The organism is Pseudorhodobacter antarcticus, from assembly GCF_900110135.1.
GTDB lineage: Bacteria > Pseudomonadota > Alphaproteobacteria > Rhodobacterales > Rhodobacteraceae > Pseudorhodobacter > Pseudorhodobacter antarcticus.
Genome location: NZ_FOCO01000008.1, coordinates 1 through 55890, shown reverse-complemented (window position 1 = coordinate 55890; position 55890 = coordinate 1). Strand labels below are relative to the sequence as shown.

At 60.2% G+C, this 55890-nt stretch carries 62 protein-coding genes and 1 pseudogene (1 of these 63 only partly in view); 44 read left to right on the top strand and 19 right to left on the bottom strand.

The window, feature by feature from the left end:
• The 7 genes from BMY36_RS05755 to BMY36_RS19180 form a co-directional block, all read left to right on the top strand.
• Positions 1-41: the 3' portion of a xanthine dehydrogenase family protein molybdopterin-binding subunit gene (locus BMY36_RS05755; protein ID WP_050520078.1), read on the top strand. 2179 nt of this gene lie to the left of the window's left edge; 41 of the gene's 2220 nt are visible here — the last part of the coding sequence; its start codon lies beyond the left edge, outside the window; its stop codon occupies positions 39-41.
• Positions 42-84: 43 nt separating this feature from the next.
• Entirely contained in the window at positions 85-507 is a 423-nt protein-coding gene (gene arfB / locus BMY36_RS05750; RefSeq protein WP_050520077.1) for an alternative ribosome rescue aminoacyl-tRNA hydrolase ArfB, read from the top strand.
• Positions 504-1769 carry an aspartate aminotransferase family protein gene (locus BMY36_RS05745; protein ID WP_050520076.1) on the top strand — a complete coding sequence of 422 codons (1266 nt, stop codon included), beginning with the start codon at positions 504-506 and terminating at the stop codon, positions 1767-1769. The genes arfB and BMY36_RS05745 overlap by 4 nt, the downstream gene beginning before the upstream one ends.
• A complete protein-coding gene (locus tag BMY36_RS05740) occupies positions 1766-2701 on the top strand; it encodes a phosphotransferase enzyme family protein (RefSeq protein WP_050520075.1) in 936 nt (311 codons plus the stop codon). Before BMY36_RS05745 ends, BMY36_RS05740 begins: the two co-directional genes overlap by 4 nt.
• Positions 2677-3144 carry an NUDIX hydrolase gene (locus BMY36_RS05735; RefSeq protein ID WP_050520074.1) on the top strand — a complete coding sequence of 156 codons (468 nt, stop codon included), beginning with the start codon at positions 2677-2679 and terminating at the stop codon, positions 3142-3144. The genes BMY36_RS05740 and BMY36_RS05735 overlap by 25 nt, the downstream gene beginning before the upstream one ends.
• Before the next feature lie 72 nt (positions 3145-3216).
• Positions 3217-4689 (top strand): inorganic phosphate transporter, encoded by a 1473-nt coding sequence (locus BMY36_RS05730; protein WP_050520073.1) that lies wholly within the window; start codon positions 3217-3219, stop codon positions 4687-4689.
• Positions 4690-4834: 145 nt separating this feature from the next.
• The gene (locus tag BMY36_RS19180) at positions 4835-6037 is read left to right on the top strand and encodes a Hint domain-containing protein (protein ID WP_175469256.1); all 1203 of its coding nucleotides are present in this window, start codon (positions 4835-4837) and stop codon (positions 6035-6037) included.
• On the opposite strand, the gene pncB is transcribed toward BMY36_RS19180, so the two are convergent.
• On the bottom strand, positions 6034-7326 hold the full coding sequence (gene pncB, locus BMY36_RS05715) for a nicotinate phosphoribosyltransferase (RefSeq protein WP_050520071.1): 1293 nt from the start codon (positions 7324-7326) through the stop codon (positions 6034-6036). The genes BMY36_RS19180 and pncB overlap by 4 nt on opposite strands.
• Positions 7327-7441: 115 nt before the next feature.
• On the opposite strand from pncB, the gene argC reads away from it, so the two are divergent.
• Complete coding sequence (gene argC, locus BMY36_RS05710; RefSeq protein WP_050520070.1) at positions 7442-8344, top strand: N-acetyl-gamma-glutamyl-phosphate reductase; 903 nt, start codon at positions 7442-7444, stop codon at positions 8342-8344.
• Positions 8345-8347: 3 nt separating this feature from the next.
• On the opposite strand, the gene pncA is transcribed toward argC, so the two are convergent.
• On the bottom strand, positions 8348-8950 hold the full coding sequence (pncA, locus tag BMY36_RS05705) for a bifunctional nicotinamidase/pyrazinamidase (RefSeq protein WP_050520069.1): 603 nt from the start codon (positions 8948-8950) through the stop codon (positions 8348-8350).
• A gap of 65 nt (positions 8951-9015) precedes the next feature.
• Here pncA and trhO point away from each other — a divergent pair, with 65 nt between their 5' ends.
• A complete protein-coding gene (trhO, locus tag BMY36_RS05700) occupies positions 9016-9921 on the top strand; it encodes an oxygen-dependent tRNA uridine(34) hydroxylase TrhO (RefSeq protein ID WP_050520068.1) in 906 nt (301 codons plus the stop codon).
• Positions 9922-10024: 103 nt separating this feature from the next.
• A complete protein-coding gene (locus BMY36_RS05695) occupies positions 10025-10465 on the top strand; it encodes a c-type cytochrome (protein WP_050520067.1) in 441 nt (146 codons plus the stop codon).
• A 58-nt stretch (positions 10466-10523) separates the two neighbouring features.
• Here BMY36_RS05695 and BMY36_RS05690 read toward each other — a convergent pair whose 3' ends face one another.
• The gene (locus BMY36_RS05690; protein WP_175469255.1) at positions 10524-10895 is read right to left on the bottom strand and encodes an I78 family peptidase inhibitor; all 372 of its coding nucleotides are present in this window, start codon (positions 10893-10895) and stop codon (positions 10524-10526) included.
• A 134-nt stretch (positions 10896-11029) separates the two neighbouring features.
• Here BMY36_RS05690 and BMY36_RS05685 point away from each other — a divergent pair, with 134 nt between their 5' ends.
• Positions 11030-11818 (top strand): NYN domain-containing protein, encoded by a 789-nt coding sequence (locus tag BMY36_RS05685; protein ID WP_050520065.1) that lies wholly within the window; start codon positions 11030-11032, stop codon positions 11816-11818.
• Positions 11819-11830: 12 nt separating this feature from the next.
• On the opposite strand, the gene BMY36_RS05680 is transcribed toward BMY36_RS05685, so the two are convergent.
• On the bottom strand, positions 11831-13036 hold the full coding sequence (locus tag BMY36_RS05680) for a glycosyltransferase (protein WP_050520064.1): 1206 nt from the start codon (positions 13034-13036) through the stop codon (positions 11831-11833).
• 131 nt (positions 13037-13167) lie between these two features.
• On the opposite strand from BMY36_RS05680, the gene accD reads away from it, so the two are divergent.
• The 10 genes from accD to BMY36_RS05630 all read left to right on the top strand — a co-directional run bounded on the left by accD (position 13168) and on the right by BMY36_RS05630 (position 24890).
• A complete protein-coding gene (gene accD / locus BMY36_RS05675; RefSeq protein WP_050520063.1) occupies positions 13168-14088 on the top strand; it encodes an acetyl-CoA carboxylase, carboxyltransferase subunit beta in 921 nt (306 codons plus the stop codon).
• Between the two features lie 32 nt (positions 14089-14120).
• Entirely contained in the window at positions 14121-15353 is a 1233-nt protein-coding gene (locus BMY36_RS05670) for a bifunctional folylpolyglutamate synthase/dihydrofolate synthase (protein ID WP_414811686.1), read from the top strand.
• 238 nt (positions 15354-15591) lie between these two features.
• A complete protein-coding gene (locus tag BMY36_RS05665) occupies positions 15592-18447 on the top strand; it encodes a monovalent cation/H+ antiporter subunit A (RefSeq protein WP_050520061.1) in 2856 nt (951 codons plus the stop codon).
• 1 nt (position 18448) lies between these two features.
• The gene (locus BMY36_RS05660) at positions 18449-18817 is read left to right on the top strand and encodes a Na+/H+ antiporter subunit C (RefSeq protein ID WP_050520060.1); all 369 of its coding nucleotides are present in this window, start codon (positions 18449-18451) and stop codon (positions 18815-18817) included.
• Positions 18814-20328 (top strand): monovalent cation/H+ antiporter subunit D, encoded by a 1515-nt coding sequence (locus BMY36_RS05655; protein WP_050520059.1) that lies wholly within the window; start codon positions 18814-18816, stop codon positions 20326-20328. The genes BMY36_RS05660 and BMY36_RS05655 overlap by 4 nt, the downstream gene beginning before the upstream one ends.
• Positions 20329-20332: 4 nt before the next feature.
• Positions 20333-20824: a Na+/H+ antiporter subunit E gene (locus BMY36_RS05650; RefSeq protein WP_050520058.1), complete on the top strand. Its 492-nt coding sequence runs from the start codon at positions 20333-20335 to the stop codon at positions 20822-20824.
• Positions 20821-21090, top strand: a complete 270-nt coding sequence (locus tag BMY36_RS05645) for a K+/H+ antiporter subunit F (protein ID WP_050520057.1) — start codon at positions 20821-20823, stop codon at positions 21088-21090. The genes BMY36_RS05650 and BMY36_RS05645 overlap by 4 nt, the downstream gene beginning before the upstream one ends.
• A 9-nt stretch (positions 21091-21099) precedes the next feature.
• Positions 21100-21504 carry a Na+/H+ antiporter subunit G gene (locus BMY36_RS05640; RefSeq protein WP_050520056.1) on the top strand — a complete coding sequence of 135 codons (405 nt, stop codon included), beginning with the start codon at positions 21100-21102 and terminating at the stop codon, positions 21502-21504.
• Between the two features lie 97 nt (positions 21505-21601).
• Positions 21602-22561: a deoxyribose-phosphate aldolase gene (gene deoC / locus BMY36_RS05635; RefSeq protein WP_231579728.1), complete on the top strand. Its 960-nt coding sequence runs from the start codon at positions 21602-21604 to the stop codon at positions 22559-22561.
• A 4-nt stretch (positions 22562-22565) separates the two neighbouring features.
• The gene (locus BMY36_RS05630; RefSeq protein ID WP_050520055.1) at positions 22566-24890 is read left to right on the top strand and encodes an aldehyde dehydrogenase family protein; all 2325 of its coding nucleotides are present in this window, start codon (positions 22566-22568) and stop codon (positions 24888-24890) included.
• Positions 24891-24988: 98 nt separating this feature from the next.
• Here BMY36_RS05630 and ccoS read toward each other — a convergent pair whose 3' ends face one another.
• The 8 genes from ccoS to ccoN all read right to left on the bottom strand — a co-directional run bounded on the left by ccoS (position 24989) and on the right by ccoN (position 32991).
• Complete coding sequence (gene ccoS, locus BMY36_RS05625) at positions 24989-25147, bottom strand: cbb3-type cytochrome oxidase assembly protein CcoS (protein WP_050520054.1); 159 nt, start codon at positions 25145-25147, stop codon at positions 24989-24991.
• 4 nt (positions 25148-25151) lie between these two features.
• Positions 25152-27353, bottom strand: a complete 2202-nt coding sequence (locus BMY36_RS05620; protein WP_050520053.1) for a heavy metal translocating P-type ATPase — start codon at positions 27351-27353, stop codon at positions 25152-25154.
• 3 nt (positions 27354-27356) lie between these two features.
• Positions 27357-27905, bottom strand: coding sequence for a FixH family protein (locus BMY36_RS05615; protein WP_231579727.1), 549 nt, complete (start codon positions 27903-27905; stop codon positions 27357-27359).
• Between the two features lie 15 nt (positions 27906-27920).
• Complete coding sequence (gene ccoG, locus BMY36_RS05610; protein ID WP_050520052.1) at positions 27921-29351, bottom strand: cytochrome c oxidase accessory protein CcoG; 1431 nt, start codon at positions 29349-29351, stop codon at positions 27921-27923.
• A gap of 187 nt (positions 29352-29538) precedes the next feature.
• Positions 29539-30447, bottom strand: a complete 909-nt coding sequence (gene ccoP / locus BMY36_RS05605) for a cytochrome-c oxidase, cbb3-type subunit III (protein WP_050520051.1) — start codon at positions 30445-30447, stop codon at positions 29539-29541.
• Positions 30444-30644, bottom strand: a complete 201-nt coding sequence (locus tag BMY36_RS05600) for a CcoQ/FixQ family Cbb3-type cytochrome c oxidase assembly chaperone (RefSeq protein WP_050520050.1) — start codon at positions 30642-30644, stop codon at positions 30444-30446. The genes ccoP and BMY36_RS05600 overlap by 4 nt, the downstream gene beginning before the upstream one ends.
• A gap of 9 nt (positions 30645-30653) precedes the next feature.
• Complete coding sequence (gene ccoO / locus BMY36_RS05595) at positions 30654-31379, bottom strand: cytochrome-c oxidase, cbb3-type subunit II (RefSeq protein WP_050520049.1); 726 nt, start codon at positions 31377-31379, stop codon at positions 30654-30656.
• A 10-nt stretch (positions 31380-31389) separates the two neighbouring features.
• A complete protein-coding gene (ccoN, locus tag BMY36_RS05590) occupies positions 31390-32991 on the bottom strand; it encodes a cytochrome-c oxidase, cbb3-type subunit I (RefSeq protein WP_050520048.1) in 1602 nt (533 codons plus the stop codon).
• A 198-nt stretch (positions 32992-33189) separates the two neighbouring features.
• Here ccoN and BMY36_RS05585 point away from each other — a divergent pair, with 198 nt between their 5' ends.
• The gene (locus BMY36_RS05585; RefSeq protein WP_050520047.1) at positions 33190-34038 is read left to right on the top strand and encodes a universal stress protein; all 849 of its coding nucleotides are present in this window, start codon (positions 33190-33192) and stop codon (positions 34036-34038) included.
• 78 nt (positions 34039-34116) lie between these two features.
• A complete protein-coding gene (locus BMY36_RS05580; RefSeq protein ID WP_050520046.1) occupies positions 34117-34656 on the top strand; it encodes a histidine phosphatase family protein in 540 nt (179 codons plus the stop codon).
• Here the strand turns inward: BMY36_RS05580 and BMY36_RS05575 are convergent, their stop codons facing one another.
• Both BMY36_RS05575 and BMY36_RS05570 read right to left on the bottom strand, forming a co-directional pair.
• Complete coding sequence (locus tag BMY36_RS05575; RefSeq protein WP_050520045.1) at positions 34657-34971, bottom strand: DMT family transporter; 315 nt, start codon at positions 34969-34971, stop codon at positions 34657-34659.
• On the bottom strand, positions 34972-35931 hold the full coding sequence (locus tag BMY36_RS05570; protein WP_050520044.1) for an acetyl-CoA carboxylase carboxyltransferase subunit alpha: 960 nt from the start codon (positions 35929-35931) through the stop codon (positions 34972-34974).
• A gap of 134 nt (positions 35932-36065) precedes the next feature.
• On the opposite strand from BMY36_RS05570, the gene BMY36_RS05565 reads away from it, so the two are divergent.
• On the top strand, positions 36066-36530 hold the full coding sequence (locus BMY36_RS05565; RefSeq protein WP_050520043.1) for an AraC family transcriptional regulator: 465 nt from the start codon (positions 36066-36068) through the stop codon (positions 36528-36530).
• 22 nt (positions 36531-36552) lie between these two features.
• Here BMY36_RS05565 and BMY36_RS05560 read toward each other — a convergent pair whose 3' ends face one another.
• Positions 36553-36864 (bottom strand): cupin domain-containing protein, encoded by a 312-nt coding sequence (locus tag BMY36_RS05560; protein ID WP_050520042.1) that lies wholly within the window; start codon positions 36862-36864, stop codon positions 36553-36555.
• Between the two features lie 140 nt (positions 36865-37004).
• Here BMY36_RS05560 and BMY36_RS05555 point away from each other — a divergent pair, with 140 nt between their 5' ends.
• Positions 37005-37592, top strand: a complete 588-nt coding sequence (locus BMY36_RS05555) for a DUF4304 domain-containing protein (RefSeq protein WP_050520041.1) — start codon at positions 37005-37007, stop codon at positions 37590-37592.
• On the opposite strand, the gene BMY36_RS19855 is transcribed toward BMY36_RS05555, so the two are convergent.
• Positions 37589-37744, bottom strand: a complete 156-nt coding sequence (locus BMY36_RS19855; RefSeq protein WP_156215206.1) for a hypothetical protein — start codon at positions 37742-37744, stop codon at positions 37589-37591. The two genes, BMY36_RS05555 and BMY36_RS19855, sit on opposite strands and share 4 nt — an antisense overlap.
• Positions 37745-38002: 258 nt before the next feature.
• Between BMY36_RS19855 and pheT the strand changes: the two genes are divergently transcribed.
• From pheT to BMY36_RS05500, 11 genes are all read left to right on the top strand, one after another.
• Positions 38003-40417, top strand: a complete 2415-nt coding sequence (gene pheT / locus BMY36_RS05550) for a phenylalanine--tRNA ligase subunit beta (RefSeq protein WP_050520040.1) — start codon at positions 38003-38005, stop codon at positions 40415-40417.
• A 63-nt stretch (positions 40418-40480) separates the two neighbouring features.
• Entirely contained in the window at positions 40481-40903 is a 423-nt protein-coding gene (locus BMY36_RS05545) for a GFA family protein (protein ID WP_050520039.1), read from the top strand.
• A 140-nt stretch (positions 40904-41043) separates the two neighbouring features.
• A complete protein-coding gene (locus BMY36_RS05540; RefSeq protein ID WP_050520038.1) occupies positions 41044-41442 on the top strand; it encodes a BLUF domain-containing protein in 399 nt (132 codons plus the stop codon).
• Positions 41443-41655: 213 nt separating this feature from the next.
• Positions 41656-42270: a ribonuclease D gene (locus BMY36_RS05535; protein WP_050520037.1), complete on the top strand. Its 615-nt coding sequence runs from the start codon at positions 41656-41658 to the stop codon at positions 42268-42270.
• Positions 42271-42360: 90 nt separating this feature from the next.
• On the top strand, positions 42361-42975 hold the full coding sequence (locus tag BMY36_RS05530; protein WP_050520036.1) for a hypothetical protein: 615 nt from the start codon (positions 42361-42363) through the stop codon (positions 42973-42975).
• A gap of 13 nt (positions 42976-42988) precedes the next feature.
• Complete coding sequence (locus BMY36_RS05525) at positions 42989-43486, top strand: LptA/OstA family protein (protein WP_050520035.1); 498 nt, start codon at positions 42989-42991, stop codon at positions 43484-43486.
• 2 nt (positions 43487-43488) lie between these two features.
• On the top strand, positions 43489-44247 hold the full coding sequence (gene lptB / locus BMY36_RS05520) for an LPS export ABC transporter ATP-binding protein (RefSeq protein ID WP_050520153.1): 759 nt from the start codon (positions 43489-43491) through the stop codon (positions 44245-44247).
• A gap of 293 nt (positions 44248-44540) precedes the next feature.
• Positions 44541-45116, top strand: coding sequence for a ribosome hibernation-promoting factor, HPF/YfiA family (hpf, locus tag BMY36_RS05515; protein ID WP_050520152.1), 576 nt, complete (start codon positions 44541-44543; stop codon positions 45114-45116).
• Positions 45117-45151: 35 nt separating this feature from the next.
• Complete coding sequence (locus tag BMY36_RS20200) at positions 45152-45616, top strand: PTS sugar transporter subunit IIA (RefSeq protein WP_050520151.1); 465 nt, start codon at positions 45152-45154, stop codon at positions 45614-45616.
• 5 nt (positions 45617-45621) lie between these two features.
• Positions 45622-46644, top strand: coding sequence for a tRNA epoxyqueuosine(34) reductase QueG (gene queG, locus BMY36_RS20195; protein WP_269430842.1), 1023 nt, complete (start codon positions 45622-45624; stop codon positions 46642-46644).
• A 65-nt stretch (positions 46645-46709) separates the two neighbouring features.
• Positions 46710-46898, top strand: a complete 189-nt coding sequence (locus BMY36_RS05500; protein ID WP_050520034.1) for a hypothetical protein — start codon at positions 46710-46712, stop codon at positions 46896-46898.
• A gap of 37 nt (positions 46899-46935) precedes the next feature.
• Here BMY36_RS05500 and BMY36_RS05495 read toward each other — a convergent pair whose 3' ends face one another.
• Positions 46936-47802 carry a branched-chain amino acid aminotransferase gene (locus BMY36_RS05495; RefSeq protein ID WP_050520033.1) on the bottom strand — a complete coding sequence of 289 codons (867 nt, stop codon included), beginning with the start codon at positions 47800-47802 and terminating at the stop codon, positions 46936-46938.
• A gap of 156 nt (positions 47803-47958) precedes the next feature.
• Here BMY36_RS05495 and BMY36_RS05490 point away from each other — a divergent pair, with 156 nt between their 5' ends.
• The 7 genes from BMY36_RS05490 to BMY36_RS05460 all read left to right on the top strand — a co-directional run bounded on the left by BMY36_RS05490 (position 47959) and on the right by BMY36_RS05460 (position 54187).
• Complete coding sequence (locus BMY36_RS05490) at positions 47959-48456, top strand: MarR family winged helix-turn-helix transcriptional regulator (protein WP_050520032.1); 498 nt, start codon at positions 47959-47961, stop codon at positions 48454-48456.
• Positions 48456-49166, top strand: a complete 711-nt coding sequence (locus BMY36_RS05485) for a response regulator (protein ID WP_050520149.1) — start codon at positions 48456-48458, stop codon at positions 49164-49166. Before BMY36_RS05490 ends, BMY36_RS05485 begins: the two co-directional genes overlap by 1 nt.
• 11 nt (positions 49167-49177) lie before the next feature.
• Positions 49178-50110 carry a histone deacetylase family protein gene (locus BMY36_RS05480; protein WP_050520031.1) on the top strand — a complete coding sequence of 311 codons (933 nt, stop codon included), beginning with the start codon at positions 49178-49180 and terminating at the stop codon, positions 50108-50110.
• Entirely contained in the window at positions 50100-50339 is a 240-nt protein-coding gene (locus tag BMY36_RS05475; protein WP_050520030.1) for an exodeoxyribonuclease VII small subunit, read from the top strand. Before BMY36_RS05480 ends, BMY36_RS05475 begins: the two co-directional genes overlap by 11 nt.
• A gap of 59 nt (positions 50340-50398) precedes the next feature.
• On the top strand, positions 50399-51199 hold the full coding sequence (locus BMY36_RS05470) for a polyprenyl synthetase family protein (protein ID WP_139193951.1): 801 nt from the start codon (positions 50399-50401) through the stop codon (positions 51197-51199).
• 6 nt (positions 51200-51205) lie between these two features.
• Positions 51206-53119, top strand: coding sequence for a 1-deoxy-D-xylulose-5-phosphate synthase (gene dxs / locus BMY36_RS05465; protein WP_050520028.1), 1914 nt, complete (start codon positions 51206-51208; stop codon positions 53117-53119).
• A gap of 147 nt (positions 53120-53266) precedes the next feature.
• Positions 53267-54187, top strand: coding sequence for a restriction endonuclease (locus BMY36_RS05460; RefSeq protein WP_139193946.1), 921 nt, complete (start codon positions 53267-53269; stop codon positions 54185-54187).
• On the opposite strand, the gene BMY36_RS19845 is transcribed toward BMY36_RS05460, so the two are convergent.
• The gene (locus BMY36_RS19845; RefSeq protein ID WP_156215203.1) at positions 54184-54321 is read right to left on the bottom strand and encodes a hypothetical protein; all 138 of its coding nucleotides are present in this window, start codon (positions 54319-54321) and stop codon (positions 54184-54186) included. The two genes, BMY36_RS05460 and BMY36_RS19845, sit on opposite strands and share 4 nt — an antisense overlap.
• Positions 54322-54742: 421 nt before the next feature.
• On the bottom strand, positions 54743-55594 hold the full coding sequence (locus tag BMY36_RS05455; RefSeq protein WP_217646617.1) for a DUF8606 domain-containing protein: 852 nt from the start codon (positions 55592-55594) through the stop codon (positions 54743-54745).
• A gap of 52 nt (positions 55595-55646) precedes the next feature.
• Here BMY36_RS05455 and BMY36_RS05450 point away from each other — a divergent pair.
• Positions 55647-55890: pseudogene (locus tag BMY36_RS05450) on the top strand (IS6 family transposase); the annotation flags it as partial.

Genomic DNA, 55890 nt, shown 5'->3' with positions numbered 1-55890 from the left:
TTCGCGCGCTGCCACTGAATAAGGCGATTGATTTCGCCTGATAACCCCCCTTTCCCCCGGTCCGATTTCGGTTAGATTGGACGCATGTTGCGCATCAATGATCAAATCACCCTTGCGGATTGGGAAATCTCGGAAAGTTTCTCACGCTCCTCCGGTCCCGGGGGGCAGAATGTGAACAAGGTGGAAACCGCTGTGGAGTTGCGGTTTGAGGCGGAACGGTCGCCCCATCTGGCGGCATCTGTAAAGGCGCGGTTGAAGCGGCTGGCGGGGCGGCGCTGGACCAATGAAGGCGCGATTGTGATCCGCGCCGAGGAAACCCGCAGCCAAATCCGCAACCGCGAATTGGCCCAAGCGCGGTTGGTGGAGATGATCCGCGCGGCGTTGGTGGCCCCGAAACGGCGGATTGCGACCAAGCCGACCTTTGGCAGCGAAAAGCGGCGGTTGGCGGCGAAATCGGTGCGCGGTGTGGTGAAATCCCTGCGGGGCAAGGTGGAGCCTGAGGAATGAGTGAAACGCTGACCGAACGCCGCGCGCGATTGATGGGGCCGAATGTGCCCACGTTTTACCGCAAGCCCGTGCATATCACGCGGGCCAGCGGGGTGTGGCTGTGGGATGCGGACGGCAAGCGGTATTTGGATTGTTACAACAACGTCCCACACGTGGGGCATTGCCACCCCGCGGTGGTCGCGGCGATTGCGGACCAAGCGGCGGTTTTGAACACGCACACGCGGTATCACCATGACCTTGTGCTGGATTATATTGAGGCGTTGACGGCGCGGCTGGGCCATGGCGTATCGCAGTGCATTATGACCTGCACGGGGTCCGAGGCGAATGACATTGCGCTGCGTATGGCGCAGGCGGTGACGGGCAAAATTGGGATTATTGCGACCGATAATACCTATCACGGCAACACCACGGCGACATCGGCGCTGTCATCGCGCAGGCCACCGATTGGGGGCTATCCCGCGCATGTGCGCCGCGTGCCAGCACCCGACAGTTTGCGCGCGCCCGACCCGGATGGCAGCGTTTTTGCAGCGCAGATCAAGGCCGCGATTGAGGATTTGAACGCCTGCGGGATTGGGTTTTCAGGGATGATGCTGTGCCCGGTGTTTGCCAATGAAGGCATTCCCACGGTGGCGCCGGGGTTCTTTGCCAAGGCCGAAGCCGTTATTCGCGCGGCGGGGGGCTTGATTTTATGTGATGAGGTGCAGCCCGGATTTGGCCGCATGGGCAGCCATTTTTGGGGGCATGAGTGGTTGGGGATGACCCCCGATGTGGTGACCTGCGGCAAACCCATGGCCAATGGGCACCCGGTGGCGGCGGTGTTGGCGCGGCCCGATGTGATGGCGGCGTTTCGCAATGCGTTTGGGTATTTCAACACGTTTGGCGGCAATGCGGTGTCGGCGGCGGCGTGCATAGCCACGTTGCAGGTGATTGACGACGAGGGGTTACAGGACAATGCGGCGCGCACCAGCGCCTATATGATGGAACGCTTGGGCGCTTTGCGTCACCCATTGTTGGCGGAAATACGCGGCGTGGGCATGTTTTTCGGGGCGGAATTTGTGCTGGACGCCGAACACACCCCCGCCACCGCGTTTGTAGAGGATTTGGTAGAGGTTATGGTGGCGCGTGGGTTTATCCTGAACCGCATTGGGCGCGCGGGGAACACGCTGAAAATTCGCCCGCCGTTGCCGTTTGGGGTGGAACACGCGGATATGTTGGTCGATGCGCTGGCGGAGGCGTTGGCGGCAACGCCCATTCCGGCATGAGGTTGGCAGAGGAGGCGGCGCTGCATTGGGGCGGCAGGCCCGTTGCCTTGATTGTGGAACGGGAAAACGCTGTTTACCGCATGGCGGTGCCCGGTGGCGGAGGGGGGGGCGTGGCGGCGTTGCGGTTGCACCGGATGGGGTATCAAACCGCCGCTGCGATACGGTCGGAACTGTGGTTTTGCGGGGCGCTGGCGGATGCGGGCCTGCCCGTGCCAAGGCCGCTGTTGGCGGGCGATCAGGCGCTTGTCACGCTGTCGAACGGGCGCTTTGCATCGGCGGTAGAATGGCTGGGCGGCGCGCCGTTGGGGGCTGCGGGCGTGCCGCTGGCGGGCAGCGTGGCGCGCCAAGCGGAGCAGCATTTTGCACTGGGGCAGATGTTGGCGCGGGTGCATACCGCGACCGAAAGTTTGACCCTGCCCGACCATTTCGCGCGGCCTGCGTGGGATGTGGACGGGTTGACCGGGGATGCGCCCTTTTGGGGCCGCTTTTGGGAGCATCCAGCCTTGACGGATGCCGAGGCTGGGGTGATGCGGGACGCGCGGGGGTTTTTGCGCACCGCCTTGCAAGATCATGCGCGCACCGCCCCCTTGATGCCCGTGCATGCGGATGTGTTGCGCGAAAATATCTTGGTCGATGGCAGCGACCTGTCGCTGATTGATTTTGACGATTGTGGGATGGGGTTTGCGCTGTACGATCTTGGCACCGTGCTGTCGCAGAATTTGTATGAACCCGGCGTGGCCGATCTGCGCGCGGGGCTGATTGCGGGCTATGGCAGCTTGCGCGGCGTGGAGGCGCGGATGGTCGATGTGTTCACGCTGGCGCGCACGCTGGCATCGGTGGGGTGGACCATGCCGCGGCTGGCGGCGGATGACCCGATTATGCGCAGCCACATCGCGCGGGCGGTGATGTGCGCGCGGGCGGTGATGGAGTGATGGGGTTTATCAGCCAATTGTTTTACCGACCGCCAATTTTGCAGGTGGCGGCGTTGTGTTGGCGCGGTACGGGCGACGGCGTTGAAATTTTGCTGGTGCGCAGTCTGGATAGCAACCGCTGGATTTTGCCCAAAGGCTGGCCCATGCGCGGCAAAACCTTGGCCCAGGCCGCCGCGATTGAAGCGTGGGAGGAGGCCGGAGTGGAAGGCCAGATTTCGCCTCACAGCATCGGCATCTATGCCACCCAAAAACGCCGTGCCACGGGGATCAAACAGGCCTGCCAGATGCATGTCTATGCGCTGCATGTCTCCGATGTTGTGCTGGATTTCCCCGAGGCGGACATGCGTAAAACCGCGTGGTTTCCGCTGTTTGAAGCGTTGGAAAAGCTGCGAGAGCCGGACCTTGCCGCCATGATCGCGGTGCATTTGGCGCCAGACCCGTGATGCACGTTGTCGCGGGGCAAAAAACCAGATAGCAGGCGCGACAAAGTAACAAATATATGACAGGCCCGCGCCATGACCGACCGCCCGGTGAACCAGTGGAAAACGCTGGATAAGGACCTGAACCGCATTTCGCATTTGGAACGCGGCACGCAATATGTGGCGCGGCCCTTGATTGCGCCCGGCATTGCGTTGGCGTTTATTGTAATTGTGGCGGTGATCGCGGCGGTGCTGACGGGCGGCACATCTGACCGGATGATCGTGATCGCGGCGGCGGTGTTTGGGGCCTATATGGCGCTGAACATTGGGGCGAATGATGTTGCCAACAACATGGGGCCTGCGGTGGGGGCCAATGCGCTGACGATGGGCGGGGCGATTGCGATTGCCGCCGTGTTTGAAACGGCGGGCGCGTTGATTGCGGGCGGTGATGTGGTGAACACAATTTCGGGGGGGATTGTATCGCCCGAAAGTTTGGCCGACCGCGCGACGTTTATTTGGGCAATGATGGCGGCGCTAATCTCGGCGGCGTTGTGGATTAACCTTGCCACTTGGGTTGGCGCGCCTGTGTCGACCACCCATTCGGTGGTGGGCGGGGTGATGGGGGCGGGCATTGCAGCGGCGGGGCTGGCGGCGGTGAACTGGCCCACGATGGCGCAGATCGCGGCAAGCTGGGTGATTTCCCCGGTGTTGGGCGGCGCGGTGGCGGCAATGTTTTTGGCGTTCATCAAGGCCCGCGTGGAATATGCCGAGGACAAGATCGCAGCCGCGCGTCTGTGGGTGCCGATTTTGACCGCGATTATGGCGGGCGCGTTTGCCACCTACCTGTCGCTGAAGGGTCTGCGCAAGATTGTGGATATCGATATGCCGATGGCGCTTGCCATTGGGTTGGGGTTTGCGATTTTCACCCAGATCATCACCAAACCCTTGATCCGCCGCCAATCCGAAGGGTTGGAGAACCGCAAAAAGTCGCTGAAAAAGCTGTTTGGCGTGCCGTTGGTCTGTTCGGCGGCGCTGCTGTCATTCGCGCATGGGGCCAATGATGTGGCCAATGCGGTGGGGCCACTGGCCGCGATTGTGCATGCGGTGCAGGATTTTGACGATGCGACGCGCGTGATTATCCCGCTGTGGGTGATGATCGTGGGGGCGGCGGGGCTGTCGTTTGGCCTGATGCTGTTTGGCCCGAAACTGATCCGCATGGTGGGCAGCCAGATCACCAAGCTGAACCCGATGCGGGCTTATTGTGTGGCGCTGTCGGCGGCGATTACGGTGATTATCGCATCCGGTTTGGGGTTGCCTGTCAGTTCCACCCATATTGCGGTGGGGGCGATTTTTGGCGTGGGGTTTTACCGCGAATGGGACGCCGAAAAGCGCGCCCGCGCCAATGGGATTTTGAAAGGCAAACCCGTCGCACCCGAAGAACGCAGCCGTCGCAAACTGGTGCGCCGGTCGCATTTTTTGACCATCATCGCCGCGTGGGTGATCACGGTGCCTGCCACATCGCTGCTGTCGGCGGGGGTGTTTTTGTGCCTGTCCATGCTGTCGCTGTAGGCACGTTAACTATCTGATGTTGCGCGGTTAAAACAGGCCCGCGTCAATTCGCCCATATCTGTTTTCCAGGCGTCAAGCGTGGTATGATTGCGCCATAATCGTTCGGAACAGCTGCCGCCCGACGGATGATTCTATGGGTGTTGGCTTGGCTGACCTTTTGCGCGGTAGCATTGCAATCAATGAGATACTGGTGGACCCGAACGGGGCCACTGCGTTCGATACGGATGGCAACGGCACATCGGCTGCCACGGACGAGTTTTTTGAACTGGTCAACATTTCAAACACCACCATCAGCATTGCGGGTTTGCAACTGTGGGACAGGGGCGTGGGCCAATGGTTCACCTTTCCCCCGGGGGCCAATTTGGCACCCGGGGGGCGTGCGGTTGTGGTCACGGGCGTGCAGGCGGGCGGCAGTTTGCCAGCGGTGGCGGCGGGCAGTTTGGCGTTTGATGCGGGGCGCGGGTCGGCGGTTATCACCAACACGGGCGACAATGTGATGGTGTACGACCCCACGGCAAACCAGTTCATTATCGCGCGATTCAATGGGGTGGCGCAGGACAATCCCACCACAGGTGTTGCCGGATATTCCGGGTTTTCCAGCACCGCCACGCAAAGCGGCGCGGGCAAGAATTTTGGCAATGATGTGGATGGTCTGTCCATTCAACGGTCGCCCGATGGGTCCACGATTTTTGTCAATGCCACGCCAACGCCGGGGACGGCCAATCTGGGCACGCGGGTGATGACGCCCAAAGGCGCAGTGCAAGTGCAGGATTTGCGCGCGGGGGATTTGGTGATGACCCGCGACCGGGGCGCGCAGCCGTTGATCTGGGTGTGGTCCAAGACGCAAAGCGTGGCGGCAATGGCGAATAATGCGCAGCTGCGCCCGATGTGCATTGCGCGCCATGCGTTGGGGGCGGGGCTGCCGCTGCGCGATTTACACCTGTCGCAGCAGCATCGCGTGTTGGTGGCATCGCCCATCGCCGCGCGGATTTTTGACGCGGGCGAGGTGTTGATCGCCGCGAAATGGCTGTGCGATTTGCCCGGCGTGGCGGTGGTGCTGCCAGCCCGTGACATCACTTATGTGCATGTGATGCTGGCCAGGCATGAGGTGCCGATTGCCGAGGGCACCCCATCGGAAAGCCTATTTTTGGGTCGCCAAGCCTTGCAATCCATGGACGGCGCGGCGCTGACGGAATTGTGCATGATCTTGGGCGCCGACACTACCGCCCTGCCCCACACCCAACACGCGCCCGCGCGCTTGTTTGCCACGGGGCGCGATGCGCGGGCGCTGGTGGCGCGCCATGCCAAGCACCAAAAGCCGTTGGTTGCCGCCCGCGTGTCCGCCTAAACCAACACGTCCTGTGCGGTCTGCACGCCCACATCAAACACGCGCTTATAGCGCGCAATTTCATCCGCTGGCCCCATCGCCTTGTTCGGATTGTCCGACAGTTTGACGGTGGGCCGCCCGTTGGCCGAAACCGCCTTGCACACCAAACTGAACGGGGCCAGCGCGTCATCTGCGACCAAACCCCGGAAATCATTGGTCAGCATCGTACCCCAACCGAACGACACTTTGACCCGCCCCGCAAACTGGCGGTGCAGCGCCTCGATCACGCCCACGTCCAGCCCGTCGGAAAAGATCACGAGCTTTTGGCGCGGATCCTCGCCCTGCGATTGCCACCATTTGATCGCGGTTTCCGCACCCGTGGCGGGGTCGCCGCTGTCAATGCGGATGCCGGTCCATTGCGCCAGCCAATCGGGCGCGTGGGCCAAAAACCCCTTGGTGCCGTAAGTGTCGGGCAGCATAATGCGCAGATTGCCATCATGTTCTTCGTGCCAATCGGCCAACACTTGATAGGGCGCTTGGGCCAGTTCCGTATCGCTGTGGGCCAGCGCGCTGTAGACCATGGGCAACTCATGCGCGTTGGTGCCAATCGCCTCCAACTCTCGGCGCATCGCGATCAGGCAGTTGGAGGTGCCGGTAAAGGACGCGCCCAACCCTTCTTGCATCGCTTGGACGCACCAATCTTGCCACAAAAACGAATGGCGGCGGCGGGTGCCGAAATCGGCAATGCGCAACCCGTCCACCTTGCGCAGACGTTCAATTTTTTCCCACAGTTTGGTCATGGCGCGGGCATAAAGCACCTGCAATTCAAACCGCCCCATGTCGCCCAGCACGGCGCGGCCGCGCAGTTCCATGATCACGGCAAGGGCGGGAATTTCCCACATCATCACCTCGGGCCACGTGCCTTCAAACGTCAGTTCATATTGGCCGTCACGTTTGGTCAGGTGATAGGGCGGCAGTTGCAGCCCTTCAAACCACTCCATAAAATCGGGACGAAACATCTGGCGTTTTCCGTAAAATGTGTTGCCACGCAGCCAAGTGCTTTCGCCGCGCGACAGGCGCAGGGTGCGAATATGGTCCAGCTGCGCGCGCAATTCGCCTTCGTCCACGATATCGGCCAAGCGGATGGATTTGGTGCGGTTGATCAGGCTGAAGATCACTTGGGTGTCAGGTCGATTGCGAAACACCGATTGGCACATCAGCAATTTGTAAAAATCGGTATCAATCAAGGACCGGACAATCGGGTCAATTTTCCATTTGTGGTTATGCACCCGTGCCGCAATATCAACCATGATCCGCCCCTTTTGCCTTTTGCCTGTTAAATCAAGCCCCCCGCCCCTTGTCCAGCTTGGCGAACCTGCCCGCACCCTGTAAGAAGAGGGCCAGAGTGGGAAAAGGAGCCGTCACATGGGCGCGAAAGTTTTTATTGACGGTGAGGTTGGCACAACCGGGCTGCAAATTCGTGACCGCCTGCTGGGCCGCAAGGATATTGAACTGATTTCGTTGCCCAACGACCTGCGCAAAGATGCGGGCGCGCGGGCGGATGCCTTTGCGCGCGCCGATGTGGCGATTTTGTGCCTGCCCGATGATGCGGCGATTGCGGCAGCGGCGATGTGCGCGGACCTGCCCACCAAAATTATTGATGCCAGCACCGCGCACCGCGTGAACCCCGATTGGGTGTTTGGCTTTGCCGAACTGGCAGCGGGGCAGCGCGCGGCGATTGCGGGGGCAAAACGCGTGTCAAACCCCGGCTGTTATTCCACCTGCGCGATTGCGCTGTTGCGCCCATTGACCGATGCGGGGCTGGTTGCGCGTGATGCCTACCTGTCGATTTTCGGGATTTCGGGGTATACCGGCGGCGGCAAGGCGATGATTGCGGAATTTGAATCCGGCGCGGCGAATGGCGTGTTTTTGTATGCCACAGGACAGCAGCACAAGCATATGCCCGAAGTGATGCAGTATGGCCATGTATCGCGCGCGCCGATTTTTGTGCCCGCCGTGGGGCATTATGCCCAAGGGATGATTGTGCAAATCCCGCTGCATGGTGTGGATGCGCGGGCGGTGCATGCCGCCCTGACCGCGCATTATACGGGCAGCGCTTTCATTTCGGTGCGCGCGCTGGATGCCGTGCAAGCCCGCGAAAACCCGCAGGCGTTCAACAACACCAACCAGTTGGAATTGGCGGTTTTGGGCAATGGCGACCGCGTTGTGGTGTCGGCCATTCTGGACAACCTTGGCAAAGGCGCATCGGGGGCCGCGGTGCAAAACCTGAACCTGATGCTGGGCTTGGATGAAGGTGCGTGGCTGTAACCCCTAGCGGTAAATCAGCCGCACGCCTGCCGCATCCATCCGGCCCACCATCGCCGCCAGTGACCCGTCAAGGTCAATGGCGCGCGACAGGTCCATCCGCACGGACACGTCAAACCCCAGCCGTGCGGCATCCAGCGCCGAATAAGCGACGCAAAAATCGGTGGCCAACCCCGCCAACACGACTCCATCAAAGCCCCGGCTGCGCAAATACCCCTCCAGCCCGGTGGGGGTGGTGCGGTCGTTTTCGAAAAACGCGGAATAGCTGTCGATGCTGGCGCAAAACCCTTTGCGGATGATCATATCGGCGCGGTTGATGTTCAGATCATCGTGAAACGCGGCGCCATCGGTGCCTTGGACACAGTGGCGGGGCCACAACACTTGGCGGCCATAGGGCATATCGATCATGCTGTAAGGGGCGGCATCTGGGTGATTGTCGGCAAAGCTGGAATGGTTTACGGGGTGCCAATCTTGGGTCAAAACCACCGCGCCGAAATCTTGCATCAGCGCGTTGATGCCCGCGACAATGCCATTGCCACCTGCCACGCCCAGCGCGCCGCCCGGGCAAAAATCATTTTGCACATCCACCACAATCAGCGCGTCGGTCATCGGATATCCCCTATCTTTGATGTGCCACCTTGCCTTTTTGCGCGCGGCACGGCAAGACGCTGCCCATGTTTACCATCGCAGCGCTGTATCATTTCACCCGCTTTGCCGACCCTGCCGCGCTGCAACAGCCGTTGCTGGCGCTGGGGCGCGCGCATAATATTCGCGGGTCGCTGCTGTTGGCGGTTGAAGGCATCAACGGCACCATCGCGGGCAGCCGTGCGGGCATTGACGCGGTGCTGACCCATATTCGCGCCCTGCCCGGCTGTGCGGGAGTGGAGCATAAGGAAAGCTGGTCCGAAACGCCGCCATTTGGCCGTTTCAAGGTGCGCCTGAAACGTGAAATTGTGACGATGGGCCAGCCCGATATTGACCCGCGCACAAGCGTTGGCAATTACTTGTCGCCCGCCGAATGGAATGACCTGATTTCTGCGCCCGACGTGGCCGTGATCGACACCCGCAATGATTATGAAGTGGGGATTGGCACGTTTGAGGGGGCAATTGACCCGCAAACCAAATCCTTTCGCGATTTTCCCGCATGGTGGCAGGCTAACAAAGAGCGTTTTCACAACAAACGCATCGCGATGTTTTGCACGGGCGGGATTCGCTGTGAAAAATCAACGAATTACCTGTTGGGTGAAGGGGTGCAGGATGTGTACCACCTGAAAGGTGGTATCCTGAAATATCTGGAGGAGATGCCAGAGGCGCAAAGCCTGTGGAACGGCGAATGTTATGTGTTTGATAACCGCGTGTCGGTGGGTCACGGGTTGGTGCCCGGCCCCTATTCCACCTGCCACGCCTGCCGCCGCCCGCTGGCCCCCGAAGACCTTGCGCGCCCCGAATTTGATGAAGGGGTGTCGTGCCACCAATGCCTGCATGAACATACCGAGGATGATCGCGCCCGGTTTCGCGAACGCCAAAAGCAAATCACACTGGCCCGCGCGCGGGGCCATGGGCATTTCGCGACAGGCTGACGCCATGACAATCGCGTGAGGCGGCAAGGCGCTGCCAAATACATGCTATGCGGACAAACTGTCGCAGGGTACGCTTTTCTCACCCAATAGGAGCAGTACCAAAATGCGATTCGCAGCAAAAGCCTTGATCATCACCCTTTCCCTGACCGCCGGGATCGCATTTGCCAAAGAAGGCGTGCAGGACCCAACCGTAAAGGCACGGATGGAGTTGATGAGCACTGTCGGTGCCAGCACCAAAATTCTGGGCGATATGGCGGGTGGCAAATCCACCTTTGACGCCAGCGCCGCCGCCGCTGCAAAGGCCGCATTGATCGCCGCTGCCGTGGCGACCCCCGCCGCGTTTGAAATGGAAGCCGATGATCCGGTATCCGAGGCGCGCCCCGATATCTGGATGAACATGGAAGGCTTTGTTGAAAAGGCCAAGGGTTTGGAAACCGCAGCGGGCGCGATTGATGTGTCGTCTGTTGAAGGGATTCAAGCGGGTATGGGGGCCATTGGTGGGTCGTGCAAAGCCTGCCACAGCGATTTCCGCGCCAAGAAATAAGTCCGTTACAGCGTTCGCAAAACGGCCAATGCCTCAGCAAGGCGTTGGCCGTTTTCGTTTAACCGCAGCTGAACCGCTGGATAACCCCATCGGCGTCGACATGCACATCCAGCCGGAAGCTGTCGTATTCTTGGGTGACAATCGCGTTTGGCGTGATCACGCGGTAACGGCCCTTGGTGCGCACGGTGCGCATCATCCCTTCGGGTTGGCCCACCAAATGCCCCATATTGTCGGCCCCGCAACTGTCGGATTCGCGCTGCACCAAGCCAGTGTCGATGGGGGGCAAAGGTTTCTGTTCGGGCACGGGGTCGGGTTTGGCGCTGCGCATCCCATCGAAAATCGTGCCAAACTTGGGCGCGCCACCCGGCGGAATTCGTACGGTGCAGCCCGCAACAACAGCCACCATCAAAATCATTAAAATCGGTTTCATATCAACACACACCATGTCGCTGCGCTATTTTGCACAAAGTTGGCCAAAAGGATACAGCCGCTTTGCGCGTTTGGCACTGTTGCAAAGGGGCCATGATCGGCTATCACAGGGGCAAGACCCGAAAAGGAGCGCCCATGTCAGACCCCCGCAGCCCCAACACCCGCACGCCCCGTTTGGCCGTTTTGATCGACGCCGACAATGTTCCCGCATCATACGCCGAGGCGATATTTGAAGAGATTGCGGGATTGGGCGAAGCATCGGTGCGCCGCATCTATGGCGATTGGTCGGCGCAGCGCCTTGGCGGTTGGGCGCGCAAAGTGGCGGCATTGGGGTTGGTCGCGGACCAGCAGTTTTCCAACACGCGCGGCAAGAATGCGTCCGATATTGGCCTTGTGATTGCGGCGATGGATTTTTTGCATTCCGGGCTGTTTGATGGGTTTGTGCTGGTCAGTTCCGACAGCGATTTCACCCGCCTTGCTGCGCGCATCCGCGAACAGGGCTTGGATGTGTACGGTATAGGCGAGAAAAAGACGCCCGAGGCGTTTCGCATGGCCTGCAAGCGCTTCATCTATGTCGAAAACCTGTCAGCGGATGAGCCGGAGGACCGCGCGCCCACCCCCAAACTCGAACGCATGATGATGCCCGACTTGCCAACCGACAACGGCGACCCCAAACCCGCGCGCGGCCCGAAAGAGGCGCCCGCCAAAGCAATTCCCCTGATTATTGCGGCGATGCGCGCGATTGACCCCGAAGGCGAATGGTATTCGCTGGGCCAAATCGGCCAATACATCACCCAAGGCGCGCCCGATTTTGACACCCGCACCTATGGCACCGCGAAACTGTCGGACCTTGTGCGCAAAATTAGCCGGTTTGAGGTGAAACCCGGCCCCGGTGGGCAGTTGTTGGCGCGGGATGTGGCGTAAGGCCAGACCAGCTTACAGCCCGTCCAACGCTGCTGCGATTGCCACAATCGCCGCCCCCGCATCGGCCACAGCCACCACGGTGCCGCAGGTCCAGCCTTTTTTGGTCTTGGCCGTTTCCAGCGGCGTATTGCCAATTTTCACCCCATCCAGCCGCGCAAACATTGCATCCGCCAACGGGCTGTCCCCCTGAATAACCAAGGCCACGCCAACCCGGCGCACCGTGGCTTGGCGTGTCAGGCGCAGATGCGTGGCATCGGGCAAGCCTTTGATGAAAAACCGCAGGTCTGGCCCATCGGCGGCCATATCCACTTGCACCGAGGGGGGCAGTTGGGTGCGCAGGCCGCGATAAACCCCCAGCCAGAACGCCCGATTGCGCGCCGCTTTCAGTGCCTTGTCGGGCGTGGTGGCACCGTCCAGCGTTTGATGCCCCTCATACCGCCAATCGCCTGCAAGATCTGCCCATTCGGGATAGCACAGCTGCAAGGGGGCGGCGTTCCAGAATTTATCCGCACCAATCGCATGGACAATGGCCGCATCCCGCCCGCCCGGGGCCACAACCGGGTGGTTGAACCGCTGGTCCAGCGGCGTCACGGCCAACCCTTGCGCGCAGGCCACAAAATATAGCGCGAGTTCATCCACCGAATGGGGCCCTACCGCAGCGATAATCCGCGCTGCCATGGCATATAAATCCGCGCTGCACAGCCGCCCGCGCAAACCCGGCCCCATGCCGACAACGCCGCCATTCAACAGCGGCACACCATCCCGCCGCAGGTCGGCAAACGCCGCCATCACCGCAGCGCGGCGCGCAAACGCGCCATCGGGTAAGGGCCGCCATGCCAGCGCGTCAAACGCCCAAACATCCGCAAAATTGCCCTGCACCAAGATATCCACATCCAGCCACAGGCAGCGGTCATAATCGGCCAGCATATCGGCCATTTCAAACTTGGCAAAAATCATCGGACTGTAAGCGCCGAAATCGGCCCCCAACCGCGCGGTGACCTGATCCGCGCCATAATCGCGAAACATCACGCGGGGCCACAGCGCACGCAACCGTGCCTGCGTGGCGCCGTCCAGCCCATCGTGGAACACCACGAAATCGCCCTGAAAATCGGGGCAATGGCGCGCAACACCTGCCATAACCGCAGCCAGCGCAAAGGCATAATCGACGCTGATGGCGCAGACAATGGCGCGGCGGTCTGTCCTGTCTTGCCCCATCATCCTGCCCTTCCTTGTGCCAAACCCACCTTGCCGCTGACCTGCCAAAACTGCAACCTCGCATCCCGTTTGCAATTCCGCCGCGCTGGCCTTAATTAAAGCGCACGCAGGCTGACCAAAGGGCATAGGCACCGATGAACTGGATTACGAATTACGTTCGCCCCACCATCAACTCTCTGTTTTCGCGCCGCGAGGTGCCGGAGAACCTTTGGACCAAATGCACCGAATGCGGAACCATGCTGTTCCACCGAGAGCTGAAGGATAACCTGAACGTTTGCACCACCTGCGACCATCATATGGCAATCACCCCGCGTGATCGGTTTGCGGCGCTGTTTGATGGCGGGATTTTTACCGAAGTGAAGGTGCCCGAACCCGTCACCGACCCGCTGCAATTTCGCGACCAAAAGAAATACCCCGACCGCATGCGCGCCGCGCAAAAATCAACCGGTGAGCGTGACAGCATGCTGGTGGCCGAGGGCGAAATGGCCCGCACGCCGATTGTCGCCGTGGGCCAAGATTTTTCGTTCATGGCGGGGTCGATGGGCATGTATGTGGGCAACGCCATGCTGGCGGCGGCCGAACGCGCGGTAAAGTTGAAGCGCCCGCTGGTGCTGTTTTCCGCATCGGGCGGCGCACGGATGCAAGAAGGGATTTTGTCCCTGATGCAAATGCCGCGCACGACCGTGGCCGTGCAGATGTTGAAAGAGGCGAACCTGCCTTATATCGTTGTATTGACCCATCCGACCACGGGCGGCGTCACCGCATCCTATGCCATGCTGGGCGATGTGCAGATTGCCGAACCTAATGCGCTGATCTGTTTTGCCGGGCCGCGCGTGATCGAACAAACCATCCGCGAGAAATTGCCGGAGGGGTTTCAGCGCGCCGAATACTTGCTGGACCACGGCATGTTGGACCGCGTGACGCATCGCAAGGATTTGCGCGATGAATTGGTGACGGTGCTGCGGATGTTGACCAAGCAACCGCCCGCCGTGCGTGGCGATTTGCCTGCGCCCGAGGTTGTTGTTGCGGATGCGCCAAAGGCTGACGCAAAGTGACCAAATACGGCTCTGACGCGCTGCTGGAGCGGATGATGACCTTTCATCCAAAGATTATTGATTTGACGTTGGACCGGATGGAACGGCTGCTGGCAGCGCTCGGCAACCCCGAACGCCGCTTGCCGCCCGTTATTCATATCGCGGGCACCAATGGTAAGGGCAGCACCCAAGCGATGATCCGCGCGGGGCTGGAAGGGGCGGGCAAGTCTGTTCACGCCTATACCAGCCCGCATTTGGCACGGTTTCACGAACGCATCCGGCTGGCGGGCCAGTTGATTGGCGAAGATGCGCTGGCGGCGTTGCTGGATGAATGTATCACCGCCAATGGCCCCGATGCGATCACGTTTTTTGAAGCGACCACCTGCGCCGGGATGTTGGCGTTTGCGCGGATGCCTGCGGATTATCTGCTGTTGGAGGTGGGGCTTGGCGGGCGTTTGGACGCGACCAATGTGGTGGACCGCCCCGCGCTGACCATCATCACGCCGGTGTCGTTGGACCATCAGCAATATCTGGGCGACACGGTGGCGTTGATTGCGGCGGAAAAGGCCGGGATTATCAAACGCGGTGTGCCTGTGATTGTGGGCCCGCAGCACCCCGATGGGTTGGTGGTGATTGAAGCGCGGGCGGCCCGGATGGGCGCGCAAGTGTACGCCCACGGCCAGCAGTGGCACTGTTTTGCCGACCGGGGCCGCATGGTGTTTCAAGATGAAAACGGGCTGTTGGACCTGCCCTTGCCCAACCTGCCGGGGCCGCACCAAATTGAAAACGCCGGGGCCGCGATTATGGCGCTGCGGGTGTTGGGTGTAGGGGATGCCGAGGCGGCGGTGACGCGCGCAGAATGGCCCGCACGGATGCAACGCCTGCGCCACGGCCCGCTGATCGATGCCGCGCCGCAGGTGGAGTTGTGGCTGGACGGCGGGCACAACCCGGCGGGGGGGATGGCCGTGGCGGCCACATTGGCGCAAATGCCCACGCGCCCCACGCATTTGATTTGCGGGATGTTGAACACCAAGGATATTGGCGGCTATCTGCGCCCGCTGGCACCCCATGTGACGACCCTTTCGGCGGTGTCCATTCCAGGCGAGGCGGCAACATTACCCGCCAGTGCCACCCATGCGGCCGCCTTGGCCGCGGGGATGAAGGCGGTGGAGGCGGCATCGGTGCTGGACGCGTTGCGCGCGATTGCGGGTGTGGACCCAACCGCGCGGGTGTTGATTTGTGGGTCGCTGTATCTGGCAGGCCAAGTGCTGCGCGAGAATGGCTGACGGTGGCGGGGGGCTGTTTGCCCCCCCTTGGCCTTGCGGCCAATTCCCCCCCAAAGGTATTTTTACCAACGCGAATGTGCAGGGTGCGGTGCTGTAGTCGCCGAATTTCGCACTGTTTTTGTCCGGTTTACCTTGACAGGGGGTCGCCCGTCCCACAGGTAAAGAGGGACGGCGGCCACAGGCTTTTGCGGCCGCTTTTTCATATCTGACGACCTCGTGCAATGAACGGAACCCTAAGATGTCCCTTGCCCTGATCGCCGCCCTGCCATTTCTTGGTGCGCTGCTTCCCGGTTTGTTGATCCGCGCCGGGCGCAATGCCTGCGCCACAGTCACCGGGCTTGTTACCGCCACGGCGCTGTTGGGGATATTGTTGCATGCGCCCGCGGTGATGCGTGGCGAGGTGATCACCACCCGCATCGAATGGTTGCCCGCGTTGGGGTTGAACGCCACGTTTTTTCTGGATGGGTTGGGGTTGTTGTTTGCGGGGCTGATCTTGGGGATTGGCCTGCTGATTATCCTGTATGCGCGGTTTTATCTGTCGGCCAAGGACCCGATGGGGCAGTTTTATGCCTATTTGCTGATGTTCCAAGGCGCGATGGTTGGGATTGTGCTGTCCGATAACATCCTGTTGTTGTTGGTGTTTTGGGAGCTGACCAGCCTAAGTTCGTTCCTGTTGATCGGCTATTGGAAGCATTTACCAGAAGGCCGCCAAGGCGCGCGGATGGCGTTGACCGTGACGGGGGCCGGTGGCCTTGCCATGATCGCGGGGATGTTGATTTTGGGCGATATCGTGGGGTCCTATGACCTGACGGTGATTTTGCAGAACAAAGATTTGATTCAAGCATCCGATTGGTATTTGCCTGCGCTGATTTTGATCTTGATCGGGGCGTTCACCAAATCGGCGCAGTTTCCGTTCCATTTCTGGTTGCCGCACGCGATGGCGGCCCCCACGCCTGTGTCTGCCTACCTTCATTCTGCCACGATGGTAAAGGCGGGGTTGTTTTTGATGGCCCGCATGTGGCCTGTTTTGGCGGGCACGCCGGAGTGGTTTTATATTGTGGCGACCACCGGCCTTGTTACCATGGTGTTGGCCGCGAAAATTGCGCTGTTCAAGGATGATTTGAAGGCGCTGTTGGCGTTTTCCACCGTGTCGCATCTGGGCCTTATCACCATGCTGTTGGGGTTTGGCACCAAGGAAGCGGCGGTGATTGCGGTGTTTCACATCATCAACCACGCCACATTCAAAGCGGCGCTGTTTATGAGCGCGGGGATTGTGGATCATGAAACCCACACCCGCGACATCAAGCGGTTGGGGGGCCTGCGGCATTTGATGCCGATCACCTTTACCATCGTGTGTATATCCGCGCTGTCTATGGCGGGGATACCGCCGTTGAACGGCTTTTTGTCCAAAGAATTGATGCTGGATGCGGCGGTGGACATGCCGTGGCTGGGCAATGGTTGGATTATACCCGTGCTGGCGACGATTGGCGCGATGTTTTCGGTCGCCTATTCGTTCCGCCTGATTTCGCACACCTTCCTTGGGCCAGTGCGCGACGATTACCCGGCAAAACCGCATGATCCGGGCTTTGGCCTGTGGGCGGCCCCGGCGTTTTTGGCGGCACTGGTCATTGCGATTGGCATTATGCCGATGACCACCGTGGGCGGCTTGGTGCAAGTGACCGCAAGTGCCGTGATTGGCGCGCAGGCAGAGGTGTATATCACCCATTGGCACGGGTTTGTGCCCGCGCTGTGGATGTCGATCATTGCGGTGGGCGCAGGCTTGGTGCTGTTGGGCGCGCATGGCCGTCTGGATGCGATTTGGTTGGCCACGCCGCGCCCGGATGCAAAGCGGATGTTTGATGCGGTTATGGCCCCCTTGGTGCGCGTATCGCGCAGCATTACCGACCGTTTGCATGACGGATCATTTGCCCGCTATGCCGCGATTGCGGTGCTGGCGATCGTGACGGCGGGGTATTACGCCTATGTCAGTGGCACGCACACGCCCGGCACGCGCACCATGACCCCCATCCATCCCGTGCCGTTCATCGGTTGGGTGTTGTTGATGGGGGCCACGGCGTCGCTGTTCACCTTCCACCGCAACCGCCTGTTGGCGCTGGTGTTGGTGGGTGTGATCGGGTTGATGGTGTCGGTTGGCTTCGTGTACCTGTCCGCGCCGGACCTTGCGCTGACCCAAATCAGCGTAGAGGTGGCGACCGTGATGCTGCTGTTGCTGGCGCTGAATTTCCTGCCCAAAGACAGCCCGGTGGAAAGCACGATTGCCCGCCGGGGCCGCGATGGAATTATCGCGGGGGGCGCGGGCCTTGCCGTGGGCGCGTTGATTTATGCGCTGATGATGCGCGATTTCGCCTTCCCCAGCATTTCGGAATTCCACCTGGCGAATTCCAAACCGGGCGGTGGCGGCACCAATGTGGTGAACGTGATTTTGGTCGATTTCCGGGGCTATGATACCTTTGGCGAGATTGTGGTGCTGGGCATCGCGGGCATCGTGATTTACGCGCTGGTTGAGGCGCTGTTGCGCGGTGGCCCGGCCAATGATCGCCTGCTGGCATGGCTGCCCGACCAGAAACGCGCGGGCGACCGTCACCCCTTGATGCTGGTCGTGGCCACGCGGATGATTTTGCCGATTGCGATTATGGTCGGCGTCTACATCTTTTTGCGCGGGCACAATGAACCCGGCGGCGGGTTTATCGCGGGGCTTGTCGTGGCGATTGCAACGATCATGCAATACATGGCGTCTGGTTTCGGCTGGGCGGCGGCGCGCCAACGCATTGATTATCACGCGATGATCGGTTGGGGCGTGGTGATTGCGGGCCTGTGTGGTGTTGGGTCGTGGTTCGCGATGCGGCCATTTATGACCACCAATTTCGGGTACTTTAAACTGCCGTTTATTGAAAAATTCGAACTCGCCACCGCCGTGATTTTTGACGTTGGCGTGTTTTTGACCGTGGTGGGGGCGGTGATGCTGGCGCTGGCATCCATCAGCCGGATTGCGATCCGTGCAGGTGAAACGGTGAACGTGGACCCGTTTGACATCCAACCCGATGAACAGCCCAATGCAAAGGAGGCGCGCTGACATGGAACTTCTTGTCGCTTCCGCCATTGGTCTGATGACCGCATGTGGCACCTATTTGGTGCTGCGCAAACGCACGTTTCCGGTGATCGTGGGGCTGGCCATGCTGACCTATGCGGTCAACGTGTTCATCTTTGCCAGCGGTCGTTTGGCCATTGGGTTGCCCGCGATTATCACGGATGGGGCCACCTACAGCGACCCGTTGACCCAAGCGCTGGTGCTAACCGCCATCGTGATCAGCTTTGGCATGACCGCGCTGATTGTGATGATGGCGCTGGGGTCATTCCTGACCACGGGCGAAGATTACATCGGCATGGATGATGACGCAAAGCCCGCCGCCAAACCCGCCGCAAAACAGGAGGGCGACGCATGAACCACTGGATCATCGCCCCCGTCATTCTGCCCGCGCTGCTGGCCCCGTTCATCATTTTGGTGATGCGCCACGACCTGTCGCTGCAGCGCATATTCTCTACCATCGGCACCGCTGCGATCGTGGCAATTTCGCTGGTCCTCCTCTATACTGCGTCCACCAACCCGCCCGAGGTGTATTTCCTTGGCAATTGGGATGCGCCGTTTGGCATCGTTTTGGTGCTGGACCGTTTGTCCGCAATGATGGTCGCGCTGACCGCGATTTTGGCGCTGATCGTGCAGCTTTATGCGATTGGGTCGGGCTGGGATGCGCGCGGCAAGCATTTCCATGCGCTGTACCAGTTCCAATTGATGGGCATTTGCGGCGCGTTTCTAACGGGGGATGCGTTCAACCTGTTCGTGTTCTTTGAGGTGCTGTTGATCGCCAGCTATGGCCTAATGATCCATGGCGGCGGCGCGCAACGCCTAAAAGCAGGCGTGCAATACATCGCCTATAACCTTATCGGTTCCACGCTGTTTTTGTTCGCGCTCGCCTCGATTTATGCTGTCACGGGCACGCTGAACTTTGCCGATATGGCGGTGAAAGTGGCTGAATTGCCGCCGGGCGATGCCGCCTTGATGCGCGTGGGTGCGGTGCTGTTGCTGTTGGTGTTTGCCGTCAAAGGCGCGCTGGTGCCGCTGCAATTTTGGCTGCCCGCCACCTACAGCTTTGCGCCGGGTGCGGTGGCGGCGCTGTTTGCGGTGATGACCAAAGTGGGCGCTTATGCGGTTATCCGCGTTTACACGCTGGTGTTTCCCACTGATACGCCCGCTACAGGCATGCTGTTTGCCGACCTGTTGCTGCCCGCCGCCTTGGTCACGCTGGCCGTGGGCGCGGTTGGCGTACTGGGGGCCAGCGGCCTTGCCCGCATGGTCGCCTTTGCGGCGATCGGGTCAATGGGCACGCTGTTTATCGCCGTGGCGCAGTTCACGCCTGTCGCCATGACAGCCGCGTTTTACTACATGATCCATTCGACACTGGCGACCGCCGCGCTGTTTTTGGTCGTGGACATGGTCCAAGACCGCCGCGGCAATGACACCTTGCGCGGGTCACTGCCGCCCATGGCGCAACACGGGTTGTTGGCCGCGTTGTTTTTCGGGGCCACCATCGCCATGGCGGGCATGCCGCCGCTGTCTGGGTTTCTGGGCAAGCTGTTGGTGCTGGACGCCACGCGGGGGCCGGATATGGCGCTGATCTGGTCCTCCATTCTGGTGGCATCCTTGGTCACCATCGTCGGCTTTGCGCGCGCGGGCTCGCAAGTGTTTTGGAAAGCGCATGCCACCACAACCACGCTGGAACAACCGCCCAGCAAATCCGAACCGCTGGCGTTTGCGGCAATCTTTGCCCTGCTGGCGGCGCTTGCGGTGCTGACCGTGCTGGCAGGCCCCGTGACCGATTGGCTGGCGGATACCACGGCGGAATTGTTTGACAGAACCGCCTATATCAACGCCGTTCTGCCCGTGGGAGGGAGGTAAGACCATGCTGCGCAAGCTGTTTCCACACCCCTATCTGACCCTGCTGTTGATCATCACTTGGATGCTGCTGGTCAACCAAATCAAGCTTGGCTCGCTTGTTTTGGCGATCATTTTGGGCACCATCATTCCCATCATCACAGGTCCCTATTGGCCCGACCGCCCCGTGCTACGCAATCCAATGGCGATGATCGGCTATATTTTGGTCGTGCTGTATGACATCGTGAAATCCAACTTCATCGTCGCAGGCATCGTTTTGTTCCGCCGCAACAGCACGTTGCAAAGCAAATGGATCACTGTCCCCCTTGATTTGCGATCACCCGAGGCGATCACCGTGCTGGCAGGCACCATCACTATGACGCCGGGCACCGTCACCGCCGATATGTCAGGCGATGGGCGCGCCCTGCTTATCCACTGCCTGCACGCCCCCGACCCGGACGCCGTGCGCGATGAGATTAAATCGCGGTATGAGGCTCGTTTGAAAAGGATTTTCGAATGATCGAATACGCCCTGACATTTGCCTTTGGCTGCTTTGGCATCGGCCTTTTGTGCAACCTGTACCGCATTTTCATAGCACCCGGCGTGGTGGACCGCGTTTTGGCGCTGGACACCATGGTGATCAACATCATCGCGCTGCTGGTGCTGTACGGCATTTCCACCAAAACCGGCATGTATTTTGAAGCGGCTTTGCTGTTCGCCATGACGGGTTTTGTCTCGACCGTGGCCTATTGCAAGTTCATCTTGCGCGGCGACATCATCGAATAGGGGGCGGATATGGACCTTGCTTTTGAAATCATCATCTCGGGCTTGCTGATCGCGGCGGGCGTGTTTGGCATCGTTGGCAGCTTTGGCTTGCTGAAATTGCCCGACACGATGACCCGCCTGCATGCGCCCACCAAGGCCACGACATTGGGCGTGGGCGGTGTGTTGATCGCGTCAATGCTGCATTTTTGGGTGCTGGAAAACACCCTTAGCTGGCATGAGTTGTTGATCACCATGTTCCTTTTGCTAACCGCGCCGATCACCGCGAACTTGATCGCCAAGGCGCATTTGCACAGCTTTCGCGCCGATGAAAAAACATCGCCCACAGGCAGCGACCGCGATTGGGCCACGTTTGAGGATGCGGCGGTCGAACAGCAACCCATGATCACCGGGTCCGGCAAGAACCAAAATACCTGACCATTTGGTTAAATAACGCCCCCCGCCCCACGCCGCACTCTTGCCGTTTGGCGGGGCGCGTGGCAACGTCACAGTATCCAATTCCCGGAGGCTGCCCGTGCAAAACCATCCCCCCCACGCCCGCAATCCCGGCATACCGCTGGATCTGGATTGGGTCGCCAGCGTGCAGGCCAACACATCCGCCATTGAACGCCGCGCGGCCACCTTGCCGGGGCGGCGGTCGATTAAAAAGGACTTTCAAGCGGCGTGGCTGTGCAAGGCGGTTTCCTGCATCGACCTGACCACCTTGTCGGGCGATGATACGGCTGGCCGCGTGCAACGCCTGTGCGCCAAGGCCCGCCAACCCGTCCGTGCCGACTTACTGGCAGCGCTGGGGATGACCGGGCTGACCGTGGGCGCGGTCTGTGTGTATCACGACATGGTCGCAACCGCCGTGCGCGCGCTGGATGGGTCCGGCATCCCGGTCGCGGCGGTGTCCACAGGGTTTCCGGCGGGGCTGTCGCCTTTGCACCTGCGCCTTGCCGAAATTGGCGAAAGCGTGGCGGCGGGCGCGCGAGAAATCGACATCGTCATTTCCCGCCGTCACGTTCTAACGCAAAACTGGCAAGCACTTTATGATGAAATGCGCGCGATGCGTGATGCCTGCGGCGATGCGCATGTCAAGGCTATCCTTGCCACCGGCGAACTTGGCACCCTGCGCAACGTCGCCCGCGCCAGCCTGATTTGCATGATGGCGGGGGCAGATTTCATCAAAACATCGACCGGCAAGGAACCCGTGAACGCCACCCTGCCCGTGACGCTGACCATGATCCGCGCGATCCGCGATTATCAGGCCCGCACCGGGGTCAAGGTCGGTTACAAACCCGCTGGCGGCATTTCAAAGGCCAAGGATGCGCTGGTCTATCTGTCGATGATGCGCGACGAATTGGGCCTGCCTTGGGTGCAACCCGACCTGTTCCGTTTCGGCGCATCATCCTTGCTGGGCGATATCGAACGCCAGTTGGAACACCACATCACAGGCGCCTATTCCGCCGCCCACCGCCACGCGATTGGATAATATCATGTCCGTGAAAGAGATTTTTGACACCATGACCTATGGCCCCGCCCCGGAATCGAGCGTTGAAGCCATGGCATGGCTGCACGCCAACGCCCCCTTTGGTCATTGGATTGGCGGCAAATTCACCGCCCCCGGCACCACCTTTGCCAGCCACAACCCTGCGACCAGTGAAACCTTGGCGCAAATCACCCAAGGCACCACCACCGATATTGACACGGCGGTCACTGCCGCCGGCCGCGCCCAACCCAAATGGGCGAAACTGCCGGGTCATAAACGCGCGCAATATCTCTATGCTCTTGCGCGCTTGGTGCAAAAACACAGCCGCCTGTTTGCCACGCTGGAAACCTTGGACAGCGGCAAACCGATACGCGAGGCGCGCGATATCGACATCCCGCTGGTCGCGCGGCATTTTTATTATCACGCAGGTTTGGCGCAATTGCTGGACGCGGAACAGCCCGACATGGCCCCCGTGGGCGTGTGCGGCGCGATTATCCCTTGGAATTTCCCGCTGCTGATGCTGGCATGGAAAGTGGCCCCGGCGCTTGCCGCTGGCAACACCATCGTGTTGAAACCCGCCGAACAAACCCCGCTTACCGCGCTGCTGTTCGCGCAGATCAGCCGAGAGGCGGGCCTGCCCCCCGGCGTTTTGAACATTGTCACGGGCGATGGGGCCACGGGTGCCGCACTGGTTGCGCACCCTGACGCCACCAAAATCGCTTTTACAGGCTCCACCGATGTGGGCCGCAAAATTCGTACAGCCACCGCAGGCACAGGCAAGGCGCTGACGTTGGAACTGGGCGGCAAATCCCCCTATATCGTGTTTGACGATGCCGATATCGATTCCGCCGTCGAAGGGTTGGTGGATGCGATCTGGTTCAACGGCGGCCAAGTGTGCTGTGCGGGGTCGCGGCTGTTGGTGCAAGAGGGCATCGCAGAGCGTTTCCACACCAAACTGCGCGCCCGGATGAACGGGTTGCGCGTGGGCGACCCGATGGACAAATGCATCGACATGGGCGCGATCAACAGCCCCGAACAACTTGCGCGTATTACCGCCATGGTGGACGCAAGCGGGGGCGAAAAATACCAAACCGCCTGCCCCACAGGCTGCTATTACCCGCCAACCCTGATCACGGGTTTGGGCAGCGCCGACGCGTTGATGCAGGATGAAATTTTTGGCCCCGTGTTGGTGTCGATGACATTCCGCACGCCTGCGGAGGCTGTCGATTTGGCCAACAACACCCGTTACGGCCTTGCGGCCAGCATTTGGTCCGAAAATATCAACGTGGCGCTGGATATTGCCCCGCAAATCAAAGCGGGCGTGGTCTGGATCAATGGCGCGAACATGCTGGATGCCGCAGCCCCCTTTGGCGGCGTGCGCGAAAGCGGGTTTGGGCGTGAAGGCGGGTGGGACGGGCTGTTGGCCTATCTGCGCCCCAAAGCCGCGTCTAAACCCTTGCGGTCAACACTGGCGGTGCCCGCGCCGACATCCCCCGAAGTGTCAGGGCTGGACCGCACCGCGAAACTCTATATCGGCGGCAAACAGGCACGTCCTGACAGCGGCTATGCCACCGCCATCTGGTCACCAAACGGCAAACTGCTGGGCCATGTGGGCACAGGCAGCCGCAAGGACATCCGCAACGCGGTTGAGGCGGCGCATGCGGCGAAATCTTGGGGCAAATCCAGCGCCCATCTGCGCGCGCAAATCCTGTATTACATCGCGGAAAACCTATCGGCGCGGGCCGATGAATTCGCCGCCCGCATCAAGGATATGACCGGAAAATCGGGCGTGGCCGAGGTGGAAGCGTCGATCGCCCGCCTGTTCACCTATGCCGCTTGGGCCGATAAATTTGATGGCGCGGTAAAATCCGTGCCCCTGCGCAGCGTCGCACTGGCGATGAACGAGCCTTGCGGCGTGATTGGTGCCATTTGCGCGGATGAAGCCCCGCTGCTGGGCCTGATCAGCCTGATGGCCCCGACGATTGCGATGGGCAACACCTGCGTTTTGGTGCCGTCAGGGGCCTATCCGCTGGCCGCAACCGACCTGTACCAAGTGCTGGACACGTCCGATCTGCCGGGCGGTGTGGTGAACATCGTGACCGGGGCGCATGCCGATTTGGCCAAACCGCTGGCGGCGCATATGGATGTGGATGCAGTCTGGTGCTTTGGCGCGGCGGAATTGTCTGGGGTGGTGGAAACCGCAGCGGCGGGGAATTTGAAGCGGACATGGGTGAATGATGGTCGCGCAACCGATTGGGCGCTGGCCGAGGGGCGCGAATTTTTGCGCGCGGCAACGCAAGTGAAGACGATCTGGGTGCCTTACGGCGCGTGAGGATGACACGCGCTGGGGGTGCACACTCCCCCAGCTTGACCACAGGGCAGGCGTTTTTCGCATTCAGCCCGCCCGTGAGGTATTTCCACCAAGATGAATTAGGGTTTTGGTTTATCATCGTAGTCGGTTTTCAGGATGCGCGCAGCGTCGCCGTCGGGGTCGTCGTATTGCTTGGATTTCAATGACCAGAAAAACGCGACCAAACCAACGCCGCCAAGCAGCAAGGATACGGGGATAAGAATGGCGAGGATTTCCATGCGCTTACTTTAACCGCAACGCGTTCAAAGACACCGTGATCGACGACAGCGACATCGCAGCGGCCGCCAGCAACGGCGTGGCAAGCCCCACAAGCGCCAGTGGCACCGCGACCACGTTATACGCCGCCGACAGGCCAAAGTTTTCGCGGATCCGCCGGGTCGCCTGTTTCGCAATCCGCAGCGCATCGGCCACCGGGGCCATATCTTGGCCCAGCAGCACAATATCGGACGCCGTGCGCGCAGCATCCAGCGCCGACGCGGGCGAGATGGAGACATGCGCCTGCACCAGCGCCGCCGTATCATTCAGCCCGTCCCCGATCATCAGCACATGGGCCCCCTTGTCCTGCAACCCTTTGACAAAATTTGATTTCTCAACGGGCAATTTACCCGCGTGCCAATCATCAATCCCCAACCGCGCGGCCAGTTCGGCCACAGGCGCATCACTGTCACCCGACAGCAGGGTCAGGCGCAATCCCGCTGCGCGCATCGCGGCCACCGCCGCCTCGGCCCCCGGACGCAGTTTGTCGGCGAACAAAATCGCATGGGTTTGGCCGTTCACCGACAGGTAGGTCGCGGTTTGCGCGGCAGGCACAGCGCCCACCCATTCCGCCCGGCCCAGACGCACCAACCGACCGGCCATGCGCCCTTCAATACCGTATCCCGGCACCTCATGGATTGCGTCAATCACCACGGGTTCGGCATCCACCCCGGCCAGCGCCACCGCCAACGGATGCGACGACCCTTGCGCCAGCGCCACGGCAACCGCCAACACTTCCGCTGGCACATCGTCCAAATTCATCGGCTTTGGCGTGCCCAGCGTCAGCGTACCCGTCTTGTCAAACACCACATGGTCCACCTCCGCCAGCCGTTCCAGTGCGGTGCCATCCTTGATCAACAACCCCTTACGAAACAGCCGCCCGCTGGCCGCCGTGACCACCGCAGGCACCGCCAACCCCAGCGCGCAAGGGCACGTGATGATCAAAACCGCCGCCGAAATATTCACCGCAAAGCGCAAATCACCCCCAGTGGCCCACATCCAATAGCCGAACGCACCAAAGGACAGAATATGCACCAAGGGCGAATAGGCCCGCGCCGCACGTTCCGCCAAGCTGGTGTATTTCGTCTTGGCGCTTTCGGCCACGGCGACCAGATCGGCCATGCGGTGCAGGCTGCTGTCGCGCCCGGCGGCGGTCACGCGCACCATCAAGGGGCCGGTCAGGTTAATCTCACCCGCTGCGACCAGCGTGCCGGGACCGGCCTGCGCAGGCAGGCTTTCGCCGGTTAACAGCGAGCGGTCCACCTCAGACGCGCCATGGATTACCACGCCGTCCACGGGCATCCGCCCGCCGGGGCGCACGCGCACGATGTCGCCAACGGCCAGCGCGGAAATGCTTACTACCGCCTCCACCCCGTCCACAACGCGGGTGGCGCGCGGCACTTCTAATGCGGCCAACTCCTCGGCTGCCGACCGGGCCACGGCGCGGGTGCGATGGTCCAGATACCGACCCGCCAGCAGGAAAAACGTCAGCATCACCGCCGCGTCGAAATAGGCGTGATGCCCGGAATACATGGTTTCAAACAGGCTGATGCCCGATGCCAACACCAGCGCCAGCGAAATTGGCACATCCATGCCCAACCGCCCCACGCGCAAACTGGCCCAGGCCGATTTGAAAAACGGCTGGCCCGCGAAAACCACCGTGGGCAGGGCAATCGCCGCCGAAATCCAATGGAACAAATCGCGCGTCGCGTCCCCCGCGCCTGACCATACGGCGACCGACAGCAGCATGACGTTCATCATGGCAAACCCCGCCACACCCAGCCGCATCAGCAAATCACGCCCTTGCTTGTCGGTTTCGGTGGCCGACAACAGGCCGGGGTCCAGCTCATGTGCCTCATACCCCAGACCCGCCAAAACGGGGATCAGGCTTTCGGCGGTCACGTCCGCATCGGCGTCCACACTGACGCGCCGCAGGGTCAAATTCACGCGGGCCGATTGCACCCCCGGCAGCGCCTGCAACCCGTTTTCAACGGTGGACATGCAGGCGGCACAATGCGCACCGGGCAGCGACAACATAAGGCGTGCATGCGTGGGCCGCGCCAGTTCCGCAAGCCGTTCGGCAGACGGGGCCGCAGCACAAGCCGGGCAGGCAGAGGGGCTGACATGCCCCGCGTTATATCCCCCGCCATGCCCCTCTGCCAAACTCATGCCCTATCTCCTGACCATCAGATCAATGCGTTGCCGAAACGGCGTGCCATCCTTGGAAAACGCTTCGATCTGCATCATCCACTTGCCGGGTTGCAAATCCAGCGGGGCGACAAACACCCCCGCCTCGCGCACAAATTCGGGGCGGCTGTCATCGCGCGCCTCGGTCGCGCGGCCCACCATCACAGACAAACCCGTCACCTCGGCGGGAAATCCCAGCGGGTCGGTAAAGGCCAGTCGCAACTCCTTGGCCGCGCCATCATATTCCGGCACCAAATTCCACCCCAGCGCCTTTTGCGCCGCGCGGTCCACATCAAACGACTGGCTGGCAATGTAGGAATTTGTCACCTCCAACCCCGGAAAGGTAGAAACGGCGCGGTTGGCCAGCACCAGATTGACCGCAATAATCACGCCAAAAAACAGTGACACCACGCCAAACACCTTGCCGCCCGTCAACGTGCCCCGCGCCAAAACCAAGCCCAGAACAATCACTAAACCCGCAAGGCCAAGGACAAACCACACCTCGGGCCGCATGATAAAAGTCATAAAACTCATCTCGCGTCCCATCGGTCAGTCCCCTTTGCCGTTAAAGATGGTGTCGTGGTGAATACGACTGGTGCCGCCCACCTCCTCCACCCACAGGCGCAGGTCGGTGCGGTCGGCCAATGCAGCATCGGCGCCGGGTGCTGCAACCACATACACCCGCTGGGTTTGCTGCGCGTTGGCGGCCACGTTCACCGTCAATTCCTGCGTACCCTCCAGCGATATCCGCAAATCCGCCTCCGATGTCAGCGAAATACGGAACACCGCATCATTACCCAATTTGTTCAAAATCCGCAAATCATACGTGTTGCGGATGGACCCGTCCGACAGCGTCACAAAGGTCGGGTTGCGCACGGGTGTTACGTTCAAATCCACATCGCTGCGCAGGAACAAGGCGACCACAAGGCCAATCCCAACCCCCGCCCACAGGGTTGTGTACATAATGGTACGCGCGCGGAACACATGTTTCCAAACCGATTTCGGCTCGGTTCCGGTCTGTTCCGCCACCTCATCTGTCAGCGCCATATAGCCGATCAAATCGCGCGGTTTGCCGATACGGTCCATAACATCATTGCAGGCATCAATGCACAAACCGCAAGTGATGCAGGCCATTTGCTGCCCATCGCGAATATCAATCCCCATCGGGCAGACGTTCACGCAGGCCATGCAGTCAATGCAATCACCAAGGCCATCGGCCACCACACCCTTTTGCAAATGGCCCCGCGGTTCGCCGCGCCAATGGCGATAGTTGATGGTCAGCGTGTCTTCATCAATCATCGCGGCCTGAATACGCGGCCACGGGCAGGCATAAATGCAAATCTGTTCGCGGAAAAATCCACCAAAGAAAAACGTCGTCGCGGTCAGCACCAGAATGGTCATATAGGCCACGAAATGTGCCTGCCCTGTGACCAAATTCACGGCCAGCGTTGGTGCATCGGTGAAATAAAACACCCACGCGCCGCCCGTGGCCATCGCGATCAACAACCACGCGGTCCATTTCACCGCCGTTTTGCGCACCTTTTCACCGGTCCACGCGCTGCGATGCAGGCGCAGGCGCGCGTTTCGGTCGCCCTCCACCCAGCGTTCCACCAAGATAAACAAATCCGTCCACACCGTTTGCGGACAAGCATAGCCGCACCACACCCGCCCGGCGGCCGATGTGAACAAAAACAAACCCAACCCCGCCATAATCAGCAGGCCCGCGACAAAGTAAAATTCATGCGGCCAAATTTCGATCATCAGGAAAAAGAATCGGCGGTTGGCAATGTCGATCAGCACCGCTTGGTCCGGCAGGCTTGGCCCCCGGTCCCAGCGCAGCCATGGCGTGACATAGTAAATCCCCAGCGTGACTGCCATGATCCACCATTTCATGTTGCGAAACGCACCTTTCACGCGGCGCGGAAAAATCGGTTCGCGTTTGGCAAACAGGCTGTTGGGGTTGGTATCTGGGCTGCTCACGGCATCACTCCGGCAATATCATCAGGCATGGGTATCACGCATCGCGGCCCGCGCCACATTGACCTGTATCAACAACACATTGCAGATGCAGGTTTTAAGGGCGCGTTTGCCTGCGACATCTGCGCACGCAAAACGAAAAAGGCCCCCCAGCTTGCACCGGGGGGCCTTTCTGGTTGGTTAAGACCGCTTATTCGCCGCCGCCCAACCCGTGAACATAGGTTGCCACAGCGCGAATATCCGCCTCGGACAAACGGGTGTTCCAGTTTGGCATCGCGCCCGCGCGGGAATAGATGACCGTGTGCTGCAAAGACGCAACATCGCCGCCATAAAGCCAAATCGCATCGGTCAGGTTCGGCGCACCCAAATCGCGATTGCCAGAACCGTCCTCCATATGACAGCCCGTGCAGTTTTCGGCAAACACCCCGGCCCCGGCAGCCGCCAATGTTGCGTCATGATCTTGGCCGGAAATGGCGCGCACATGCTGCACAACTTCGTCAATCTGCGCTTTTTCCAGCAATTCATCCACACCAAACCGTGGCATTTCGGACAGGCGCGCATCTTCATCCGTGGTGTTCCGGATACCGTGGGAAATGGTGTAATGGATGGATTCCATATCCCCGCCCCACAGCCAATCATCATCCAACAGGTTGGGATAACCGGACGCTTGCACACCCGCAGCTCCCGAACCGTGACACTGCGCGCACCATGTGCGGTACACGGCGGCACCCGCATTGTTGGCGAAACTGACCAATTCGGGGTCGGTTGGGATAGCGGCTAAATCCGCAGCCTCCAACGCGGCCCGCATCGGCGCGTTACGGTCCACAAAGGTTTGGATATCCACGGCCACATCGGCGCGGGTCGATGCGCCCAACAGGCCGGGCGTCGCCCGTGTCAGCATCGGCCAGGCCGGATAGGCAATGGAATACAGCAGCGCCCAAACGATACAGGCATAAAAGCTCCATAACCACCAACGCGGCATCGGGTTGTCAAACTCTTCAATCCCGTCCCACACATGGCCCGTGGTGTTAGGATCCCCGTCTTGGTGGTTTTTCGCGCGCAACTTTGGGTCGGTCACATTTTTAGGGCTCTTGCTCATGTCCGCGCCTCCTTGGCTCGGTCCGCGCTGTCGGCAGCGGGTTTATCATCATTGCGAAAGATCGAGGATGCGATTTCATCATGCGTGGGGCGGCTGCCGGGGCGAAACGCCCAAGCAATCACCGCCACAAACACAAGGGTCAGCGCCAACAGCATCCAACTGTCAGCGAATTCGCGCAGCAGGCTATAGGTTTCCATATCGCCCCCTTACCGGCTTGCGTCAGGCTGGAAGGTTGAAAAATCAACCATCGTGCCCAACACTTGCAGATACGAAATCAACGCATCCATTTCTGTCAACTGCGGTTGGCCGTCGTAATTGCGCACGGCGGCCTTGCCATAGCGTTCCAGCAACCCGTCATAATCGCCATCAGGGTTTGCCTGCACCTGGAAATCGGCTTGCGCGTTTTCCATCATCTCGTCGGTGTAAGGTACGCCAACGAAACGGTGCACTTTCATGCTATCCTCGATGTACTTGCCATCAATATCCTTGCGCGACAGGAAGGCATATTTTGGCATCACCGATTCCGGCACCACCGATTGCGGGTCTGTCAAATGGTCCACATGCCACGCATCGGAATACCGTTCGCCCACGCGGGCCAAATCCGGCCCGGTGCGCTTGGATCCCCACTGGAACGGGTGGTCGTACATCGACTCCGCTGCCAGTGAATAATGGCCGTAACGCTCCACCTCGTCGCGCATCGGGCGGATCATCTGGCTGTGACAGACATAGCAGCCTTCACGGACGTAAATATCACGCCCCGCCAGTTCCAAGGGGGTGTAGGGGCGAACCCCTTCCACCTTTTCAATCGTGTTCTCCAGATAGAACAGCGGCACGATTTGCACCAACCCCCCGATACTGACCACCAAAAAGGACAGGATCAAAAGCAGGGTCGCGTTCGTCTCAATAACCTTGTGTTTGTCAAGAAAAGCCATTGTTTTCCCCTTATTCAGCAGGGACAAACGCGTTTTCGCTGGCCCGTTCAGGCTGCGCACGCACGGTCATCCACAAGTTATAGCACATGATCAACGACCCGGTCAGGAACATAACCCCGCCCAAACCGCGCACCACATACATCGGGAATTTCGCGGACACAGTATCGGCAAATGCGTTCACCAAGAACCCGTTTGCATCCACTTCGCGCCACATCAGCCCTTCCATAATGCCCGACACCCACATGGAGGAGGCGTAAAGCACGATCCCAATGGTCGCCAACCAAAAATGCCAGCTGACCAGCTTCAGGCTGTAAAGCCCCGAACGGTTCCACAGTTTTGGCGTCAGGTAATACAGCGCACCAAAGGTGATCATCCCGTTCCAGCCAAGTGCGCCGGAATGCACGTGACCAATGGTCCAGTCGGTATAATGCGACAGGCTGTTCACGGCTTTGATCGACATCATCGGCCCTTCAAAGGTCGACATGCCATAGAAACCGATCGACACCACCATCATCCGAATGATCGGGTCGGTGCGCAACTTGTCCCACGCGCCCGAAAGCGTCATCAACCCGTTGATCATCCCACCCCAGCTTGGCATCCACAGCATGATCGAAAACACCATGCCCAAGGTCTGCGCCCAATCCGGCAGCGCGGTGTAATGCAAGTGGTGCGGACCGGCCCAGATATAAAGGAAAATCAGCGCCCAAAAGTGGATGATCGACAGCTTGTACGAAAACACCGGACGTTCCGCCTGCTTTGGCACAAAGTAATACATCATCCCCAGAAAGCCTGCGGTCAGGAAAAACCCAACGGCGTTGTGGCCATACCACCACTGCACCATCGCGTCCTGCACCCCCGAAAACACCTGCACCGATTTGGACCCGAACACGGATACCGGGATGGACAGGTTGTTCACCACATGCAGCAAGGCCACCGTGATGATAAAGGCAAGGTAAAACCAGTTGGCGACATAAATATGGGGTTCTTTACGCTTGAACAGCGTGCCCATGAACACCGCCAAATAGGCTAACCACACAACGGTCAACCACAGGTCGGTCATCCACTCCGGCTCGGCATATTCTTTGGACTGCGTGGCGCCCAGCAAATACCCGGATGCGGCCAGCACGATGAACAACTGGTATCCCCAGAACACAAACCACCCGGCGTTGCCGCCCCACAGCCGCGCGGCACAAGTACGCTGCACCACATAAAACGATGTCGCGATCAACGCGTTGCCCCCAAAGGCGAAAATCACCGCCGATGTGTGCAAAGGCCGCAAGCGCCCAAAGTTGGCATAGCCTTGCGCCCATTCAAAATTCAGGCTGGGATAGGCCAACTGAAACGCGATCATCACGCCCACCAAAAAGCCAACAACCCCCCAAACGGCCGTGGCAATCACGCCCGCGCGCACCACCCCGTCGAAATACTCACCTTCCGAAGCGACCAGCTTTGGCTCGCCCGTCTGGCGCACGAACCACAAAAATAGGCCCCCCGCCGTCAGCATAATCGTCAATGCATTGGCCAAATAGGCCGGGTCACGCGCGTAATTGGCACCAATTGCGGCCAAAACCGTAATCACCCCCAGCGCGATCAGTTTAATGTAGTCCCACATTTTGCGTCCCTTCGTCCTCTCCCGGCCCGCAACAACAGCGCACACGGGGATTCGCTCATCCTGCGCTTTTGCACGGAAATTTGATACTGCACCTTGATCCATATCAAGCGGTTAACCGCAGCAGCTTGACCCGGATCAATGCGCCACATCTGCGCACAAGGTAAGATGGTGCAATGTCACAGCAGGGAGCATACTATCATGGCGTATAAATCCATCCAGACCATCTGCACAGATCCGGCCCGCACCGCGCAAACCTTTGGGGCGGCGGCCAGCCTTGCAATCGCCCAAGACGCCCATCTTGATGCACTCGCTATCGGGATTGACCGTTCGCAAATCAGCTATTCCTACGTGGGGGCCAGCGTTGCGGTGATGCAATTGTCCCAAGAAAACGCAACCACCGATGTCAAAGCGGTGGAGGCGGCAATCCGAACCGCCGCCGGGGCCGCTGGCCCAGCCCTGCGCTGGTCGTCCGAAACCGCGATTGCGATGATCGGCGGCATGACCGAACTCGTCGCCCTGCGCGCCCGCTTTGCCGATCTGGTCATCCTTGGCAAACCCTACGGCACCAAACACGGCGAGGAAGAGGAGGCGATCGTCGAATCCGCCATGTTCGAAGGGCAAGCCCCGGTTCTTATCCTGCCCGACACCACCGTGGACGCCAGCAGCATCGGCAAACGCATCGTCGTCGCCTGGAATCAAAGCCGCGAGGGGCTAACCGCCATTCGCCACGCCCTGCCGTTTTTGCAAAAGGCCGAAAAGGTGTTCATCACCATCATCGACCCGCCGCAACACGGCCCCGAACGGTCCGACCCCGGCGGCGCGCTTTGCACAATGCTGGTCCGCCACGGCGTCAAAGCCGAGGTGTCGGTGCTGGCCCGCACCATGCCGCGAATATCGGACGTGCTGGCCCGCCACGCCCGCGACCAAAACGCCGATATGATCGTGATGGGCGCTTACGGCCATTCGCGCTTCCGCGAAGCGATCCTTGGCGGCGCCACCCGCCACATGCTGGAAACCGCCGAAGTGCCGATTTTCATGGCCCACTAGGGTCAAATGGGGGGCAAACCGCTTGCCCCCCACCCCCCTTGCGCCCTAGCGTGGCTAAAACCCGCGCAAAGGCCCCATATGCCCATCTACCTTATCCGCCACGGCCAATCCGAATTTAACGCTGCCCACACCGATGGCGCGCCCGACCCGTTGATATTCGACGCCCCCCTCACCGATCTTGGCCGCCAGCAGGCCCGCGCCGCCCGTGATCACGCAGCCACCCTTGGCATCCAATCGGTGATCTGTTCGCCCCTCACCCGCGCCATTCAAACCGCCAAGATCATCTTTGACGGCATCGCCCCTATTGAAATCTCGGCAGGTCCGGTGGAACATCTGTGGCACAGCTGCGATGTGGGCCGCAGCCCCGCGCACCTTGCTAGTGATTTCCCCGAACTGCGCTTTGACCATCTGCCCGATGTCTGGTGGCACAACGGCCCCAAAAACCAAAACGGCGTGGCCGAGGAGCCGGAACACCTGTTCCACACCCGCATCGCCCAATTCCGCGACACGCTGCACCACGCCCAAACACGCCCTTTGGCAATCGTGGGGCATTGCAACACGTTCCGGTCCCTCGCGGGGTTTGATATGAAAAACTGCGAAATCCGGCGGTATCTCTAACTACGCCAGTTTTAACGCGACAATCCCCGCCACAATCAGGCAAATCCCGGCCACACGCATCACATTGACCGGCTCATTGAACAAAAACACCGCCAGCGTCGCGGTGCCCACTGTGCCAATCCCCACCCAAACCGCATAGGCGGTGCCAACGGGCAGCGTTTTCATCGCATGGCTTAACAGCCAAAAACTGGCCAACGCGCCCAGAACGGTCAACACCGATGGCACCAGCTTGGTAAATCCGTCCGAATATTTCAGGCCCAGCGCCCAGCCAATTTCTAACAGCCCCGCCAACACCAATGCCGGCCACGCGCCCATTTAAGCGGCCAATCCCTTGGACCCCATCGCGATAAACTTTGCCCGGCGGTCCTTGATCAACGCATCCGGCTTCATCGCCACCAACCCGCCCAGCATCGCCTCAATCGCTTTGCCCACGGCGGCAATCGTGTCTTTCTTGCCGCGCTGCGCCCCGCCAACAGGCTCAGTGATAATCCGGTCAATCACGCCCAATTTCTGCAAATCCTGCGCTGTCAGGCGCAGCGCCTCCGCCGCCTCCCGCATTTTATCGCTGTCTTTCCACAAAATACTAGCACAGCCTTCGGGCGAAATCACCGAATACACCGAATGTTCCAGCATCGCGATGCGGTTGGCGGTGGCAAAGGCGACGGCCCCACCGGACCCGCCTTCGCCAATAATCACCGACACCAACGGCACGCCAATTTCCAAACATTTCTGGGTGGACCGCGCAATCGCCTCCGACTGCCCGCGCTCCTCCGCACCTTTGCCGGGGTATGCGCCGGGCGTGTCCACCAACGTCACCACAGGCAGGCCAAACCGATGCGCCAAATCCAGCAACCGCACGGCCTTGCGATACCCTTCGGGCCGCGCCATGCCAAAATTCCGTTCAATCCGGGTTTTGGTATCATGGCCTTTTTCATGGCCAATCACCACCACGGGCGCATCATTAAACCGCGCCAAACCACCCATCACCGCATGGTCATCGGCAAAATTCCGGTCGCCCGCCAGCGGCGTAAATTCGGTAAACAGCGCGTCGATATAGGCCATGCAATGCGGGCGGTCGGGGTGGCGCGCCACCAAACACTTTTGCCAAGGCGTCAAATTCTTGTACATATCGCGCAGCATCGTCGCCGCTTTGGCGTCCAACTGCGCCGCTTCTTTTTCAACATCCATCTGCTTGTTTGACCGCGCCATGGCGCGCAGCTCCTCGGCCTTGCCTTCAATTTCCGACAATGGCTTTTCAAACTCGAGATAGTTCATCTGTCTCTCCGCTTTCGTATTCAGCCCGCTATATGGCCCCAGAACCGCCCCAATGCAACTGAACACGATTTCGCGCCGCCAAAAACCCTGCTAAGGCGGGTGTAACCTCGGGCTCAAATCCAGAAAGTGCCGCCATGTTCACCGTCGATGTCAAAAAACTCCGTTCCCGCACCCTTGTCGGGCTGGCCCATAGCGGTGATTACACCCTGCTGTCAGACACCTATACGCGGCTGTTTGAAACACTGGATGCGCGCGATCTGACCGATAAAACCCGCCAAATGGTCGCCATTTTCTATGACAATCCGGCCCAAGTGCCGATGGCCAACCTGCGGTCTTTTGCGGGCGTCACCGCCCCCAAAACCGTGCCCGCAGATGCGCCGCTTTTGGGCATCACCTTGCCCACAGGCCGCCACGCCGTGCTGCGGTTTACAGGCGATTACGCGGGCCTGCCCGCCGCCTATGCCTATCTTTACACCGAATGGCTGGCCAAATCCGGCGAAACCCTGTCCAGCCACCCAAGTTATGAGGTGTACCTCAACTCCCCCCGCGACACCCCAGCGGCGGAATTGGTGACCGAGATTTGCCAGCCGCTTATCTGATCTGAAAAGCGGCCATAAGCGGTTACAAAAAATCATCGCGCCGGGGGGTAAAGCTGTCAATCAGCACCCCCGGTTCCAAACACACACAGCCGTGCCGCACGCCCGATGGCACCACAAAGCTGTCACCCGGCCCCACCTCGCGCACCGCATCCCCCAGCGTGAACCGAAACCGCCCGGCCTGCACAAATGTCGATTGTACATGCACATGGTCGTGCAGCGCGCCTTCGGCCCCCACTGCATCAAACCGAAACGCCACCACCATCAAATCGGGGTGGTCCGCCAACACTTGCCGCGACACGTCCGCGCCCGTTTTCACCACAGGATATACCGTCATATCTGCCCCCGATTGATCTATGTCCCCGCCTGTCTATCGGCCCTGCGCAGGGCGCAAAAGGTAAAACCGCGCCTGCCGCCTTCCCTCGCCCGACCATCCGTGCGACCTTACGCCGAACGCGCCCAACATCAGGTTCCCCAATGCCCCTGCCCTCATGGCTTCGCGCCCGGTTCGCCAAACCCGGCCCAACAAACGCTGCGGAACTGGCAGCGGATCTGGCAGCGGACCCCATCGCGGCGGCCCCCCCGCCCGCAAGCGCACCCGAACGCGAACCCCACCAGCCCGATAACATGGTCCGCATGCACATCGCCGCCAGTGACCCCAATTTCCCGGCCAAACGCGACGCGGCGATCACCCAAATCATCGCCGCCATCGACACCACCGCCGCCGCCCACGGCTTTACCAAAAAACCGCGATCATGGGCCAAATCCGGCCCGCTTGGCACGGTGTCCATCCAACTGCAGCGCAGCCGCTTTGGGTTTGATTGTGACATAAATCTGGGCTGGTCGCCCCTGTCCGAAACGCCGCTTGGCCCGTGGCTGCACGATGATGTGGTCCCTTTGGCGCAGTTTTTGCCCGTGCCCGATACCGCCATCCTGATTTATTTAGACGTTGCCGACAGCCCCGCGCATCTTGATGCACCCATGCACGCCTTAAATACCCGCGCCCTACCTTGGCTTATCGCCCACCTGACCGACCCAAATGCAGCCTTGATCGCGACAGATTAATCCGCCCGCGCCACCGCAACATCCGACCGCGCGTGCTGCGATTTGCGCACCGACAGCATCATCATCATCAAAACCACCAATGCCATAATCAAGCACAACCGCCCCACGGGCAGTCTTTTGCGGTCTTTGGGAATCTCCAGCCAATGCTCCATCGCATGGCTTCTACAGCAAAAAACTGAACGAAATGCACCTAATCCCGCTGCCTTTCAGCAACAGGCCGTTTCCATGCACGAAACACCGCAAGACCCGCGCGGCCAAAACCACGCAAATTCCGCCAATCCGGTCTTTTCAATTGGCTGGCATAATCGTATCCCTCAGGCCAACATCGCATCAGTAAAGCGGTAAATTATATCTAAAATGCGGGTGATCGGGCGCAAACCCCTGACCACCGCGAAAAAAGGGGCGCGGCCATGAAATTCACCCTATCCTGGCTCAAGGATCATCTGGAAACCACCGCCCCTTTGGACGACATCCTGTTCGCCCTCACCGATCTGGGGCATGAGGTGGAAGGGCTGGAAAACCCCGCCGACACCCTTGGCGCCTTCCGCATTTGCCGGGTGATAGAGGCGGTTCAGCACCCCAACGCCGACCGTCTGCGCCTGTGCCGCGTGGAAACCTATCCGAACGGGCCGGGCACCGAACCGCAGGAAATCCAAGTCGTCTGCGGTGCCCCCAACGCCCGCACCGGGTTGGTCGGCGTGTTCGCCCCCGTTGGCACCCATGTGCCGGGCACGGGCGTGGACCTGAAACCGGGCAACATTCGCGGCGTGGACAGCAACGGGATGCTGTGTTCCGAACGCGAATTGATGCTGTCGGACGATCACGATGGCATCATCGACCTGCCCACTGACGCACCGCTTGGTGCACGCTTCATCGACTATCGCGGCCTGAACGACCCGATGATCTACGTCAAAATCACCCCCAATCGCCCCGATGGCCTTGGCGTGCGCGGCCTTGCCCGCGACCTTGCCGCACGCGGCCTTGGCACCCTAAAACCCATGGAAACGCCGGAAATCAAAGGCACATTCCCCTGCCCGATCACCGTCGAAATCCACCCCGACCTCGCCACCAAGGCCCCGCATTTCACGGGTCGCCTCATCTGCGGCGTCAAAAACGGCCCCTCGCCCAAATGGATGCAAGCCCGCCTGCGCGCCATCGGCCTGCGCCCCATTTCCGCACTGGTGGACATTACCAATTACTTCACCATCGGCCTCAACCGACCCTTGCATGTGTTCGATGCCGCCCATGTCACTGGCACGCTGCACATCCGCCCCGCAGCGGCAGGCGAAACCCTGCTGGCGCTGGATGGCAAAACCTACAGCCTTGCCCCCACCCACATGGTTATCGCCGATGACAACGGTCCCGAATCCCTTGCGGGCATCATGGGCGGGCAGGCATCCGGCGTCACGGACACCACCACCGATGTCTATCTCGAATCCGCGTGGTGGGACCCGATCACCATCGCCGCCACCGGGCGCGCACTTAAAATCAACTCTGATGCCCGCTACCGCTTTGAACGCGGGGTCGACCCTGCGTTCACCCTGCCGGGCCTGCACGCCGCCACGCAAATGATCCTTGATCTGTGCGGCGGCGAAGCGTCTGAAATCACCAGCAACGGGGCGGCCATCGACACCACGCGCCAATACAAGTTCGATGCCACCCGCACCGCATCCTTGGTGGGTATGGACATCCCCGAATCAACCCAACGCCAAACCCTCACGGCTTTGGGCTTCACCCTTACCGGCACCCTCGCCACGCCGCCCACATGGCGCCCCGATGTGCAGGGTGAGGCGGATTTGGTCGAAGAAATCGCCCGCATCGCATCCCTGTCCAAACTCGTCGGCAAACCACTGGCCCGCACGGCACCGGGTATCCCCGCCCCCATCCTAACCACGGCGCAAACCCGCGACCGCAGCGCGCGCCGCACGCTGGCGGCACTGGGGTATAATGAATGTGTCACCTACAGCTTCATCGACCACCAATCCGCCACGCTGTTTGGCGGTGGCACCGATGCGGTGCGGGTCGATAACCCCATCTCCTCGGAAATGTCGCACCTGCGCCCCGACCTGCTGCCGGGCCTGCTGCGCGCCGCCGTCCGCAACCAAGCGCGCGGGTTCATGGACATGCAACTGGCCGAGGTGGGCCCCGCCTTCAGCGGTGGCGAACCCGGCGAACAACACACCCAAGCGGCGGGCATACTCATCGGCCAAACCGCCCCGCGCGACCCGTTCGGCAGCCGCCGACCCGCTGATATTTACGATGCCAAAGCCGATGCAGAGGCGGTGCTGGCCGCCCTCGGTGCCCCCGCCCGCGCCCAAATCACCCGCAAAGTGCCCGCTTGGTTCCATCCGGGCCGCGCAGGCACCATTGCACTTGGCCCCAACACGCTGGCCACTTACGGCGAAATCCACCCCAAAATCGTCGCGGAAATGGACCTGAAAGGGCCAGTGATGGCCTTTACCGTCTATCCCACCAGCGTGCCGCTGCCAAAGGTCAAAACCACCACCCGCCCCGCGCTGGCGATCAGCGGGCTGCAAGCAGTGGACCGCGATTTCGCCTTTGTGGTCGACAAGACTGTAGAGGCACTGACAGCCCTGAACGCAGCCCAAGGCGCAGACAAAGCCCTGATCACTTCGGTCCAACTGTTCGACCAATTCATGGGCGAAAAGGCCGAGGCGCAAATGGGGATAGGCAAAAAATCCATCGCCCTAACCGTGCGCCTGCAACCCACCACCGCCACCCTGACGGACAAGGAGATTGAGGCGGTCTGCGCCAAAATTATCGAGAAAGTCAGCAAAGCGACAGGCGGCACGCTTCGGGGGTAAAGGCGCGGCAAAAAGGGGCGGTGGGTTGCACCCACCCTACCCACAACCCAAAGGACCGGGAACATGACCACCCACCTTGCGGCTTGCCATTGCGGCGCGGTAAAATTTCGCGTGCGCCTGACCGATGGGTTCAACACCCGCCGCCGATGCACCTGTTCGTATTGCACCATGCGTGGCGCTGTCGCCGTGTCCGCCCCGCTGGATGGGTTGGAATTTATTCAAGGGCAACACCTGCTGACCCTGTACCAATTCAACACAAAATCCGCCAAACATTGGTTTTGCAGCCTTTGCGGCATCTACACCCACCACCAACGCCGCTCAAACCCGCATCAACTCGGCATTAATCTGGCGTGCTTGGCGGGCATCAGCCCGTTTGATTTCCCCCAAACTCCGGTCTTGGACGGCATCAACCACCCAACAGATGCCAACAGCACCCCGCGCATCGCAGGCACCTTGCACTATACCAAAACGCCGCCCCGCGCGTAGGGTGGGTGCAACCCACCGGCCCTCCCACGCTGTAAAAATTACCCGCCCCCGCCATTTTCCCCCCGCTCCTGCTATTTTCCCAACGACTCCCCCCGCATTTTCGCCTAACGTGGCTGCAACCAAATCACGGGGGCACATCCATGACCGACCTCATCCAAATCACCTATTCCTCACAGCCTTTCGGGTTTGACAGCGCCATTCTCAGCGGTGTCTTGCTGGATGCGCGCCGCTGCAACACGCGCGATGGCATCACAGGCGCACTGGTCTGCCGCCGCGACATTTACCTGCAATATCTTGAAGGGCCCGCCGCCGCCGTCCACGCCGCCTACGACCGCATCCGCCGTGATGATCGGCACCTCGCGGTGAAGCTGCGCCTGTCCGCCCCCATCCAAACCCGCCTGTTTGGCGATTGGGCCATGCTGCACGACCCCGCGCAAACCTGGTCCTGGACCGAGGATGAGGTGGATGCAGGCGCGCTGGACACCGCATCCGACGCCGATCTGCGCGCCATATTCGAAACATTGGCCACCACAGCGTAGGTCGGGGTTCACCCCGGCTTACGCAAACCGCAATCCAAACCTTAAAATAAAGTAAACACTTTTATAAAAACCCAACAAATTCAACATCTTACCGACCGCATCGCGCGCGAACCACCTCATCCAATTCGCACCCCAACCGCGCAACCGCTTGGCAACCCACCCCCACCCCGCCTATAAGCCCCGCATCAACGGCCCCAACAGAAAAGCATTCCCATGACCATTCATCTGTATCAAAATGACCTGCCCAATGGGCTGAACCTCGGCGCGCTGGTCGCGATTGATACCGAAACCATGGGCCTTGATCCGCGCCGCGACCGCCTCTGCGTGGTTCAGCTTTCGTCGGGCGATGGCCACGCCCATCTGGTCCAAATCGCCAAGGGCCAAACTGCGGCCCCAAATCTGGAACGGCTGCTGACCGACCCAAATGTGACCAAACTTTTCCACTTTGGCCGCTTTGATGTCGCCGCCCTTCAAAACGCTTTCGGGGTAGTGACGGCCCCGGTGTGGTGTACCAAAATCGCCTCCCGCCTCATCCGCACTTTCACCGACCGTCACGGACTAAAATATCTGCTGGCCGAATTGGTCGGCGTGGACGTATCCAAACAACAGCAAACATCGGATTGGGGTGCCGCCCAACTTACCGACGCGCAAAAAGAATATGCCGCCTCCGACGTCCTTTACCTGCACAAACTGAAAGAGGCGCTGGAGGCGCGGCTGATCCGCGAGGATCGCCTTGATCTGGCCCTACGCCTGTTCCATTTCCTGCCCACGCGCGCGGAATTGGACCTGATGGGCTACGACACCCCGCTGGATATCTACCACCACTAAGCGGACCCCCGCCCAAAGCGCGCCCCAGCCCCGCTTGGCGAACCGGGCAAGGCCGTTTAAGCTGACCTGAAATCCAAAGGCAACCGCGCGATGACCCAGCACGACACCTTCCATTCAACAGCGGTGGCATGGCTGAAAGTGGCCCTGCCCTTGCTGGCGCTGGCGATTTTGTCGACGCTGTTTTTGATGTCGCGCACCGTGGACCCAAACGACGCCATCCCCTTTGCCGAGGTGGATGTTGAGGACCGGATTCGCGAACCCCGCCTTACCCAACCCAATTGGGCGGGCGTCACTGATGATGGCGCGGCCCTAACGATCACCGCCGATCAGGCCCGCCCGCAGCAAGGCGACGCCACCGGGGCCAGCGCCACTGCCTTGATCGTGACCCTAGAGGCGCCAGACGGCAGCAGCACCAAAATGGTCGCAACAAACGGCATGTTCGACATTCCCCAAAACACCTTCAACGCGACAGGGGGCGTCACGATCACCACCTCATCGGGCTATGAAATCACGACCGAGGCGATGACAGCCGCGCTGGATCGCACCTCTGTGATCTCCAACACCCCGATCGCAGGCACCTCCCCCTCTGGCCCGTTTTCCGCTGGGCAAATGACGATCACCCAAAATCCAGATGGGTCCGGCCAATATCTTCTTGTTTTCAAAGAGGGGGTCAGGCTGCTATACACCCCCCCAAGCCCCAAGTGATTTAGGACAGGCCATGTTGAACGCATTTCGGATGACGGCCCTGTTGGCAGCCCTTGCCTTGCCCGTAATGGCATCTGCCCAAGCGGCAAACATCGCCTTTGGCGGGTTGAAACAAGACACCACCCTGCCGGTTGAAGTGTCATCAGACCAGTTGACCGTCAACCAAGCCAATGGAACGGCTGTGTTTTCCGGCAATGTTTTGGTGGGCCAAGGCGACATGCGCCTGTCGGCGGCACAGGTCAAAGTGGAATACACCGCCGATGGGTCGGGCATTTCCAAACTGTTCGCCAGCGGTGGCGTAACCTTGATCAACGCGACCGACGCGGCGGAATCGCAAGATGCGGTGTACACCATCGACAGCGGCAATGTGGTGATGACCGGCGATGTTTTGTTGACCCAAGGGGCCAGCGCCTTGTCCGGTCAAACGCTGGTGATTGACCTAAAAGCCGGAACCGGGGTGATGGAAGGGCGCGTGCAAACCGTGTTCCAACCGGGCGCGGCCAAAAACTGATGCTGGGCAAACCCGACCTTACGGTGACACGCGGCGGCGCGGGCCTGCGGATCCAAAACCTGCGCAAAAGCTATAAAAAACGCCCTGTTATTCGCGATGTATCCATGCACCTGAACCGCGGAGAGGTGGTTGCCCTGTTGGGCCCAAACGGGTCCGGCAAAACCACTTGTTTTTATTCCATCGCAGGCCTCGTCTCTCCCGAAGGGGGGCAGGTTATGATTGATGATGTCGATGTCACCAACCTGCCAATGTACCGCCGCGCCCGCCTTGGCATTGGATATTTGCCACAAGAAGTCAGCATTTTTCGCGGCCTGTCGGTGGAGGATAACATCCTCGCCGTGCTAGAAATCACCCTGAACGACCGCCACAAACGCCGCGAGCGGTTGGAGGAATTGCTGTCGGAATTTTCGATCACCCACCTGCGCCGCGCGCCCGCGCTGGCCCTGTCGGGGGGGGAACGCCGCCGCGTGGAAATCGCGCGCTGTTTGGCGGCGGACCCGAAATACCTGCTGCTGGACGAACCCTTTGCGGGCGTGGACCCGATTGCGGTGGGCGAAATTCGCCACCTTGTCAGCGATTTGAAACGCCGGGGCATTGGCGTTTTGATCACCGATCACAACGTCCGCGAAACGCTGGAAATCGTGGACCGCGCCTATATCCTGCACGACGGCACCGTGTTGATGAGCGGGACCACAGATGAGGTGGTGCGCGATGAAAACGTGCGGCGCGTGTATTTGGGTCAAAACTTTCGCATTTCCTGAACGATGCCCCCTTGAAAATGCTGGCCGCCATGCAGGCCAACACGGCGGCACAAACCCGCGATAATTCATCCGGTTTGGTCACGTCCCCATTGACAACTGCCCCCCGTCTGTCGCCAACTGCAAGGGTTGATGGTGCGCATCGCGCCATTTGGGTATCTGCGTTCCCGGCTGCTAACTGCGCCGGATATAACAGAAATATCCCTTTGGGCCTGCGCGCGTCTGCCATTGACAGGGCGTTTTGCACTGTGTTCAATCTGTGCGGGCCGCCCCTTTGGAAACACGAAGGAGGGATTATGCGGTATCAGATCAGCGGAAAAAACATGGACATCGGTGAGGCGCTTCAAACCCATGTGAAGGCCGAGCTGGGCGAGACGGTGGAAAAATACGCCCAACGCCCGACCGAGGCCGTTGTTATGTTTTCCCGTGTTGCCCATGAAATGGTCTGCGAAGCGACGATCCACCTGTCCACCGGCCTTACGGCCCAAGCGCGCGGCACAGCGCACGAAATATACCCAGCGTTCGAGGCGTGCCGCGAAAAAATGGACAAACAGCTGCGCCGCTACAAGCGTCGTTTGCGCGATCATCACCGCGACCGCGTTACCCCGGTTGAGTTTGACGGCGGTTCGTCCTATATCCTCGCCGGAAATGAGGAACACGAGGACGTTGAGCCCGAGTCGCTCCAGCCCATGATCATCGCCGAGATGGAGACGAAAGTCCCCACAGTCTCGGTCGGGGAGGCGGTCATGCAGCTGGAACTGGGCGCGCAACGCATGCTGGTGTTCCGCAACTCGAAACACGGTGGGGTGAACGTCGTTTACCGTCGCGATGACGGAAATATTGGCTGGATCGACCCGCGACACATCAAGTAAAGCGCCGCTGTGTGGCGCAGGATACAAAACGGACCATGGACATTTCTTCCCTACTGGCACCCGGTGCGGTGCGCGTGCTTGGCCATCTGACCAGCAAAAAACGCCTCTTCCAAGAGATTGGAGAGATAATGTCGATCGTTCATGGTCTGAACCCGTCCATCGCGGTGGACGGGCTTCAGGAACGCGAAAGCCTTGGCCCCACAGGTGTGGGCCACGGCATCGCCTTGCCGCATGCAAGGTTGCAGGAATTGGACAAGATTATCGGCGTGTTTTTCCGTATCGAAAAACCGTTGGATTACGATTCGGTGGACCGTCAGCCCGTCGATTTGGTGTTCGCGCTGTTTGCGCCCAAGGATTCCGGTGTGGACCATTTGAAAGCGCTGGCCTTGGTATCGCGCACCATGCGCGACGCGGGCGTGGTGACAAAACTGCGCGCCAACAACGACCCCGCCAAACTGCACGCCATTCTGACCGAGGCGCGCGCGCCACAAGCCGCCTGACCGCAGTGCAGGCGTTTCGCGACACCCTGCACGCCCGCGCGCTGACGGAAGGGTTCGCCGCGATGGGCATTTGCGCGCCAGATGCCACCCCGCACACCCCCGACCGCCTTGCGCAATTCGTCGATTTGGGCCGCCACGGCCAAATGGGCTGGATGGCGGAACGGATGGCATGGCGCGGGTCCGCCGCCGCCCTGTGGCCCGACGCGCGGTCGGTGATTATGCTGGCCGAACCCTATACCCCCCCCGAAAACCCTTTGCCCGTGTTGGCCTTGCGCGACCGCGCCGCCGTGTCCGTCTATGCCCAAGGGCGCGATTACCATGATTTGGTGAAAAAACGGTTGAAACGCTTGGGGCGCTGGGTGGTGGACCAAACCGGGGCGGAAATTAAAGTGTTCGTCGACACCGCCCCCGTGATGGAAAAACCGCTGGCACAGGCGGCGGGGTTGGGCTGGCAGGGCAAGCACACCAACCTGCTGTCCCGCGACTTGGGCAATTGGTTTTTCCTTGGCGCGATTTTCACCACGCTGGATTTGCCGCGCGATGGGCCGGAAACCAGCCATTGCGGCAATTGCACCGCGTGTTTGGATATTTGCCCCACCAATGCGTTCCCCGCGCCCTATCAGTTGGATGCGCGCCGCTGCATTTCCTATCTGACCATCGAACACGCAGGCCCCGTGGACCTTGAATTGCGCGCCCTGATGGGCAACCGGATTTACGGCTGCGACGATTGTTTGGCGATTTGCCCGTGGAATAAATTTGCCGTTGCCGCATCCGAGATTGGCTATGCCCGCCGCGTTGGCGCGCCGCCGCTTGCAGACCTTGCCAGTTTGGATGATGCCGCTTTTCGCACCCGGTTTTCCGGCAGCCCCATCAAACGCATTGGCCGCAACCGCTTTATCCGCAACGTGCTGTATGCAATTGGCAATTCCGGCAACCCCAGTTTGCGCACCGCCGCCGCCCCGCACTTAATCGACCCGGATGATACCGTTGCCGATGCCGCCCGCTGGGCCATTGCCCGCCTAAGTTGAACGCCAAAGGCGACTTTGGCCCTCAACCATGCTATTATGAACCTTCAGTTATCTGGGAGGATCCTATGACCAAACATCTTGCCGATCACCGCACAGCCCCCGATGCCCCGCGCCAACAACATTTTTGGGCGCTTGCAAAGCATGAAGGGGCCACGCATCCCGCCGTTCGCGCCCTAACGCAGCGCCCGACCGAGCGTGACGATGCCCAGCGCCTGCAACACTTTCTGCGCATCGAACGCGGGCATACCGCGTAAATAAAAAGCCCGGCTTAATCACCGGGCTTTTCGCAAATCAGGCGCGCACCAGCGCCTCATATTCACCGGACAAATCGCGCACCATTTGCCCCACCTCGAAATTATAATCCCCGATCTGGCCCACGGGCGTAATCTCGGCGGCGGTCCCGGTCAGCCAGCATTGCTGCATGCCTTCCAACTCATGCGCTTCAATCCGGCGCTCCACCACCTCCACCCCTTTGGCCCGCAGCATCCCGATCACGGTTTGCCGGGTGATGCCGTTCAAAATACCATCGGCCAGTGGCGTATGCACCACGCCGTCCTTCACGAAAAAGATGTTCGCGCCCGTCGCCTCGGCTACATAGCCGCGATAATCAAACATCATCGCGTCTGAACAGCCCTTCGCCTCGGCGGCATGTTTGGACATGGTGCAAATCATATACAGCCCCGATGCTTTGGCATCATGCGGAATGGTTTCTGGGCTGGGCCGCTTCCATTTTGCGATGTCCAGCTTGGCGCCTTTCATCTTGGCATCGCCGTAATAATTGCCCCATTCCCACACGGCCACCGCCATGCGCACCGGGTTGCGGGTGGCGGCGATGCCCATATCCTCGCCCGCGCCGCGCCACGCGATTGCGCGCACATAGGCGTTGGTTAGGCCGTTGGCCTTCAGCGTCGCGTCCTTCGCCGCCTCAATTTCCGCGACCGAATAAGGCAGCGGCATGTCCAACAATTCCCCCGACCGGCGCAGGCGTTCCGAATGTTGCACGGACTTGAAAATCTTGCCGTTGTAACAGCGTTCCCCTTCGAAAACCGACGATGCGTAATGCATCGCGTGGGTCATGATGTGGACATTGGCATCGCGCCAATCCACCAATTCCCCATCCATCCAGATTTTCCCGTCCCGATCATCATATCCGGCCATGTGGCACCCTTTCCCAATCATTTTTCATATATTGCGCAAATTAGGGCCGATGCGGACATAAAGTTGCGCAAAATCTCGATTTCGCTAACAGTCAAGACTTGGAAAGTCAACAAGGCTGACATAAACCAGTCAGGCGCGGGAAATGGAGGCGGCAGGATGGATCAATCGAAAACGGGCGAAACCCTGCTGTTTCTGACCGATGATCAGGTCCGCAAAGGGATTGAGGCGATGTTTTTCGCCTATCGCGGCTTTACCGCCGACCCGGACCGGATTTTGGGCGGCATGGATTATGGCCGCGCGCACCACCGCGCGCTGCATTTCATCCACCGCAGTCCTGCCACCACCGTCAACAACCTGCTGGCCGTTCTGGGCGTCACCAAACAATCGCTGAACCGCGTGCTGCGCAGTTTGATCGCGGATGGTTTGGTCGAAAGCCGGGTGGGTCAGGCCGACAAACGCGAACGCCACTTGCATCTGACCAAAAAGGGCGCGGAATTGGAACGCAGCCTGTCTGACGCCCAACGCGCCCGCATGCGCGCCGCCTACCGCGCCGCAGGGCCGGGTGCGGTGCAAGGGTTTCGCCAAGTGCTAGAGGCGATGATGGACGACGGCGCGCGGCGGCAATACCAAAGCCTGAAGGAGACGAGCATATGATCCCCGACGCACAAGCGCACCTGCTGGTGGTGGACGACGATGAACGCATCCGCGGATTGTTGCAAAAATTCCTGATGCGCAACGGGTTTTTGGTCACCATTGCCCGCGATGGGGCGCAAGCGCGCAGGCTGCTGGGCGGCCTTGAATTTGATATGATCGTGTTGGATGTGATGATGCCCGGCGTCGACGGTATCGCGTTAACCCGCGAATTGCGCGAACGGCTGTCAGTGCCCATTTTGCTTTTGACCGCGCGGGGCGAGACATCGAGTAGGATTGAGGGGTTGGAGGCGGGGGCCGATGATTACCTTGTCAAACCTTTTGAACCCAAGGAGCTGTTGCTGCGCATCAACGCCATTCTGCGCCGTGTCCCACAGGCCCAGACCGAGGCGGGACCAAAAGTGCTGCACCTTGGCCCCGTTCGCTATGACATTGACCGGGGTGAATTGTGGCACGGCACCGACCCCGTGCGCCTGACCGCGACCGAGGCGCAATTGATGCGCATTTTCGCCGCCCAACCCGGCAACCCCATCAGCCGCGAAACCCTTGCGGGCGATTTAGGGCGGGATGCCTCGGCCGAGGAAAAAACGGGCCAAGAGCGTGCGGTGGATGTGCAAATCACCCGTCTGCGCCGCAAAATCGAACATGACCCCAAACAGCCGCGCTATTTGCAAACCGTGCGCGGGTCCGGCTACATGCTTGCCCCCGACTGACCCGCGCAACCATGACCACAGCACTGTTCACCCACCCCGATTGCGATCTGCACGCCGAACCGCCCGGCCACCCCGAACAGGCCGCACGTCTGGCGGCGGTGCAAACAGCCCTTACGGGGATGGATTTGCTGCGGATGGACGCGCCAATGGGCACCGATGCCGCCATTCTGCGCTGCCACCCCCCCGCCTACCTTGCCCGCATCCGCGCCGCCATTCCGGCCAAAGGTTGGGCACAAATTGACGGCGACACCTACCTTGCCCCCGGCAGCCAAACCGCCGCCCTGCGTGGGGTGGGGGCAGTTTGCGCCGCCGTGGACATGGTGCTGGCAGGCACCGCCACCAACGCCTTTATCGCGACCCGTCCCCCCGGCCACCACGCCGAAACGGACACCGCGATGGGGTTTTGCCTGTTTGGAAACGTGGCCATCGCCGCCAAACACGCGCTGGACCATCACCACCTGTCGCGCGTGGCGATTGTGGATTTCGACGTGCACCACGGCAACGGCACTCAAGACCTTTTGTGGAATGAACCGCGCATCCTATTCGCCTCCTCCCACCAAATGCCCCTCTACCCCGGCACAGGTGCGGCGCATGAAACAGGCGGGCACCGCCAAATCATCAACCTGCCCCTGCGCCCTCACAGCACCGGCACCGATATGCGCGCGGCCTATACTGCCCATATCCTGCCCCAAATCGACGCGTTCAAACCCGAATTGATTCTGATCTCCGCTGGCTTTGATGCCCACCGCGACGACCCGCTGGCAAATCTGAACTGGTCAACCGATGATTTCGCCTGGCTGACGCACCGGATTTGCGATCTGGCCGATGCCCATTGCGCGGGGCGGGTGGTATCGGCGCTGGAGGGCGGTTATGATCTGGCAGCACTGGCGGCATCCACCGCCGCACATGTGGCAGTATTGAAGGAACGCGGACATGACCGATAAACCCGTGGCAGAGATGAGCTTTGAAGAGGCGATGGGCGCGCTTGAACACGTCGTCACCTCACTGGAGCGTGGCGAGGTGCCGCTGGAGGCGTCGATTGCCCTTTATGAACGCGGCGCGGCCCTGAAATCGCATTGCGCCGCCAAGTTGAAAGAGGCGGAGGATAAGGTCGAAATGATCCGCGCCAAGGATGGCCAAGCCATCGGCACCACCCCGGCGGAGGGGATGTGAGCTTTCCTGCCCTGCTGGCCGCATCATCGGTTCAGGTGCAAGCTCGGCTGGACGCGGCGATGCGCGATCTGGATGATGAACCCGTCATCCACGCCATGCGCTACGCCTGCGCGGGCGGCAAAGGCCTGCGCGGGTTTTTCGTTTTGGAATCCGCCGCCCTGCACGGGATTGCCGTTGGAAACGCCATAGCGGCCGCAGCGGCGATTGAGGCGATGCACGCTTATTCGCTGGTGCATGATGATTTGCCTTGCATGGACAATGATGATTTGCGGCGCGGCCTGCCCACCGTGCACCGCAAATGGGATGATGCCGTGGCGGTGCTGGCGGGGGACGCGCTGCAAACGCTTGCTTTTGATTTGCTGACTGACCCCGCCCTTGGCCCCCACCGCCTGCCCCTGATCGCGGGCATGGCGCGGGCGGCGGGCGCGCGCGGCATGGTGCTGGGCCAAGCGTTGGACATCGCCGCCGAAACCGCCACCGCCCCTCTGACCCTGCCCCAAATCACCCGGCTGCAAGCTGGCAAAACCGGCGCGTTGTTTGAATGGTCAGCCACCGCTGGCGCGGTTTTGGCGGGCGCAGACCCGGCCCCCTTGGGGCGTTATGCCGCCGCGATGGGCCTTGCCTTTCAAATCGCGGATGACATCTTGGATGTGACGGGCAACGCGGACAAGGCTGGAAAACGACTGGGCAAGGATGCGCAGGCGGGCAAGGCCACCTTTGTTTCCCTGATGGGGCTGGACGGCGCGCGCGCGCGGGCCAGCGCCTTGATTGATGAGGCCAAAACCGCCCTTTCGCCTTACGGTGCGCGGGCAAATAACATGATCGCTGCGGCACGTTTCGTGATCGCGCGGGAAAGCTGACAGACCATGACCGACCGCCCCAAAACCCCGCTGCTGGACCGCGTCACCCTGCCGTCCGACCTGAAATCCCTGACCGACCGCCAGCTGCGCCAAGTGGCGGATGAATTGCGCGCGGAAACGATTTCGGCGGTGTCGGTGACGGGCGGCCATTTGGGCGCGGGCCTTGGCGTGGTGGAACTGACCGTGGCGCTTCATGCGATTTTCGATGCGCCGCGCGACAAGATTATCTGGGACGTGGGCCACCAATGCTACCCTCATAAAATCCTGACCGGGCGGCGCGACCGTATCCGCACCTTGCGGACCGAAGGGGGGCTTTCAGGGTTCACCAAGCGCAGCGAATCCCCCTATGACCCGTTCGGTGCGGCCCACAGCTCCACCTCCATCTCTGCCGCTTTGGGCTTTGCGGTGGCGGCCGATCTGGGTGGTGACCCCGGTGATGCGGTGGCGGTGATCGGCGATGGCGCGATGAGTGCGGGCATGGCGTTTGAGGCGATGAACAACGCAGGCCATTTGAAAAAACGCCTGTTTGTGATTTTGAACGACAATGAAATGTCCATCGCGCCGCCCACGGGCGCGCTGTCGTCCTACCTGACGCGTCTTTACACTGGCGCGCCGTTTCAGGATTTGAAAGCAGTCGCCAAAGGTGCTGTCAGTTTCCTGCCGCCGCCCTTCCAAGAAGGGGCGCGACGGGCCAAAGAGATGCTGAAAGGCATGACCATAGGCGGCACGTTGTTTGAGGAGTTGGGGTTTTCCTATGTCGGCCCCATCGACGGGCATGATTTGGACCAGCTGTTGCCCGTTTTGCGCACCGTCCACGACCGCGCGATAGGGCCGATGTTGATCCATGTGATCACCAAAAAGGGCAAGGGATACGCGCCGGCCGAGGCGGCCCGCGACAAAGGCCACGCCACCGCGAAATTTGATGTGCTGACAGGCGAGCAGAAAAAAACGCCCTCCAACGCGCCCAGCTATACCAAAGTTTTCGCGCAGGCCTTGATAGATCAGGCGAGCCGCGATGATAAAATCGTGGCCGTCACAGCCGCGATGCCGGACGGGACCGGGTTGAACCTTTTTGCCGAACGATTCCCCCGGCGGTGTTTTGATGTGGGCATCGCGGAGCAGCACGCGGTGACGTTTTCGGCTGGCATGGCGGCAGGGGGAATGAAGCCGTTTTGCACCCTTTATTCCACGTTTTTGCAGCGCGGATATGATCAGGTGGTGCATGACGTGGCCATTCAACGCCTGCCCGTGCGGTTTGCGATTGATCGGGCGGGGCTGGTGGGGGCGGATGGCGCGACCCATGCGGGAGCGTTTGATGTGGCGTTTTTGGCGAATTTGCCCGGTTTCGTGGTGATGGCCGCGGCGGATGAGGCGGAGCTGGTTCATATGGTGGCCACCGCCGCGGCGCATGATACGGGGCCGATTGCGTTCCGGTTTCCGCGTGGCGACGGCGTGGGGGTGGAACTGCCGGAACGGGGCATCCCGATTGAAATTGGCAAGGGCCGCATTGTGCAAGCGGGCGCGCGGGTGGCGATTTTATCCTTCGGGACGCGGTTGGCGGAGGTGATGAAAGCGGCCGAATGTTTGGCCGCGCGGGGCATCACCCCCACGGTCGCGGACGCGCGATTTGCCAAGCCTTTGGACCGGGATATGATCCTCGGTCTGGCCGCCCGGCATGAGGTTTTGCTGACGGTGGAGGAGGGGGCCGTTGGGGGCTTCGGATCTCACGTGGCGCAATTGTTGGCAGATGAAGGGGTGTTTGACGCAGGCCTGAAATATCGGTCGATGGTGCTGCCGGATATCTTTATTGACCAAGCCAGCCCGGAACGGATGTATGAGGTGGCGGGCATGGATGCGGCCCAGATTGAAGCGCGGGTTTTGGCGGTTTTGGGGGTTGCGAGCGTGGCGAAGCGGGCGTGATTTGCGGTGCGATGCGGGTGCGAAATCGCGCGCGATGCGGCGGGTAAGGTGTTGATTTATTAGGGTTTGGTGATTTTTGTTAACCGAATTTTAAGGTTTGAATTGCAGGTTGGGGGTGCGGGGTGAACCCCGACCTACGGGGGTTTTGTGGCGGCTCCTGATTATCAGACGATGATGTTGCCGCTGTTGCGGATGTTCAATGAAGGGCAAACGCGGGTATCGGATTGCATCCCCGGTTTGATTTCCCATTTCAAACTATCCGAGGAAGACGCAGCGGAATTACTGCCGAGTGGGCAATTGTTGATCAGCAATCGCGCAAATTGGGCGCGGACTTATATGGGCAAGGCGGGGCTGTTAACCTCGCCCAAGCCTGGTTTGCACGAGATCACGGATTTGGGGCGCAAATTTCTGGCGACACAGCCGACCGAATTGAATAACAAAACCTTGCAGCAGTTTGATGCCTTTGCAGACTGGCGGCTCGCTTATAAAAAAGAGGCTGAGGAAAAAGAATACGTCCCTGATGGGCCGGCGCTGTCGGTTGATCAGACGCCGGAAGATGCGATGCAGGCGGCGGATAAAATCCTTCAATCCGCCCTGCGCGATGACCTTCTGGCGATTCTTTACGACATGAACCCCATCCGGTTTGAGCGCCTTATCCTCGATCTGTTGAGTGCGATGGGATATGGCAAGGGCGATTTGGCCAACAGCCATATGACCAAGGCCAGCGGCGATGGCGGGATTGACGGGATTATTTTTGAAGACGCGCTGGGGCTGGATGCGGTGTATATTCAGGCCAAACGCTATGCCCCCGAAAACAAAATCTCGCGTCCGGCGATCCAGCAATTTGTGGGGTCGCTGAACGGCGAGGGGGCGACGAAGGGGGTGTTTGTCACCACGTCCGATTTTTCAGCCGAGGCGCGGGGTTTTCTGGGCAAGGTGCAGCACCGGGTGGTGTTGATCAACGGGCAGGAATTGGCGCGGTTGATGATTAAATATGGCATCGGGGTGCGGGCGCGCACGACATATGTGATAAAGTCGGTTGATGAGGATTATTTCGGCGAGGCTTAGGGCTTCCGCCCCCGCGCCCATTCCAACACTTGCGCGTGGGTCACATCGGTGCGGCGCAGGATGCCGTCGCGGTAGGCGCGCAGCAGCAGGGCGAGGTAGCGGCCACGCTCTCCGCCAATGGATGTTGTTTTCATTAAGTAAAATCATGAATCGCGAAGCCAACCCCACAACATACCCCACAAAGAAAAAACGCTTGGAAGTTCGGGTTCACGGCGTTTGATTGCATTGAATCGCATGTCGATTTGTACCTTTCAACTGCCCGCGCTGAAATTTCGTTGTCCCGTCCTATCCTGATGGGCGCATTAAAATCGCATAGCACAGTCGCCTCCTGTAACTGGGGCGCCGCTCTCCACCAACTGGCCTGCTGTGCGATCGTGGAGATGCGCTCTGATGCTTCTATAATATTTCGCAGGCCGTATCAGCAACACCGCGTTATGTTCATAAGGAATTTGTACATTTTGCCGGCAGAAAGTAAAAAGGCGAGGATCATCCCCACCAATTCTTGGGCATAGGTACCAGTCCGCTTGCTCGGTTAGTTTGCGACTAGTTTAGAACTCATACGCGTTTTTCGACGCCGAATTCTGCGATCAGGAAGTCCACCGTTGCCTCGTCGCGCAGCTTGCAAACGATGTTCTGATTTGCAAACGCACCCTTGAAGCGCTTGGCATGGGCGGACTCAACTGTCTTGCGCCACTCAATTCCTACCACATGCTCGGCGTGGTCTTCCGGCTGCCCGACACGTTTGAAACGGGGTTCGGCAAGCGGTTGGTCAAACAACAATCCGTCAGGCGTCATAAAGACGGACGCGGGCTGCGCTTCGCTGCTAACGCAACCATATCCGATGTAGCCATTGCCTTTGTCATAGACGAACACCTCATCACCCACGCTGAGCTGTTGAAGCCGTTTGGTGTAAAACTCCCCACCACCTGCGGAAATGAACCCATATCGACGCATATCGGCCCAAGAACGATGGTCGCCCAATCCGGCATTTGCAAAATAATAACCAGACCATGGCGCACGCACTTTGCGTTCTGAACGTGCTTCCACAGCGTCTTGATCCAGCAGGAAATCTGTAGTCAACCATTCGCGACCTTCTGCCTCAAAAACATTAAAAAATACCGTGTTGATCGCCACACCATGCTCTTCTGACAGGTATTCCACAATGCGTTTAGAAGCAGGGTCAAGCTCGCTGGCGACGATTAGCATGGAATGTGTCGCGTTCAACCGCTCTGGAATGCCTTCGCCGAACCGTTCCCGAAATGCCGTGACCAGACGTGCACCAAGATGCTTTTCGGCACGCTCATAAATCTCGGGCGTGGTGAGAGTGCGGACCCATGAGGCATAGTCCAAGACTTGGGCCACAATCTCGGGTTCTGTCGCAAACTTTTTTGACTTTCGCCGGGTCACGTGATGCGGCAGTAATTTTGTGGCAGAGGTGGCGGACGAGAGGGGCGGAGCGATGGTTGACTTCAAGGGCGTACATTTCCCAAAGGAAGTGATCTTGTATTCCGTTTTCTTCTATCTGCGCTACCCTGGTTCCTACCGCGATCTCGAGGAGATCATGGAGGAGCGTGGCGTTGATGTTGATCATGGGACGCTGAACCGTTGGGTGGTTAAGTTTGCGCCGCTGATGGCGGCACAAGCGCAGTCCCGCAAGAAACCAACCGCCGAATCTTGGCGCATGGACGAAACCTACATCAAGG

Excerpts from the sequence above, each read along its gene's own strand:
- arfB (WP_050520077.1), top strand. The coding sequence starts at position 85 with ATGTTGCGCATCAATGATCAAATCACCCTTGCGGATTGGGAAATCTCG.
- BMY36_RS05745 (WP_050520076.1), top strand. The coding sequence starts at position 504 with ATGAGTGAAACGCTGACCGAACGCCGCGCGCGATTGATGGGGCCGAAT.
- BMY36_RS05740 (WP_050520075.1), top strand. The coding sequence starts at position 1,766 with ATGAGGTTGGCAGAGGAGGCGGCGCTGCATTGGGGCGGCAGGCCCGTT.
- BMY36_RS05730 (WP_050520073.1), top strand. The coding sequence starts at position 3,217 with ATGACCGACCGCCCGGTGAACCAGTGGAAAACGCTGGATAAGGACCTG.
- pncB (WP_050520071.1), bottom strand. The coding sequence starts at position 7,326 with ATGGTTGATATTGCGGCACGGGTGCATAACCACAAATGGAAAATTGAC.
- argC (WP_050520070.1), top strand. The coding sequence starts at position 7,442 with ATGGGCGCGAAAGTTTTTATTGACGGTGAGGTTGGCACAACCGGGCTG.
- pncA (WP_050520069.1), bottom strand. The coding sequence starts at position 8,950 with ATGACCGACGCGCTGATTGTGGTGGATGTGCAAAATGATTTTTGCCCG.
- trhO (WP_050520068.1), top strand. The coding sequence starts at position 9,016 with ATGTTTACCATCGCAGCGCTGTATCATTTCACCCGCTTTGCCGACCCT.
- BMY36_RS05695 (WP_050520067.1), top strand. The coding sequence starts at position 10,025 with ATGCGATTCGCAGCAAAAGCCTTGATCATCACCCTTTCCCTGACCGCC.
- BMY36_RS05690 (WP_175469255.1), bottom strand. The coding sequence starts at position 10,895 with ATGAAACCGATTTTAATGATTTTGATGGTGGCTGTTGTTGCGGGCTGC.
- BMY36_RS05685 (WP_050520065.1), top strand. The coding sequence starts at position 11,030 with ATGTCAGACCCCCGCAGCCCCAACACCCGCACGCCCCGTTTGGCCGTT.
- BMY36_RS05680 (WP_050520064.1), bottom strand. The coding sequence starts at position 13,036 with ATGATGGGGCAAGACAGGACAGACCGCCGCGCCATTGTCTGCGCCATC.
- accD (WP_050520063.1), top strand. The coding sequence starts at position 13,168 with ATGAACTGGATTACGAATTACGTTCGCCCCACCATCAACTCTCTGTTT.
- BMY36_RS05670 (WP_414811686.1), top strand. The coding sequence starts at position 14,121 with ATGATGACCTTTCATCCAAAGATTATTGATTTGACGTTGGACCGGATG.
- BMY36_RS05665 (WP_050520061.1), top strand. The coding sequence starts at position 15,592 with ATGTCCCTTGCCCTGATCGCCGCCCTGCCATTTCTTGGTGCGCTGCTT.
- BMY36_RS05660 (WP_050520060.1), top strand. The coding sequence starts at position 18,449 with ATGGAACTTCTTGTCGCTTCCGCCATTGGTCTGATGACCGCATGTGGC.
- BMY36_RS05655 (WP_050520059.1), top strand. The coding sequence starts at position 18,814 with ATGAACCACTGGATCATCGCCCCCGTCATTCTGCCCGCGCTGCTGGCC.
- BMY36_RS05650 (WP_050520058.1), top strand. The coding sequence starts at position 20,333 with ATGCTGCGCAAGCTGTTTCCACACCCCTATCTGACCCTGCTGTTGATC.
- BMY36_RS05645 (WP_050520057.1), top strand. The coding sequence starts at position 20,821 with ATGATCGAATACGCCCTGACATTTGCCTTTGGCTGCTTTGGCATCGGC.
- BMY36_RS05640 (WP_050520056.1), top strand. The coding sequence starts at position 21,100 with ATGGACCTTGCTTTTGAAATCATCATCTCGGGCTTGCTGATCGCGGCG.
- BMY36_RS05630 (WP_050520055.1), top strand. The coding sequence starts at position 22,566 with ATGTCCGTGAAAGAGATTTTTGACACCATGACCTATGGCCCCGCCCCG.
- ccoS (WP_050520054.1), bottom strand. The coding sequence starts at position 25,147 with ATGGAAATCCTCGCCATTCTTATCCCCGTATCCTTGCTGCTTGGCGGC.
- BMY36_RS05620 (WP_050520053.1), bottom strand. The coding sequence starts at position 27,353 with ATGAGTTTGGCAGAGGGGCATGGCGGGGGATATAACGCGGGGCATGTC.
- BMY36_RS05615 (WP_231579727.1), bottom strand. The coding sequence starts at position 27,905 with ATGAGTTTTATGACTTTTATCATGCGGCCCGAGGTGTGGTTTGTCCTT.
- ccoP (WP_050520051.1), bottom strand. The coding sequence starts at position 30,447 with ATGAGCAAGAGCCCTAAAAATGTGACCGACCCAAAGTTGCGCGCGAAA.
- BMY36_RS05600 (WP_050520050.1), bottom strand. The coding sequence starts at position 30,644 with ATGGAAACCTATAGCCTGCTGCGCGAATTCGCTGACAGTTGGATGCTG.
- ccoO (WP_050520049.1), bottom strand. The coding sequence starts at position 31,379 with ATGGCTTTTCTTGACAAACACAAGGTTATTGAGACGAACGCGACCCTG.
- ccoN (WP_050520048.1), bottom strand. The coding sequence starts at position 32,991 with ATGTGGGACTACATTAAACTGATCGCGCTGGGGGTGATTACGGTTTTG.
- BMY36_RS05585 (WP_050520047.1), top strand. The coding sequence starts at position 33,190 with ATGGCGTATAAATCCATCCAGACCATCTGCACAGATCCGGCCCGCACC.
- BMY36_RS05580 (WP_050520046.1), top strand. The coding sequence starts at position 34,117 with ATGCCCATCTACCTTATCCGCCACGGCCAATCCGAATTTAACGCTGCC.
- BMY36_RS05575 (WP_050520045.1), bottom strand. The coding sequence starts at position 34,971 with ATGGGCGCGTGGCCGGCATTGGTGTTGGCGGGGCTGTTAGAAATTGGC.
- BMY36_RS05570 (WP_050520044.1), bottom strand. The coding sequence starts at position 35,931 with ATGAACTATCTCGAGTTTGAAAAGCCATTGTCGGAAATTGAAGGCAAG.
- BMY36_RS05565 (WP_050520043.1), top strand. The coding sequence starts at position 36,066 with ATGTTCACCGTCGATGTCAAAAAACTCCGTTCCCGCACCCTTGTCGGG.
- BMY36_RS05560 (WP_050520042.1), bottom strand. The coding sequence starts at position 36,864 with ATGACGGTATATCCTGTGGTGAAAACGGGCGCGGACGTGTCGCGGCAA.
- BMY36_RS05555 (WP_050520041.1), top strand. The coding sequence starts at position 37,005 with ATGCCCCTGCCCTCATGGCTTCGCGCCCGGTTCGCCAAACCCGGCCCA.
- BMY36_RS19855 (WP_156215206.1), bottom strand. The coding sequence starts at position 37,744 with ATGGAGCATTGGCTGGAGATTCCCAAAGACCGCAAAAGACTGCCCGTG.
- pheT (WP_050520040.1), top strand. The coding sequence starts at position 38,003 with ATGAAATTCACCCTATCCTGGCTCAAGGATCATCTGGAAACCACCGCC.
- BMY36_RS05545 (WP_050520039.1), top strand. The coding sequence starts at position 40,481 with ATGACCACCCACCTTGCGGCTTGCCATTGCGGCGCGGTAAAATTTCGC.
- BMY36_RS05540 (WP_050520038.1), top strand. The coding sequence starts at position 41,044 with ATGACCGACCTCATCCAAATCACCTATTCCTCACAGCCTTTCGGGTTT.
- BMY36_RS05535 (WP_050520037.1), top strand. The coding sequence starts at position 41,656 with ATGACCATTCATCTGTATCAAAATGACCTGCCCAATGGGCTGAACCTC.
- BMY36_RS05530 (WP_050520036.1), top strand. The coding sequence starts at position 42,361 with ATGACCCAGCACGACACCTTCCATTCAACAGCGGTGGCATGGCTGAAA.
- BMY36_RS05525 (WP_050520035.1), top strand. The coding sequence starts at position 42,989 with ATGTTGAACGCATTTCGGATGACGGCCCTGTTGGCAGCCCTTGCCTTG.
- hpf (WP_050520152.1), top strand. The coding sequence starts at position 44,541 with ATGCGGTATCAGATCAGCGGAAAAAACATGGACATCGGTGAGGCGCTT.
- BMY36_RS20200 (WP_050520151.1), top strand. The coding sequence starts at position 45,152 with ATGGACATTTCTTCCCTACTGGCACCCGGTGCGGTGCGCGTGCTTGGC.
- BMY36_RS05500 (WP_050520034.1), top strand. The coding sequence starts at position 46,710 with ATGACCAAACATCTTGCCGATCACCGCACAGCCCCCGATGCCCCGCGC.
- BMY36_RS05495 (WP_050520033.1), bottom strand. The coding sequence starts at position 47,802 with ATGGCCGGATATGATGATCGGGACGGGAAAATCTGGATGGATGGGGAA.
- BMY36_RS05490 (WP_050520032.1), top strand. The coding sequence starts at position 47,959 with ATGGATCAATCGAAAACGGGCGAAACCCTGCTGTTTCTGACCGATGAT.
- BMY36_RS05480 (WP_050520031.1), top strand. The coding sequence starts at position 49,178 with ATGACCACAGCACTGTTCACCCACCCCGATTGCGATCTGCACGCCGAA.
- BMY36_RS05475 (WP_050520030.1), top strand. The coding sequence starts at position 50,100 with ATGACCGATAAACCCGTGGCAGAGATGAGCTTTGAAGAGGCGATGGGC.
- BMY36_RS05470 (WP_139193951.1), top strand. The coding sequence starts at position 50,399 with ATGCGCGATCTGGATGATGAACCCGTCATCCACGCCATGCGCTACGCC.
- dxs (WP_050520028.1), top strand. The coding sequence starts at position 51,206 with ATGACCGACCGCCCCAAAACCCCGCTGCTGGACCGCGTCACCCTGCCG.
- BMY36_RS19845 (WP_156215203.1), bottom strand. The coding sequence starts at position 54,321 with ATGAAAACAACATCCATTGGCGGAGAGCGTGGCCGCTACCTCGCCCTG.